The organism is Sediminibacterium goheungense (assembly GCF_004361915.1).
GTDB classification, from domain to species: domain Bacteria; phylum Bacteroidota; class Bacteroidia; order Chitinophagales; family Chitinophagaceae; genus Sediminibacterium; species Sediminibacterium goheungense.
Map to the genome: position 1 here is coordinate 692,501 of NZ_SNWP01000010.1, position 57,671 is coordinate 750,171.

The following is a 57,671-nucleotide window of genomic DNA, read 5'->3' on the forward strand; positions in this document are numbered from 1 at the left end:
TATTTGAAGATTTTTCAAACTTTTTTTGCTGTCAAAATCGCTGTAAGAACTACCGTTTTTTTCAAACGGACGGCAAAGATAAGAGCTTATTTTTTAGTACCAAATTTTATTTGATTTTTATTTTTTCAGACCCTCATTTATGCTTCAATGAACTTCCGTTTTTGTTGAACGGGCGGCGAAGATAAGCGTGTATTTTTAACCACCAAATTTTATTTTAAAATTTCTGGTTTTTTTCTTGCCATTCACTGTAGCTGCCTTCAAAGAACACCCTCTTTTTTCATAAGCGGGGTGCAAAGATAAGCGTGAATTATTCCCTGCCAAATCTTTTTCAAAACTATTTTAGTGTGGAATCTTAAAACCCTTTGCTGCAAAGACTTTCAGCGGATAAAAAAAATGAAGACTTTTTTTTCATCGTCTTCATCAGCTCTTTTTATTGGCATATAAACACATGAATCAATCAACCGGTTATTTATTTTCATCTATCACTTCCAATAGGCCATCAGGATATCTTACACGCATCAGATATAAACCATGCGCAGGTGTGGTGAAATCTGCCTTACTGCAATCTTTCGCTTCGATCACTTTTCGGAAAAGAATCTCCGACTCTTCCAATGTATACTCGGTCCTCGCTATCCGTATCATCGTTCCCACAATACCCCTGATCATTCCCCGCAAAAAACGGTTGGAACTGATATGAAACGATATCTCCCCCGCCCCATGCTCGTGCCAAATGGCTGAACGGATCTTACAGTTGTAAGTATATACCTGGGTATTTCGCTTCGAAAAAGAAGTAAAATCCTCATATTCCATCAGCACAACCGCTAATCTATGTAATACAACCTTGTTCAAAGGAAAAGGATATAACCAGCCCTTTTCTGTTAAAAAAGGATTTTTCTGCTTGTAAATCAGGTACTTATACACCCTCTCCACAGCATCAAACCTGCAATGTGCAGCTTCATCTACCTTATATATACCCGTAACTGCGATATCTGCCGGTAAAATGGCATTCAGGTTGTAACGGTGCTTCGCTGTAAGTTCAATAGCTGTATCGAAATGGAAAAAATTCTGTTCAGCATGCACGCCGGCATCCGTTCTGGAAGAACCCGTAAGCGTAAAATCGTCTCTGAACAATGTTTTCAACGCATGCGTAACCTGCGATTGTATGGTCTCCTGTCCATCCTGTATCTGAAAACCAGCATATCGGCTTCCCTGGTAAGCTACTGACAGAAAATAACGCATCAGGGAGTTTTGAAGGTATGGTTAATGAAAGAAGGCAACATGGCAGCTGGGGCTGGCTGGCTTTTATAAGCAGGTATTTCCTGGTTTTTTCCATTTACCCGAGCCATACCCGGAGGTTTGATTACAGGCACATAAAGAATCACCGTATCATTCTTAGGCACGCCATTCACCACAAAAACCATATCAACGCCCTCAGGTGATGACTTATCATAGATTTTCTGCACCAGTGGTAACTGGTTTTTCTTTTTAGGAGCCAAGGGCTGTTCTGCCACCGTAATCACTTTAGCGATGGTATCGGCAGGCTTTACCGGGTTTTGAAGAGGAAGCTGTGGTATTTCTTTCGCCTTTACATCGGCTACAGGCTCTTCTTCCTTTTTTACCTGAGGTTTGGGCAATACAGCAATGGTTTTTCCCTTTTGTTGTGAAAAATCAACGAGGTTAAATAAGCTCCAGGTATTATCAAGTTCCTGCTTAAGAGAAAAGCCCAGATCCTTCCCCTCCACACTTATCTCATACTGTTGTTCTTCTTCCGATTGGGCAAAACCTATATGAATCTCATATTTACCATCTGTCAGTTTAGGAATCAGTAAATAACCACTGGCATTTGAACTAAGGGTACTACCCATAATGCGCAGATAGAAGGGGCGGTTATTTTCTGTCTGAAAAAAAAGATAATGGGTAGCCTGCGCCGACACCGTTTCTAAACCCATTAAGAGTAGGCCTGCGATGCATAAATAAGTCAGTAATGATTTCCCTACCTTCATATCAACAAAATTACAGTTTTAATCTGCTCTTGCTACTTAAGTGCATAACCCATCCAACCATTAATAAAATTCTAACATTCTGCGTGTATTACAGGTTTATCTTTAGACCTCTAAAACACAAGCATGAAATGTGCAGGAATACATATTCCTATCGCCCGGAATATTTACCAGCGAATTCCATGTGACCAAAATCACTAAAAATCAACGCATGAAAAGATTATTGTTACTGCTTGCCTTCTTCCCCGCTATTTTGAAGGCCCAGACAACCGGTGCCGATGACTGGAAAAAAGTTTACCGGTCATTTGCCACTAAAGTGAATGATGTCGTTCACACCAGATTAGATGCAAAATTCGATTATGACAAGTCTTACCTCAATGGTAAGGTATGGATTACGCTGGAACCTCATTTCTACAGTACCGACTCCCTCCAGCTTGATGCAAAAGGAATGAATATTCACCAGGTAGCGATTGTAAAAGCCGGTAAAAATATTCCTTTGAAATATGGATATGACAGCCTCTTCCTGAATATCCAATTAGACAAAAGCTATAAAAAAGGTGAACGATACACAGTTTATATTGATTATACCGCTAAACCCAATGAATTTAAAGCTGCCGGTAGCGCTGCCATTACAGATGCTAAAGGCTTATACTTTATAAATCCAAAAGGTGAGGAAAAAGATAAACCCACACAGATCTGGACGCAGGGCGAAACAGAAGCCACGTCTGTATGGGTACCTACCATCGACAGACCGAATCAGAAATCAACACAGTTGTTTAACCTCACGGTTCCCAAAAAATATGTATCACTGTCAAACGGCAAGTTGATTGCACAGAAATTAAATACAGATGGAACCCGTACAGATACCTGGTCGATGGACCAGCCGCATGCTCCTTATTTATTTTTCATGGGCATTGGTGATTATGCGGTAGTAAAAGATTCCTATAAAGGAAAAGAAGTGAGTTATTATGTAGAGAAAGAATACGAAAAAGTGGCCCGTAAAATTTTTGGTGACACACCTGAAATGATGGCTTTCTTCTCTAAAAAACTAGGTGTTGAATATCCATGGGTGAAATACAGCCAGATGACTGCCCGTGATTATGTGAGTGGTGCCATGGAAAATACCACCGCCACCCTTCACCAGGAGAGTGCACAACAGGATGCACGCGAACTGGTGGATGGTAATGGATGGGAGTCTACCATTGCCCATGAGTTATTTCACCAATGGTTTGGTGATCTTGTTACCGCTGAAAGCTGGAGCAATCTTACGGTGAATGAAAGCTTTGCCGACTATAGCCAGTATTTATGGGCTGAGTACAAGCATGGTAAAGATGAAGCCATGTTTGAAAACTTTAACCAGATGCGCGGATATATAGGCAGCGGTCAGCAGGCACGCGACCTGGTTCGTTTCTACTACAAGGATAAAGAAGACATGTTTGATGCCATCAGCTACAACAAAGGTGGCCGCATATTACACATGTTGCGGAACCTGGTTGGTGATGATGCTTTCTTTGCCTCACTGAATAAATATCTTACCACCCATAAATTCGGCAACGGTAATGCACACAAACTACGCCTTGCTTTTGAAGAAGTAACCGGCAAAGACCTGAACTGGTTCTTTAATCAGTGGTACTTTGGCAATGGTCATCCCCGCATCGATATCAGTTATCAATACAATACAGAAAAGCAGGTAGCGAGTGTGATCATCAAACAAATTCAGGCCGGTGATAAAATTTTCAGGCTGCCTTTCACCATTGATATCTGGCATGGCAATGAAAAAAAGAGAGAGATGGTATGGATGGAAAACAAAGCAGACACTTTCAACTTCAGCGTAAAATCTAAGCCTGACCAGATTAATGTTGATGCAGACAAATATTTACTGGTTGATAAAAAAGATAATAAGAACCTCGCTGAATTTATTCATCAGTTTAAACACGCAGGTAACTATCTCGACAGAAGGGAAGCCGTTGCATTTGCGGGTAACAATCTAAAAGAGCCTGCTGCTGTTCAATTATTGATGGATGCATTAAATGATCCTTACTTCCGCATCCGTTCACTTGCCATTACCAATCTGGCCAAAGTAACACCTGATGATGCATTGATTGCCAAAATGGAATCAATTGCTAAAAATGATCCTAAAAGAACGGTGAAAGCAGAAGCCATCGATTTTCTTGCCAAACTGAAAAAAGAGAGCTACAGCTCATTGTTTATGCAGGCAACAAAAGATTCTTCCTATACATTGGCAGGTGCCGGTTTGGAAGCACTTTCTGAGATAGACAGTGCGGCTGCACTTACACTGGCCAAAGAGCTTAGCAAGTCTCCTTCCAAAGGAAGATTGAACGAAGCGATTTCTGGCATTATGATTACCTATGGCGATGAAACGGCTTTTCCGATCGTATCAGATAGTTATGAAAAAATGCCGCTGACTTTTGCAAAAGTGCAGATGAGTGCTACTTATGCCGCATTTGCAGCCAAACTCACTAAGATGGATGAGTTTACAAAAGCCGTGGATGCTATTTTTGCTTTCAGGGATATGATTCCTCCTTCTGCCCGTGCCCAAACTGATCCAACCATTCTGGGTGCACTTAAATCATTGGCTACTGCCAAAGAAGCGGCCGGTGCAAAACAAATGGCCGATTATGTGCGAAATAAGTTACCGGAAGAGAAGAAGTAGGAAATAAGGAATAAGAAATAAAGAATATGAAATAAGAAAATACATTTGCTTTTCCAACTACAACCAACAAAGAAGCCTCCTGCATGGGAGGCTTTCTTTATAGTAGAATAATTTTTTGAATCCTTAATTTCCTGATTTTATATTTCTTATTCCTTATTTCTTATTTCATTACTGCCTACCATCCACCACCGGCTCCGCCTCCACCACTGCTTCCACCTCCGAAACCGCCAAAGCCGCCGCCACCAAAGCCACCGCTTCCACCTCCCCAGCCGCCACCGCTGCTTCTTCTGCCGCCACCGAGTACAGACGACCAGAAGATGGCTTCTGCAATATCACCATATCCTTTTCGGCTTACCATACCACCTCCACGACCACCACCGCCGCCTCTTGCAACAATCATCAACACAACAAACAGTATCAATACAAATGTGAGTATCGATTTTCCGGTAGTGCCGCCGTTGCTTTTCTTGTTACGTTTAATTTTATATTCACCCGCAGCTGCTTTACTCAGATCATTGATCGCATCATCAATACCTCTGTAATAATTGCCTTCTTTAAAAGCCGGAACAATTTTATTACGATATATATCTGATGCAATGATATCAGGTATGGCACCTTCCAATCCATAACCTACTTCAATCCAGACTTTTCTGTCTTCAATAGCTGCCAGTATTAATACCCCATTATTCTTTTCCTTACTACCAATACCCCATTCACGAAACAATTTGTTGGCATATTCCTGCACTTCATAACCATTCAGCGTAGGAATTAACACAACGGTAATCTGGTTAGAGGTGCTGTCGTCCAGTGCTACCAGTTTCTGCTCCAAAATATCCACCTGCTCTTTCGACAACACATTGGCTTTGTCGTTTACCAGTTTGGGCGGATTGGGTCTGGGCAATACTTCCTGTGCCTGTGTTGCCACAAAGCTCAGCAGCATGATCCATATGACGAATAATTTTTTCATGTAGTTATTGTTCAGGTGTCGTATCAAATGACACTGATTTTATTTACCAAATACAATATCATCGGGCAACTCATTCTTATCTCCTTTTTTATCGTAAGGAAAATGATGGGCCAATGCTGCACCAATATCTTCAATAATCGTTGCCAGGCCCTCAGCATAATGCTGCTGTCGGAATTCTGACAGCATTTTCTTCACTTCCTCATCCCAGAATGCACTACCTACTTTTCGGTGTATACCCTCATCCCCAAAAACAGCCAGTTGCCGGTCTTTCATAGCGATATATACCAACACACCGTTCCTTTCGGCTGTGGCATCCATCTTCAGATTGAAAAAAAGTTCCTGTGCGCGGTGTAATGGATTTACATATGCACATTTGTTTTCAATAAAAATTCTCACTTCTCCACTGGTCTGTTGTTCGGCAGACTGAATGGCAGCTACAATTTTTTGTTTCTCTTCGTCTGAGAAATAACGTTCCGGCTTTTTTCTGAAGAGTCCGAACATAGTCTGCTGATATTAAAAGCCACAGTGAGTAACAGTCTGAAGAAGTCATGATCAACTTCTTCTGCCGGAACAACACTGTGGCTTATGTATTAAAATTTAACTTCCGGCGCTTTTTCGGCACCTGCATCGGCTTTAAAGCCTTCTTTTACTTTAAATCCGAACATACCTGCCAGAATATTCATCGGGAAAGAACGTGCTTTAATGTTATAGTCGGCCACTGCCTGGTTAAAATCGTTACGGGATACTTTGATCCTGTTTTCTGTACCCTCCAGCTGTGCCTGTAAGCCTCGGAAAGCATCATTGGCACGCAGATTAGGATAATTCTCAGTTACCATCAATAAGCGACCCAATGCCTGAGACAGTTGCCCCTGTGCAGCCTGATACTGTTGTAGTTTTTCAGGTGACAGATCATTAGGATCTACTTTGATTTGTGTGGCACTGGCTCTCGCATTAATCACATTTTGTAAGGTAGTCTGCTCAAAATTAGCTTCTCCCTTTACCGTATTTACCAGATTCGGGATCAGGTCTGCACGGCGCTGATAATCGCTTTCAACGTTTGCCCATGCTTTTTTCACCACTTCATCCTGTTTTACCAGACCATTATATCCATTGCACCCACATCCACCTAAAACAAGGACCAATGCAGCAATGACAATTAAGGTTAGATTTTTTGTACTCATGTTGACTTGATTTTTATGAAATTAGTTATTTAAATGCTGTTTTATAGTATTAGTAGCAGGATTGTGCAAAACATTACATAAAGCTAATGGCTTATGGTTCATAGCGTATAGCTGGTAGGTAATAGCATATGGGTTATAAGCTATCACTATTTAGCTGATTATAAGCCATATGCTATGAACCATAGGCCATACGCCATATGCAAAAAGCTATTTCACCGCCGCAATCCCCGGCAATTCCTTGCCTTCAAAATACTCCAGCATGGCGCCGCCGCCGGTGGATACGTAGCTGACTTTATCAGCAAAACCGAATTGGTTTACGGCTGCCACACTATCGCCCCCGCCTACCAATGAAAAAGCGCCGTTGGCTGTGGCTTCCGCAACCGCTATTGCGATGGCTTTGGTTCCGTGCTGAAATTTTTCCATCTCAAATACGCCCATGGGACCGTTCCAGAGAATGGTTTTGGAACGTTTGATGCAATTTGTGAACTGATCACAGGCACTGGCGCCGATATCCAATCCCATCCAGCCATCCGGAATATGGTTGCTGGGTGCGGTGGATGTATTCGCATCTGCAGCAAATTTGTCGGCAATAATAGAATCGGATGGCAGGTGAATACACACACCTTTCTCTTCAGCTTTTTTTAGTAAGGCAACCGCTGTATCCAGACGGTCATCTTCACACAATGAGTTTCCGATGGTTCCTCCCTGTGCCTTCATAAAAGTATATGCCATACCACCACCGATAATAATATCTGTAGCCCTTTCCAGCAGGTTTTCGATGATCAGAATCTTATCGCTGACTTTGGCACCACCGATGATAGCTGTAAAGGGTTTCTCTGCCGAATGCATTACTTTTTCCGCACTGGCTACTTCACCATCCATCACGGTACCGAACATTCTTTTATCTGTCTGGAAAAACTGTGCAATAACTGCAGTAGAAGCGTGCGCACGGTGTGCTGTGCCAAATGCATCGTTTACATATACATCGCCCAGCTTACTCAACTTTTCTGCAAAAGCAATATCACCTTTCTCTTCTTCCTTATAAAAACGAAGGTTCTCCAGTAATAATACCTGACGGGGTTGTAATGCCGCTGCCTGGGTGGCTGCTGTTGCTCCGATACAATCATCCGCAAACAATACTTCTGCACCACCCAACAGTTGAGACAAATGCTGAACGAGGTGTTTCAGTGAATATTTTTCTGTTGGACCTTCTTTAGGTCTGCCGAGATGACTCATGAGGATCACACTACCGCCATCACCCAGAATTTTCTGAATGGTGGGAATGGTGGCGCGCATACGTGTATCATCTGTTATTTCATAAGCTGCATTCAAGGGCACATTAAAATCTACCCGGATCAATGCTTTCTGATTGCTGAAGTTATGGTTGAGAAATTTGCTCATTTTATTAATTTGGAAATTTGAAGATTTGGAAATTTGGAAATAATTAAAAAAAGAAATGTGGCAAATGAATAGTGTTTCTCACATTTTCAAATTGCCACATTTCCAAATTTCCAAATTGATTATTATTTAGATATCAATCCTGCAAAATATTTTACGGTTCTTACCAGTTGGCTTACGTAACTCATTTCGTTATCGTACCAGCTTACTGTTTTTACCAGCTGGCTGTCGCCTACGGTCATTACTTTGGTTTGTGTGGCATCGAATAGTGAACCATAGTGAATACCGATGATATCAGAGCTTACAATTTCATCTTCCGTATAGCCGAAGCTTTCATTACTGGCTGCTTTCATGGCTGTATTGATTTCTTCTGCCGTTACTTTTTTATTCAGGATCACTGCCAGTTCGGTTAATGAACCGGTGATGGTAGGTACACGCTGTGCGCCGCCATCCAGTTTACCTTTCAATTCAGGTAATACCAGACCAATGGCTTTTGCTGCACCTGTGCTGTTGGGCACAATATTGGCGGCGGCAGCTCTTGCTCTGCGCAGATCACCTTTCGGATGCGGTGCATCGAGGGTATTCTGGTCGTTGGTATACGCATGGATGGTTGTCATGATACCGGTGGCAATGCCAAAATTATCGTTCAGTACCTTGGCCATGGGTGCCAGACAGTTGGTTGTACATGATGCACATGAAATGATGGTTTCGCTACCATCCAGAATATTGTGGTTTACATTGAATACCACTGTTTTGAGGTCGCCGGTTGCGGGTGCTGAAATAACTACACGCTTGGCGCCGGCTTTAATATGTGCTTCTGCTTTTTCTTTATCAGTGAAGAAACCGGTTGATTCGATCACTACATCTACACCATGTGCTCCCCAGGGAATCTGTGAAGGATCTTTCTGCGCATAAATTTTCACGGTTTCGCCATTTACAACGATGGCATCATCGGTAGAAGTAACAGTAGCGTCGAAACGGCCCTGTGCGCTATCGTATTTCAGGAGGTGTGCTAATACTTTAGGACTGGTCAGATCATTGATCGCTACTACATCAATACCTTCCATATTGTAGATCTGACGAAACACCAAACGGCCGATACGTCCGAAACCGTTGATGGCAACTTTAACTGTACTCATTTGTTTTTGTTTTAGGTATATGGCTTAAAGAGTGGCAAATTTACATGGATTGGGAGGAAAAATGAGGATATTTTTTGAGGGATATGATTTGTTAGTTTCTACAGATAAATACTCCATTTTAGCCACAGATGCACAGATTCGAGGTTATAATCTTTGCATCTATGGCTAAAAGCCAATTTCAGCCTTTGCGCACAAGGCTTATGAATGCTGCGTTGGACTATTCATTTCTATAAAAAAGCGAAAAAATTTTGGCAGGTAGTTTTCAAAGCCTATTTTTGCGTCCCGATTGACAAAAAAATGCCCGGTTCGTCTATCGGCTAGGACATCTCCCTTTCACGGAGGAAAGACGGGTTCGATTCCCGTACCGGGTACCATACCGGAAACACTCAAATCTTTGAAGCGTTTCCGGTTTTTTATTTCCCTGAAACCCTCTCCCAGCTTGACTATCAGCCGAACTGCCTCATTCACTTTTGTGGTTCGATGTTGCTTGCCGTCAAAAACGAACTTTTCTGGAAACATCGAACCAATTATCTGCCTTTTCATCGCTGAATCACCTTGTATGTATAGTGTTTTGATTCGAGAAAGGTTGCTTATCCCTTTATCGACCATTTCATTATAATTTTTTTCATCGAGAGCAGTAGTTGCCAGCTTGGCTTCCAGTTCTGTAATCAGCCGCACAGACTCTTCTTTTAGTTCCCGAAAATCCTGGTGGTCCATTTTTTCATCAACGACAAGAACCCGCCCATTTTTCAGGCGATTATTGACAACCTCAATTTGATTGAGAATTTTATTTCGCTCGCTTCGGACATCCTTGGTAAGTTCATTCAGGCGCTCTTTAAGCAGCACCGCATATGCCTGGTTATAGGAAAATGGAATGGTGTGTTTTGACCTCCCCCCAGAAAACTGGACATTATTACACTAGAAAAAGGGGTAATTATTCATAATTTAAACCATGAATTTTTACCATGAAGAAGTCAAAATTTACTGAAGCGCAAATTGTGTTTGCGATTAAGCAATCTGATCAGGGTTTAAAACGTAGGAAATCTGTCGTAAGATGGGCATCATCGAAGCGACATTTTATAACTGGAAGAAGAAGTATGGCGGGTTAGGTGTGTCTGAGCTGCGCGAGATGCGCCAGCTCAAGGAGGGGAATGCCCGGCTAAAACAGATGGTTGCTGATTTAAGCCTGGACAGGCAAATGCTTCAAGATGTGATCAAAAAAAAGCTTTAAGGCCAGCCCAGAAGAAGGAGCTGGCCGGCTATTTAATGGGGCAGTACAAGGTGGTGGTAAGACGTGCTTGCCGGGTACTGGAGCTTCGCCATTCGGTATTTTACTACCGCCATCATCGAAGAGAAGACAGGCCCTTGAGGAAACGCATTAAGGAAATGGCAGCTAAGCGCATCCGTTATGGGATGTGGCGGATCTACACGCTACTGCGCAGGGAAGGCTGGACGGATAACCGCAAGCTTGTGCATCGTATCTACAAAGAAGAAGGTCTGAACCTTTGTAGTAAACGCCCACGTCGAAGCAAGTCTGGTGCTCACCGGCTGGAGAGACTACAGGAGGTTGGATTGTACGAGTGTTGGTCAATGGATTTTGTAAGCGATGCCTTGTTTGACGGCCGTAAGTTCCGGGCCTTAACTATAGTGGATAATTGTAGTCGGGAATGTCGGGCAATCGCTCCGGGGTGGTGATGTGGTAAACGCTCTGGAGGAATTAAAACAGTATCGGGGATTAATACCCAAACGGATACAAACAGATAATGGCAGTGAGTTTATATCAAAAGAAATGGACCGCTGGGCATACTACAACCAAGTAACGATGGACTAATCACGTCCGGGCAAACCTACGGACAATCCCTTTGTGGAATCTTTTAACGGAAGCTTCAGGGATGAATGCCTGAATGCGAACTGGTTCTTATCTTTTGATGATGCGGCGCAAAAGATTGAAGCCTGGAGAACAGAATACAATCATTACCGGCCGCACAGTTCTTTAGGCGACCAGACACCAATATCATTCGTAAGCAAATGCCTGCAGATGTTGGAAGAAAGTCAAACCCTGCCGGGGGCTCCTGATGCAGATAAAACGATTTTTTGCAACTGAAGGTCTTCCATCGACAGCGTCAGAAAAATCATTTTCCCACATCAGTATGAAAAAAACGAAAACAAGCCCTTTCTATAGTTTAGCGTGTGCCGGAATATGGGAGGAGCTCATTGGGTATAAGGAAATAGCGGTAATGATCAAGCCGAACTTTCCATTATGGAAAATTGTTCCATGGAAATGAGTTTTGTAAAGGACCCCCTCCTTCTTTAATAACTCATTTCCATTGATAAAATTGGAACAATACAGAGATTGGATATCTGCTTATGAAAAACGCTTGTTATCTCTGAACGGTGTGAAAGTAATGTCAAACGCAGAATTAAAAAAGGGGTAAAAACCCCTGTTTTATAAATATACAGAGTTTGTAAAAGCTATGACCTGTCACTTATATTATGTTCCATAGCATACACAATCAGACCAGACTTACCCTTTACGCCAAGCTTCCTGGTTAACTTTTTCCGGTAATCATCCATTGATTTAGGACTTAAAAACATCTGTTCTGCAATTTCCTGATAGGTTAGCTGTTGACAAAGTAACTTCAGAAATTTTAGTTCATTGTCTGTTAAATCAACCTTGGGCTGGATTTGCAAAACATTCTTTTGCAGCCCGGATATTATTTTTTTTGAAATGGAATCGGGAAGATAACTTCCGGTATTCCACAATGTCTGGATAGCATCATGCAATCTTTCGGGTTCTGCATTCTTAGTAATATATCCATGAGCTCCGGCCTGAATCATTTTCAGAATGGTAGTTTCATCACTATACATGGAAAGCACCAGAATCTTTACTTGAGGATAATGGCTATTTAACCACTGTGCAACTTGTATACCATCCTTCCCTCCCATATTTACATCTAGGATGAGAATGTCAGGTATCAGATTTTTTTAAGGGCCGTGATCACCTCCTCACCATTATCAGCCTCAAAAGCAATATGGTAATTGCCTAAAAGCTGAATCAGGCGTACCAGTCCCTTTCTTAGCATGGTATGATCATCAGCAAAAGCAAGGCTAAGTTTTCGCTGCATAAAATCCTATTTACTATTAAACTGATCCACTGGAATAAACACCTTTACAAGTGTTCCCATTCCGGGTTCACTTTGAATCAGAAAACTACCATTGAAAATGGATACTCTTTTTTTCATATTGCCAAACCCTATTCCATGCTTTATGCCTTCCTGGCTCAGGTCAAATCCTTTACCATTATCCCTGATGGACATTTCCACTCCGTTGTCAATACGAATTAACTTAAAATCTACTTCTGACGCACCTGAGTATTTCAACATATTTTTAATCGCCTCCTGATAAATCCGGAATAACAGTAACTGAATTTCCGGTTTCAGGTCCAATTTCAGGGTAATGGATTCATCTATTTCCAGGGTACTGTTTACAACATTTTTCCGTTTGAGATTCTCCAGTTCATATACAATGGCATTAAAAACCCCTATCTCCACAATTCGATCCGGATTCATACTCCTGGACAAATAAGTAAGGTCTTCCATCGATTTTTGCAATAGTTCCCGACTTTCCTGAACCAACTGTAAAGCTGATGGATCCTGACCAATTTGACTGATAAGAATAGTAAGGTTTACGTTGGTAAGGAGTAATGTTTGGCCAACATTGTCATGAATTTCCATGGATATGTCCCTCTGGACTGTTTCCTGAATTTCCATGCGCGTGCTGAGTATCTCATTTTCCATGGTAACTTTCAAAAGCTCCAGTTCCTTTTTTTGCTGCATCTTTCTTTTTTGGTATGAAAAAGTCAGCAAGACGACAAAGCCAATTAAAAAGCTGATTATGAGACTAATAGCTAGGAATTGGGTATAGATTTCCGGGTATTGATCTGGCATACGAATGCAATAATGAGAATAATATAGAAAACACCATTTACAAAAAGGATGATACTTCTGGTCAAACGAATCATTTCTTTTGGCAATGTTGCGATAAAGTTAAACACACCGGCTACAGATAAAGACGTAGCATAAAAAACCAATAAGCCGGTCACTATCCAAAAGGAAGGTTCTTTTAAAAGGTTATCTACCTGTGCTTCTTTAAAAGTGTGATAATAATAATAAATACAGACATAAACGATGATGAGAACACTAAATGTGTAGCTATAGGTGTGAAAGGTTTTCAATCCATGTACCAAAAATATATCTATAAGACAACAGCAGGCTATTAGGACCATCAGTCTTAAAACAAAAGTTTTCCGTAGAATAAGATATAAAGTATAGGCAAAATAACAAAGCTCAATTACTGAATAGAGATTGACTAACCACAGATTATTGATAGAACGTACCCTGTAATACCGGGCTACCAATTCAACACTTAGGGAAAGCAGGAGCAGTAAAGGTATAGTCCTGAGATAAGGAAAAGAGGGTCGCGTCTTTATAGAAAAGCCTGTAATTACTGCGACTAAAAGAATAATCCAATCGATTCTGATATCATTCATAACCTAATAACTCCTGTAATATACAGGAGTTATTAACGGGTTCAGGATTTTATTGACTAAATAATTTCTATCCCTCCATTCTCATCTGTCATGGTAAATCCAATGGGATCCAATTCCATTGACAAATCGATGTCAAAATCAGGAGGCATTCCTCCGCAATAAGGCGGGCAATTTTCCCCTTTGTTAAACGCCAATAGTTCCTTCTTTCCATTTTTATTGATAAACAAGGCTTTATTTCTGGCACCCGGATGGTTTTCCGATTTTCTTGTTGCAACCATTACAATCGTTTGACGTCCTGCCAGTTCGCTCAGAGGGTAATCAGCTGGATAAACGCCAAAAAACATTTTAACGCCATCAGCTCCATGTTGTTTGATAAGAGAAATAAAATGTTCCAGTTGTTCCATTCCAAACCAGGTACTCAGGGAATCGGGTTTATCCAGTTTTTGGCTATTGGGTTTCCATCTTTCCAACTTGTAGGTGCTAACCAGATCATGGACATGCTTTGTTGAAACCAGACTGCCATTGCTTTCAATAATAGATTTTGTGGTCATAAAAAGAAGTTTGATGAACACCAAACTTCTTGGCCTATTCGACCTTAAAAATCACATAAATACCTATTTATCAATTAATTATTAATTAACTATAATTATAATATAATATACGTCAATTGCTTATCTATTAATGACAAAATTAATCCCTGTTTTTGGACAAAAAAATCCCTGTTTTCAGGGTTATTGAACCCTTGAAATTTTAAACATTTCTCCTACTAATTGGAAACAAAAATTAGAACAGTTGAACAATGCCATTTTCAATGGCATAAAAAGTGAGGGCAGCCCGGTTGTTAATTCCCAGTTTTTGGAAAACACTATCCCGGTAATTTTCCAGGGTTTTTGGCTGAACAGATAGCTTAATGGAAATTTCTTTATAGGTTAGGTTTGTACAGGCAAGTTTTATAAACTGGATTTCCTTTTCAGTTAGCAATTGTTTGCCCTGAAATCCCTTTTGATTGCGCATTTTTATTAAGTCGCTATATTTCTTTTTTATATTTATGGGGATATAAAACCCGAAATCAACTACGGATTTAATGGCACTTTCCAGTATGGATGGATCAGCTGATTTTGGCAGGTAACCACAGGCACCCTGATAAATAGCGTTTAAAATAACATCTTCCGACTGGTATAAGGAGAAAATAAAGATTTTTACAGATGGATACAAAGTATGGATCTCTCTGATAACATCAAATCCACTCATCTTAGGCATAGATAGATCAAGAATAATGACATCAGGCAAACTGCCGCTTTCCAATTGGCTTAATAGCTCCTTTCCATTTGAAGCTTCTACTATAACCTGGAATTGTTTATTTATTTCAAGAAGTGTCCTTATTCCTCTTCTGGTAATTGCATGGTCATCCACAAGGCCAATTTTTACCTTCATAAATTTTCAATAAATTTAAATGGTATAATTAACCAAATATATAAATCATTTAATGATAAAGATACCTTAAGGGGAAACCACAAATTATCTGAAAATATTAATAGATTTTGATTAGACCCTAACGCAAGAAAATATTCACTGCGAGAAAACTAAGCATTGAGGAATTATAAGTCGTATGTTGACTAAAGTGAAGTAATACCTAATGCCTTTTTTATATTATAATAAAACCGATCTAAAATAGTGTACTCTTTAGTAATGATTAAAGCATCACCATGTAAGCCATTGTAAGCTCCCCGTAATTTAGTGCCACGGTTAGTTAGAGTTTTCTAAGGTAATATTTTTCTGTTTTTGCTTCCATTTGTCTGCATATCTTATCGGTGATAAATAGCCCAATGATTTATGCGGTCTCTCGGTATTGTAATCCATTCTCCACTCTTCTGTTTGCTCTCTGACTTCCGATAAACGATAGAACAGGTAGGCATTTAATACCTCTCTTCCGATGCTTCCATTTTTCCTTTCGATGTATGCATTTTGGGTGGGTTTCCCCGGTTGAATAAACTGTATCGTTATCTGCCTGCGTTCATCGCTACACCATTCTTCTAGCTTATGGCTGATAAATTCAGGGCCATTGTCGCAACGAATATTGGCTGGTTTACCTCTTTGTGTAATCAGTTTTTCCAGCACTCTGATTACCCTAAGAGATGGCAATGACGTATCTACTTCAATAGCCAAAGATTCCCTATTAAAATCGTCCATTACATTGAACAAGCGGAACCTTCTTCCATCTACCAGTGTATCGCTCATAAAATCAATACTCCACACCTGGTTAGGCGCTACAGGAAGGGTCAATGGCTGTTTTATCCTCTCAGGAAGCCTCTTTTTGGCTCTGCGACGGATATTGAGTTTCATGTCCGTATATACTCTGTAGATCCTTTTATGATTCCACCAGTGACCCTTATTCCAAAGCCGGTAACAACATTGCCGGAACCCAATAGCAACATGCTTTGTAGTTAGTGCAGTCAGGGCGTCCTGAAGCTCACTGTCATCCTTCGGTTTTGATTGATACTGGTAAGTACTGCGGGATATGCCTACCAGTTCACATGCCTTACGGTTACTTAACTGCTCTTCTTCTACCAGATGATGGGCAGTCTCCCGTTTCGCTTCAGGCGTTAAAACTTTTTTGCAATCAGGTTTTTCATGGCTCTATTCTCAAGACTCAGTTCAGCTACAATCTTTTTGTACTCACTAATCTCGGCTTCCATCTGCTTCATCTTTACAACATCGCTCACTTCCATGCCCCCATACTTCGCCTTCCAGTTGTAAAACGTTGCTTCACTGATGCCCATCTCCCGGGCAATGTCTTTAACAGCAATTCCTGATTCCTGTTTCTTCATGGCAGATACTATCTGCGTTTCGGTAAATCTTCCTTTTTTCATGTCTTTCAAAGTTTAAAGTTAACAAGCTTTTTACCGCTAACTCTAACCTTCAATGGACAACTTTTAGGGGAAGCCTACACTCGGAACCCAATATCTTCAGCAGCATCACTTAATCCTAAAAGAGAGACACCATCTCGCCTTAATCGAGTCTTAGCATGCAATTGCGCAGGAGTTATAGACTGACCATAATAATTCGCAACCATTCGCAGGCATGTTGGACCACAGTCCATTGTGTTCATCTGTTTATAAAAATCAAATTTCATAACTTCTTTGCTAAATCAATTTGGGATAGTAGCTCATTTAATCTAACTGGCTCTGCAGCTTGTGAAAAGGCGATATCACCTCTTTCTGTAACAATCAAATATCGAGGTATACTAACAATATGAAGTAAATTAGATAGTTTTTCAATTTCGTTAGCGTCTTTAAGGATATAATTTTTCGAACTAGTAAGTCTTCCTTTCTTCAAATAATTTTTCCACTGATTATAATCTTGGTCGAGTGATATAGTAATGAGCTCAGTTTCAGATCTGCCTGATTTAATATTGTGCAATAAAGGCTGAGCTTTAATGCAAGGCACGCACCAAGTAGCCCACAAATCGACAAATTTGATATTTGAATTTGATTGAAATATTTCTCCAATGGTAAATACGGCACCATTTGTGTTTTTTAATTCTATATTATATATTGAATACAGGTTTAATTCAGAATATTTCTTTGTGAACTTTAGTTGAATTTCTTTTGTTTTAGGGTCTTTATAAATATTTAAGATGTCATTCTTAATACTGTCTGTTACCCTATCAAAAATGTTAACTCTACTTAGATAATGCATTCTTACTATCCCGGCTAATGCAATTTCAAGATTCTTTCCCTTTAAAAGCTTTTTGGCATTTGCAGAAGCTTCTTTAAAATACTCAATCGCAGAGAGTGAAAGACTACCCTTGTGAAAGTAATACTCAAAATAAGCACCAATAAAATCAAAATAATATTGAGACTCGCATAGAATAGAATCATTAATATTACTTGCTAGCATTGCATGTTCGACTAATTGCTCTATGCTATCTGTAATTGGAATTTTAGAATCTCTTAATTGACAAAGGAAGTCTGATAGAAAATAATAAGGCATTTCTTTAATAATAAACTCCCTAAATGATTTACTTATTGGATATTTCCTTGCGAAGGAAGGAAGCCATTCTTCTTTAATCCATTTATAATATTGATAAACTTCTTTGGCAGACAGCAGTTTATCCTTATAGGTTACTGTTTTCAATCTAGGTGAATTCTGTATTAACTTTTTTAATCTATTATAGTACACATAATTACCTGGATAATCTGACAAAGCATCTAATGAATCATTATAATCTTCTTTATTACCTACAAAATAAAAATTAACTATTGCCCTATCTCCCTGCTCAATAAAGACATAATTATAAAATAGTGAATAAAGTCCACTTTGCTTTTGATCAAATCTGCTATTATAATTTGAATCTTTAATTTTTACCTTAATATTATTGTATTCTGTATTTAGGAAATCGGTGGTATAAAAAGGAACTGTATTATAATCATAGTTATGCATAGTACCAGAGATACTAGTCTTCTTATCACACCCCAATAGCGTAAAAAGAGTACAAACTAATAAACATTGAGCTATAAAAATTTTCTTCAAATATGCCATCTTATAAAATTAAAAGATTAGGAGAAATATAATATTCCTCCCAATCCTTATTTTAGGAACTAAGGCCAGTAAGTAGAATTATTACTTCTTACACAATACACTGCACAATTGGTTGCATTAGCAGCACATCCACCCCAACCAGCATTTCCACACCATCCACTACCCCAGGTGCAATGCGCTACTCGATCGTTCCCGCAAACGCCTCCGCCGGCTCCTGTGGACCTTCAGGATCATTACCTCCTTTTAAGTTCCTAAGTTGTTCTCTGCTTAAATTTTTCATTTTTTTTAGTTTAAAATTTTGGTAATATTTAATTAGGCAATTACCATTAGCCTATGTTGGCTGGCCAGTGCAACTACACTAAAGATGTTTTCCTTATATCATTTAGTGAAAGATTTTCAATTAACATTGGAATAATTATATATAAATCGTCCGAACTGTAATATTCTGAATACAAAGCTCCATTAATCAATATAGTTGGAGTTTTATCAATTTTATGCATCTCACACCATTCAAAAACTTTAATTAATTCTGGTTTAAATTCCTCTGCAGCCATTTCAAAACTTTGCTCACTGAGATATTTCTCTCGAAATAAATTTATATTCTTTAACTGATACCACTCATCTAGTATTTCTTTCTTCTCAAAAGAACTATGATTGGCTAACGAAAGAAGATTAATTGCAGAAATAAAATTTTCATTATCTCCAGAAAATGAATCGACAATGAAAAATATTTCGAAAGAAATTTCTTCATTATAAACTTTAAGTAGAGACTTTAAAGTTTCATGAGTCACAGCACAAGGCACACAGGTAGGCCCACTTATTATCTGTAGTCGAATTTTTGCATTAGGATTGCCTAATTGAATTGCAGCATTAGTATCAGGCGTACCAAAAAATGGCTGTTGCATCATAACACCATGGAATACTACAGGATTTTTTTTGAATTTTTCATATTCGACTTCCAACCATTCATACTTGAAATAATATTTTATAAAACTCCTGATTGAAAGCCAAATAGCAGCTATGAGAAGAAACAAAATGGAAAAATTACCGTAGATTTTTAAAAAATTATACTGGCTTATATTTATAGTTTCTAATTCGAATAATAGAAAAAAAGCCTGTATCAATAGAGATGTGGAAATCATTAAACAAATTTTACACCATGCCTTAATCACCTTCCATTGTATAAAAATGGTAATGGGTAATAGAAGAAGTGAGCTTGCTATAATTGGAGTAAGTAAAAAGAATTTCGCATCAGGGTTAATGCCTGTATAAAACAGGAAAGCTACACTTGTTGAAATGAAATAAATTAATGCTATTTCAGCCAAATCTATATAGTCATAAAAAGGAAAGACTTTAGAATTGAATACTTGAGCACAATTTTGATTATCCCTCGTATTACAAAATTTTTGAATAAAGTTAGTAGGGTATCCCTTCTTTGCTAAAATGAGGGATATCGAAAAAAATATTCCTAAAAAATTCAAGGATATAATAAAAAGGCTGGAAAAATTTAGAGATTTATTTTGATAGAAAAAAAGTATCAAAGAGACTAAGGCAATAATTATAATAAATGAACTCTTATTGAGGATAGTTTTATTATTACTAAGCTGTTTAATTTTAGAGAATAATTGCTCTTCTTTTATAGAAAGAAAAATACCTTTCCAGTTATGAAAAATTAGTCCGGAATTCAGAAACTCTTCCTTAGAATTTACCACAAAAAAAATCATAGCTTTCATCTAAATCAGGACTTTGATACAATGATGAAAATACTAGTACAGGAAAGGAAATGGTATATTATTAAGATCATTTTTATCTCCAACTACAGCAGTGTACTCCATATCATGTTCCACTAAAAAGTCAGTCAAAGACACTAAACTTGGATAATTTGGGTGTGACAATAATTTCTTCCTTAAATATTTCTCATTGATAGTAATATTTAATTGCTTTAAATATTGCTTGGTTGCTAAGAGAATAGACATGATTATTGAATTACAAGCAATTTAATGTCCCCAACTCGGTTAAAATAGGGGTAAAAACCCCTATACTTTTCAAGAAATGCTATTGTAGATAAACCTGAAGCATAAATCTCACAAATAATAGTTTATCTCACACCTCTATTTTTTTATATGACCTTCTCCCAGAAAACTGGACATTATTAAACTAGAAAAAAGGGGTAATTATTCAAAATAAAAAATAATAATCCTCATCATGCAACGATTTCTTCCTAGAAAACATCATCTCTAAAAAAACCTTGTATGAAAAGATATGTATTAACCAGCCTGCTTATCAGCAGCCTTCTCTTCTCCGGTTGCGAGAAAACAGATGAACAATTACTAGAAAAATGTGTACAGGTAAAAATACTTGATGAGCTTTGCGGCACTGCCGTAATGCAAATACTCGATGAAGACTATTTTAAATTTGGTGTAGATGGCTATCAGAAAGATGGAGTTACCTACGACCATGTTTTTTCTGCAGAATTAAGCTGTGCCGATATCACCAAATTCCAAACCCTTACCGCTTCCTTGAAAGGACTCGTAGTATACGTGAAGATGATGAAGCAGATCCAATACGACCCTGCCTGTACAAAATGCGCAGCCGTTGTACCTAATGCACCTGCCAAATGGATACCAATAAAGTTTTCAGAAAAATGTGATTAAAATATGTTGGCAGATATTTCTACCAAAAAATACTTCACTTGATTTTTCCATTACAGATTCAACGATTTATTTCAATTCTATCCCATACACCAAACTGATAAATATGAAAAAAAGTTTTTCTCCTTTGCTGATAGTATGCAGTCTGGTATTTATTGTAGCCTGTGAAAAAAATGAAACAACTCAATCAAAAGATTGTGTTCCGGTAAAAATATTGGATGTAGTTTGTAATAGTGCTGTTTTACAAATCACTGATCCTGCCTATTATCATTTAGGTGTTAATGGATACGAAAAAAATGGTATCACCTACGACCATGTTTTTACTACCATTCTCCCTTGTAAACTTCCGTCCAATAATAACTCCAGACCTAATATGGGCGTTGCAGACAAACCGTTCTATGTTCAGATACTGGATCAACCGGAAGCAAGCGACCCTAATTGCGGATCCTGCGCCGCCATTGTTAGCAACGCCCCAAATAAATTATGGTACGTTTCTTTTTCAGAAAAATGTAATTAAGAAGGTCTGAACCAACCTTCTTAATCACTTTCTTCCAGATGTAATTTCTGATGATGGGCACCGGCAGCTATATGTAATGCAAAGCCTGCAATAGCTGCATCTTTCAAGATACTAACCAATGCCAGGGCTTTCATTTCCTTGTCACCGGTATCCAGGTAATTGGGCAGATGGATAGTGAGAATAAAAATAAATAACATAATAGCCAGAAAATAGGCTGCCGTTTTCACCATTCGGTTGGTAACAAATGAAATGGCCACCAGTATGAAAGCCGCTCCCACTAAATATACCCACAGCAATCCACCCGGTAAAAAAGAAGGAATGTACACAACCAGTTCCCGGGCATGTTGAAAATGATAAATGCCGAAACTGATCATCACAACGGCTAAGAGGTAGATCGCTATACGCGATACGATGTGATAGTTTTTCATGGCAAACAGTTTTGTTGTATAAAATTTACAACTTTTCTTCCGCCTTTGCAAGCTTTTCGCCCTATTTCTGCCGGCAATTGAAAAATATCATTCACCAGGGGCCTACTACGGCAGTACCTTCATCAATGGTAACCGGATAAGCCCCGGGCAATACCCCATAGGTTTCCAGATAAGATTCAGATATCCTGTCTACAAAATCTGCTACTGCTGCTTTTTTGACAAGATTGAGCGTACAACCACCAAAACCGCCACCCATCATTCTGGCGCCAATTACATTTTTATATCCAATCGCAAAATTCACCAGAAAATCGAGTTCCGGACAACTAACATTGTACATTTCACTCAACCCTGTATGGGTACTAAACATTTTTTTTCCAAAAGAAAGCAAATCCCCTTTTTTTAGATCTTCACAGGCTTCTTTTACACGCGCTATTTCTTCTACCACATACAGGCACCGCCTGAATATATTTTCATCCAATGAATGTAGTTCCTGCTGTAATAATGCGGGTGTAGCATCTCTCAGACTCGTGATTTCCGGATGAAACCTTTGCAGGTGTGCTACACCTGCTTCGCAATCTAATCTGCGGAGATTGTACTCAGAATCGGCAAGCGAGTGTTTTACACGACTATTGATCAGTAACAGATCATATTCCTCCGACTCAAAAGGAAAATAATGATGGTCCAGCGAGCGACAGTCTAACTCAATCACCTGATTGGCTTTACCAAACATGCTGGCAAACTGATCCATGATACCACAACGAACACCAATAAAATCATTCTCAGCCTGCTGTGCCATTTTCACCATGGTCATCCTGTCTAGCTTATACCCAAATAACTCATTCAAGGCAAAAATGGTAGCACATTCTACCGCTGCTGATGATGAAAGGCCGGCACCTATAGGGATATCTCCCCGTACAACAGCATTAAAGCCTCCACAAGGGTAGCCAGCTTTCTGTAATACATCTACGATGGCCAATACATAATTGGCCCAGCTTTGCAATGAAACTGAAACAGCGTCTATATTGCCTGTATAAAACTCCTTGTAATCAACCGAAAAAAGATGAATCTCCTGATCGTTTCTCGCACCTATTGATACATATACTGCATTATCGATAGAAGCCGGTAATACAAACCCATCATTATAATCGGTATGCTCCCCGATCAGGTTGATTCTGCCTGGCGAACGTACAATAAACTGTGGCTCTCCGAAATGTTCACGGTAATAAATACCTGCATCCTGTATTAATAAATTCATCCTTCTAATTTTGTCTGATAATGCATTTCCGGAATCACTACTTCCTTAAAACCTTTACGCATAAGCCTGTGTGCAAAATCCTGTTGTACATCATATTCACCATGTACCAGAAAAAGTGTTTTTACCTTCGAAGGATCCTGGCAGGCTAAAAACTGGCAAAGATCCTCATAATCACCATGTGCACTCATGCTGCGCATTTGGCCCACTTCGGCTTTTACATCATACATTTCGCCGAAAATTTTTACCTGTGCGGCTCCATTGGCCAAACGCCCACCTAATGATCGCGGCTCACAATAACCCACCAGCAATATGGTATTTTTCTGATCACCAATATTGTTCATGATATGATGCTTTACCCTTCCCGCATCTGCCATACCACTGGCCGACATAATTACACAAGGCTGTGGTAATTCATTCAGGTATTTACTTTCATCCACTGTTTTAATAAATTTCAACCCTGGAAAATCAAAAGGATCATCATCTTTCTCCATCACTTTCCTGATTCGCTTATTAAAGTACTGCGGATAGGCTTTCAGCATTTCGGTAGCTTCCCTGCTCAGTGGGCTATCCACATAGATCGGCACCCTGGGCAATCTGTTTTCAAGATCCAACTGGTTCAGTGCATACAATAGTTCCTGCGTTCTTCCCACACTAAATGCGGGTATAATCAGCTTTCCTTTTTTCTTTATACAGGTCGATTCAATCCATTCCAATAAAGTGTCTGCCACACCATGTACTTCATCATGCAGTTTATTACCATAAGTACTTTCCAGAATAATATAGTCAGCCTGCGGAAAAACAGACGGTGAGCGAAGTATTGCATCATTATATCTTCCTACATCACCACTGAAAGTAAGTTGTCTGGTTTTACCCTCTTCCGAAATCCGGAGATGTACAGCAGCACTACCAATAATATGTCCGGCATCGGTAAACATCAGCTCAACACCTTCTGTAATGGTTGTCCATTCATCGTAATTCACTTCTACAAAAAGTTCCAATGCCTTCGCAGCATCTTCCAGATCGTATAGGGGCTCATAAGGAGGTAACCCCTGCTTTGCGCGTCTTTTATTGATGAACTTGGTATCATCACGCTGTATCACTGCTGAATCTTCCAGTAAAATACCTCCCAGTTCCCTTGTGGCTGGAGTGGCAAATATCTTACCCTCAAATCCTTCCTTTACCAATCTGGGTATGAGTCCAGAATGATCAATATGCGCATGCGAAAGTACCAGTATATCTACTGAACGGGCATCGAAACCAAATTCTCCGTTGAGCACTTCTGTTTCCTTTCCCATTCCCTGAAAAAGACCACAATCGAGTAATATTTTTTTCCCACTCTGTAAGGTAAGCAGGTGTTTTGATCCTGTCACCGTTCTTGCTGCTCCATGAAATGCTATCTTCATACCTTTCTTTTTATGATTGTTTCGACTTAAATGTCCAGGTTACAAAAAATGTAGCTACTGCTTCCTGCTCCTGGTTTTTACCGACCGATTGGCAGATAATGGTTTGTGGTTCTCCGGTTTTAATGGCCGTCTCAACAGCTTCTGTTATCTTATCTCCATCGGTACATGTAAAAGTAATCATACCTGTTGCTTTTTTACTGAAACTACCTTCTACTTTCAGTACCAGCATGCTTACCGATGGCTTACGTCGATAAATCTGCGCAAAACCAAGAATACCGGTACTCATTTCAGCTGCCATGGCCTGTACAGCGAAATACATAGAGCGAAATGGATTTTGCGAAAACCAGCTATAACGTACCCCAATTTGTGATTGATGAGCATCAAAGGATCGTATCCGCAATCCGGAGAAAAAAGCTGATGGAAGACGTTGCAATAAAAACAACCTGAATTTTAACGGGTTGGATATCTGTCGGCGAAAAATATCAAATGATGGATTCATAGCTTTCATTCCTGTACATAAATGTAACAAGTGAAAAGCGAATCAAATGTAAAAACCTTGTTTTCTTACGGTGAGAACGAATTTTGAGTATTGAATAGCTGGATGCAAACAACTTCCTTTCTTCCCTTCTCCCTGCAAAAAGCATCTTGCAAAGAGCCGGTTAAAATAATAGTAGCATTCATTTACAGAGAGAAAGGAAGTTCGCAAGCGCTAATTAATTTCAGAGTTGAAAATTCCTCTGTTCTTCTGTTTTACAGCAACAGCGCTGCGAGCATATAATCGGCACAAAGAATAAGGATACAACTTACCACAACAGCACTGGTACTGGCACGACCAATTTCTAATGCACCACCTTTTACATTGTAGCCATAATAAGCAGAGATACTACTAACAATAAAAGCGAAAGTGTAGGATTTATACAGTGCGAAATTGATATTATACAGGTTCAGGTTCTGGCGCAGACCGATATCAAAAATATCAGGTGCCAGAATACCTGCCATATTACCAGCCGTTCTTCCACCCCAGATACCCAGTACGGCAGATATGGTAATCAGGCAGGGAATTACCAGTAAAGACCCCAGAATTTTTGGCATCACGAGGTAGCTTTTGGTATTGATGCCCATAATCTCCAGTGCATCTATTTGTTCACTGATGCGCATATTACCCAACTCACTGGCAATTTTACTACCCACCACGCCGGCCAGTACAATACTCACGACTGTAGGCGATAATTCAAGGATCATACTATCACGCACAATTTGTGCGATGGTAGCCTGAGGTACAAGCGGACTTACCAACTGGTAGGCCGTTTGCACCGTTGTTACCGCACCCAGAAACAATGAAATAATCACCACAATCGGTAAAGCCCCCAATCCGATCTCCACGCATTGGTGCATAAACTCTTTCCAGTACATGCGCCAGTTCTCAGGTTTGGTAAACATCCCCTTCAACATCAACAGGTAAGAACCTAAATGGGTGAAAAATGACATTGCTTTGTTTTTGATTTACCAGAAAATCGGGCTTATCGCTGATGGTTCATGGCAAATAGTTAGCTCATAATCCAATAACACCATTCGCCCTAGACCATTATCTATAAGCCATATGCTATGACCCATCAGCCATACGCTACAAACTACTTCTTACGCTTCTTCAAACGCTTCCACCAGCTACTGCGCTGAATCACTTCATTGGTATCCATCCTACATTTCAGTTGCGCATCCACTACGGCTACCAATGCCATATTTACAATACTCCTTACCGTACTACCCAGTTGTAAAACGTGCACAGGTTTTTTTAGACCCAATAAAATCGGACCAATTGCGTCTGCACCACCTACTTCTTTTAATAAATTATAGGCCACATTTCCGGCTGTGAGGTTGGGGAATATCAATACGTTTACATCTTCATCTACCAATTCACTGAATGGATAGTTATCGCGCAGTATTTCTTTGTTAAAAGCCATACTACCCTGCATCTCTCCATCTACCACCAGCGACGGATTTCGCTGCTTCAGAATACGTGTTGCCTCGGCCACCATTTTCGCTTCCGGAGAATCGCTGCTTCCGAAATTGCTATAGCTTAACATAGCAATCCGGGGTGTTACGTTGAAAGTACGTACTTCCTTGGCAACCATCATTGCTATATCGGCCAGTTCTTCTGCATTCGGATGAAAGTTAACCGTGGTATCTGCCAGAAACAGAGGTCCTTTTTTTGTGAGCAGTAAATACATACCCGCAATCTTCTTCACCCCTTCTTCTGTTCCGATAATCTGTAATGCAGGACGAATGGCTTCAGCATAATTTTTGGTTAGACCCGATAACATCGCATCCGCATCTCCCGTTTCCACCATCATACAGCCAAAATGATTGCGGTCTTTCATAATCTTCAGACTCTCATAATGATTGAATCCTCGTCTCTGACGCTTCTTAAAGAACAATTCACCATAAAACTCACGCTTAGATTCCATTTCATCACTACGCGGATCTATAATTGGTAAATCGGTTATATCAATATTATGCTCTTCTGCAATCCTGTTAATCTTGACAGGATCTCCCAGTAAGATCGGATAAGCAACACCTTCATCATAAATAATACTGGCCGCTTTCAATATCTTCTGGTTATCGGCTTCTGCAAATACCAATCGCTTCGGATCTCTTCTCGCTTTGTTACCAATTACCCTCAATAACTGATTATCCAGTCCAAGTCTCTTGTTCAGTTCGACTACATAAGCATCCCAGTTATGGATCTGCTTTTGTGCCACGCCACTTTCTACAGCGGCTTTTGCCACTGCAGGTGCTACAGTTGACAATAAACGCGGATCGAGTGGTTTGGGAATAATATATTCCGGACCAAATGACATATTGGTCTGGTTATAGGCCATGTTCACAATATCGGGTACAGCCGACTTGGCCAGTTCTGCCAAAGCCTTAACAGCTGCGAGTTTCATAGCCTCATTAATCTGAGTGGCACGTACATCTAATGCGCCTCTGAAAATATAAGGGAAGCCCAAAACATTGTTTACCTGATTCGGATAATCGGTACGGCCCGTTGCCATGATGATATCTTTACGCACAGCAATCGCATCTTCATAGCTGATTTCAGGATCGGGATTGGCCATGGCAAAAACAATGGGATTCTTTGCCATACTCTTTACCATTTCCTGCGAAACCACATTGCCTACGCTAAGACCCAGAAAAACATCCGCATCTTTCATGGCTCTTTCAAGTGTGGTATCTGAACGCTTAACAGCAAATTTTCGGCGTATAGTATCCAGATCTGTTCTGCCTTCATGTAAAACACCATCCTTATCAAAGAGAATGAAATTTTCATACTTCGCTCCCAGTGCCACATACAGCTGTGTACAGGCCATGGCAGCAGCACCTGCACCATTCACAACAAAACGAACTTTCTCTATTTTCTTTTTCTGTAGTTCCAGCGCATTCAACAATGCAGCACCACTGATGATAGCTGTTCCATGCTGGTCATCGTGCATCACCGGAATCTTCATCTGCTGTTTCAGTTGCTGTTCAATATAAAAACATTCAGGTGCTTTGATGTCTTCGAGGTTAATACCCCCAAAAGTGGGTTCCAGCGCTTTTACAATCTGTACAAATTTCTCCGGATCTTTTTCATTGATCTCAATATCGAATACATCGATATCCGCAAAGATTTTGAACAATACACCCTTCCCTTCCATTACAGGTTTACTGGCTTCCGGACCAATATCGCCCAAACCCAGTACAGCCGTACCATTACTGATTACTGCCACCAGATTACCCTTGGCAGTATACTTATACACTTCTTCAATATTGTTTTGAATTTCTTTACAGGGTTCTGCCACACCCGGACTATACGCCAGTGAAAGATCACGTTGGGTTTTGGCTTCTTTAGTAGGAACCACTTCAATTTTACCAGGTCTGCCGCTGGCATGGTATTCCAGTGCCTGCTCCTTTCTCAGATCTGTATTTTTAGCCATACTTTTTTTTTTCGTTAACCGGCAACATAACCCACTTCAGCAGGGGTTGTGTCACTCACTTCAGGGTCCGGTTCTTTAACCAGATACCCCACATTCAAGGGTGCAAAATACGATATAAATAAAATAGGGGCCCTTATTTCATATGGTGGCCAATTTATAATAGTTCCCGCTATCTAAATCCTTCTCTGCGAAACCTCCTTACTTTTATTCTCTACAGTGAAAAAATACTGCTGAGAATGAGAGAATCAGCTTTTAACAGTCGCACCCAGCCATGCCATATTGCCTATACCTATTTCAATGGCCCTCTCATCAATATCAAAACGGGGTGTATGTACATTATGGATAATTCCTTTTGCTTCATTACGAACACCGAGGCGAAAAAAGCAACCAGGTATTACCTGTGTATAATAACCAAAATCTTCAGCACCCATCCGCATCTCTGTTTCTAACACATTTTCTTTTCCCATAAAAAGATCTGCCTGCTTCCAGGCACTTTCTGTAAATACAGGATCATTGTCTACCGTAGGGTAACCAATGTCTATATGCAGGTCTATTTCCCCGCCCATCGATTCAACAAGACCGACCGCATTTTTACGGATCAATTCATGCGCCTTAAAGCGCCACTCTTCATCCATCGCCCTGAAAGTTCCCATAAGTTTTACTTCACTGGGTATTACATTGGTAGTATGTCCGCCCTGAATAGAACAGATCGACAATACAGAAGGCGACAATGGATTTTTATTTCTTGAAATAATCTGTTGGAGACTCACAATCAAATGTGAAGCAATTAAAACCGTATCAGCCGTAAGATTGGGAGAAGCGGCATGTCCGCCCTTGCCTTTGATGGTAATATAAATTTCATCTGCACTAGCCATTACCCTGCCTTTACGGAAACTGAGTTTACCTGTTTCCAGTCCGGGGTGCACGTGCAGCCCGATGATGCCATGTGGTGCAGGGTTTTGCAATGCACCATCACGGATCATATAACTGGCGCCACCCGGATTTTTTTCTTCACCGGGCTGAAACAATAGTTTTACCGTTCCTTCCCACTCATCTTTCAATTCATGTAAGACCCTTGCGGCTCCCAATAAAATAGAAGTATGTACATCATGACCACAGGCATGCATAATGCCTGGCTTCTGTGAGCGATAAGCCGTTTCATTTTCTTCCTGAATGGGCAGGGCATCCATATCAGCACGCAAAGCAATAACACGGCTATCCGGATTTTTACCACGAATCATACCCAACACACCCGTTGTGGCCATCACTTCAAATGCAACACCCATTTCCTGTAGTCTGGCCTGTATAAATTTTGATGTTTCAAATTCCTGATAACTCAGTTCCGGATGGGCATGCAGATGTGACCGAATCGCTACTGCATCTGCTGCGTATTTTGAGGATAAATCTTTTATCTGTTGTAATAACATAGTTTTTTTTATTGTGTCAATTCATCTTCAGCAGCATTATATTCAATCAGGTCTTCTACAACATACACACCTTGCGGATATAATCTGCTCAGCATTTTTCTAAACTGCTCAGCGTCTTCTTTTCTTACAAAATTGCCAATACGCACTTTAAATAAAGGCGACTGATAAGAAGTATAAGTTTTCTGATCGGGAAATCGGCTCAAAAGCTCTGTCTTCATTCTCAATGCCTGGTCGCGGCTATTGGTACTAATCACCTGCACGCGATAACCTTTATACTGACCATTACTCGTAAGCATGGCCGTTCTTTTATTGATTTGCGCCTGTTTGGCTGCTAGCAGATCCAGACGCGCATCTTTTTTTACTACAATGGTATCAGCTGCCCATACCGTATGACTGCTGATAAGAAAAAAACAAGCGGCTAAAGATCGGAACAGCACAGACATGTCTGAATGTTTTCAGTAAGATAAATAAATAAGTGCAAAGATACAGGTTGTAATGGATGACCGTATTAATAAGCCCTGTAACCGGTGTAACAAATGAGCGGCAGATGTGTGCAGATTTTTACCTTAATCTGTGGTCAGTAAAATCAACCTGATCTATCATTACTAATAATGCCCCTCTCCCCTTTCTCCTTTCACAATTTCCACCCCGGCACTGCAGCCCAGCCTTGTTGCACCAGCTTCAATCAACTGCTTTGCAAATATGTGGTCGCGAATGCCGCCTGAGGCCTTGATCTGTACCTGTTCTGGTAAATGCAAACGAAACAGCTTCACCACTTCCACCGACGCTCCTTTTTCGGCATAACCGGTAGACGTTTTTAAATAATCAATACCTGCCACACCGTATAACTCACAACACTTAATAATCTCATCATCGGTAAGCACACCTGATTCAATAATAATTTTGATGATTTTGTTCTTGCTTTTTACCACCGGCATTATATGATTGATTTCATTCGCCAGATATACCCAATCACCGTTTTTAATAGCTGAAATATTAATCACCACATCCAGTTCATCGGCTCCATCTACCATGGCCAATACAATTTCAGCGATCTTGGCTTCTACAGCCGAATAACCAAAAGGGAAACCTATCACCGTTGCCACTTTTACATCACTACCCTCCAATAAAGATTTTGCTTTTTTAACAAAATTCGGTGGTACACAAACAGCGGCAAATGCATATTGCCTTGCTTCAGCGCAAAGTTTTTCAATGTCTGCCACGAGTGTTGTGGGTTTAAGAACCGTATGATCTATGTATTGTGCTAGATTCAACATATAACTTGTTTAGAACTAAGAAAAAACAAAAGTATAAAACAAAACCTCCCGAAATCGGGAGGTTTTGTTTTATAGGTCTTTGCCATGACAGGCTTTGTATTTCTTACCACTTCCACAAGGGCAGGGATCATTTCTCCCGATTTTTGGTCCTACATTAACCGGCTGTTGTTTTACGGGTGTAGGATCGTAATAATCATTCTCTGTTGGTGGCGCATCCATATCTTCCTTGGTGGTACTCAGTTTACTCAGATCTGTTTTCTGCTGACGGCCTTCTTTCACTTCTTCTCCATCATTCAGCGGAATCATGGCATGGCTCAGGAACTGTACAATATTGGTATTCACTTCGCCGTCCATTTTCTTGAAGATATTGTAGGCTTCCATTTTATAAATCACCAGCGGATCTTTCTGCTCATAGGTAGCCGTTTGCACGCTCTGTTTCAGATCATCCATGGCACGCAGGTGTTCTTTCCATGCATCATCAATCAAAGCCAGTGTTACTGTTCTTTCGAGTGCATTCACCAGTTCGGCTCCATTACTGTTCAGGGTTTTCTCCATATTGGCCAGTACCTGCATACCCTTTCTGCCATCTGTAAATGGAACAATCACATTTTCAATATGGTTACCCTGCTGCTGGCGGATATTTTTGAATACGGGAATGGCCTGCACCATCATCTCCTGCTTTTTCCTGTCGTAATTGGTAACGGCCTGGAGGTATAATTTCTCTGCCAGTTGCTGGTCATTACCTTTTACAAACTCATCAGCAGTAATATTGGTATCGATACCAAAATTTACAATGGCAGCCAGTCTGAAGCCATCATGATCATTCTGCTCCCTGAAAGAAGTTACCAGATCTTCTGCTACTGCATAAAATGCATTATCCAGATCCAGTGCCAGTCTTTCCCCAAACAACGCGTGGTTACGTTTTGTATATACCACTGTACGCTGCTTATTCATCACATCATCATATTCAAGCAAACGCTTACGGATACCGAAGTTGTTTTCTTCTACTTTTTTCTGTGCACGCTCAATCGATTTGGTAATCATGCTGTGCTGTATCACTTCGCCTTCTTTGTATCCGGCAAAATCCATGATCTTGGCGATACGATCGCTTCCGAACATACGCATCAGATCATCTTCCAGTGATACAAAGAACTGAGATGAACCGGGGTCACCCTGACGACCGGCACGACCACGTAACTGTCTGTCTACACGGCGCGATTCATGTCTTTCTGTACCCAGAATAGCCAGACCACCTGCTTCTTTTACACCGGGTCCGAGTTTGATATCGGTACCACGACCTGCCATGTTGGTGGCAATGGTTACAGCACCAGCCAGACCTGCTTCAGCTACAATCTGTGCTTCACGGGCATGTTGTTTGGCGTTCAGTACATTATGTGCAATCTGTTTTTGACGCAGCATACGGCTCAACAATTCACTTACTTCCACCGAGGTAGTACCTACCAGTACCGGGCGCCCTGCTTCTTTAAGTTTGGCAATTTCATCGATCACTGCACCAAATTTTTCACGTTTGGTTTTGTATACCAGATCCTGTTCATCTTTTCTGATAGCGGTAACATTGGTTGGAATGGCTACCACATCCAATTTATAGATATCCCAGAACTCTGCTGCTTCAGTTTCTGCCGTACCGGTCATACCTGCCAGCTTATGGTACATCCTGAAATAATTCTGGAGCGTAACGGTAGCATAGGTTTGTGTAGCTGCTTCAATCTTTACATTTTCTTTTGCCTCGATTGCCTGATGCAAACCATCAGAATAACGACGGCCATCGAGTATACGACCTGTTTGCTCATCTACAATTTTTACTGAGCCATCCATCACTACATACTCAACATCTTTATCGAATAAAGTATAGGCTTTCAGTAACTGCTGTACAGTATGAATACGATCTGCTTTTACAGCGTATTCATTAATAAGGTTTTCTTTGTGATGCAGTTTATCTTCAGCGCTCAGTGATTCATTTTTATCTACTGATCCCAGCGACACACTGATATCGGGAAGAATAAAGAAGCTGGCATCTTCGCCTGCTTTTGTAATCAGCTGAATACCTTTATCGGTAAGTTCTACGGAATTATTTTTTTCATCAATGTAGAAATACAATTCTTCATCGGCTTTGGGCATTTCTCTTTGCTGATCGGCGAGGTAATAATTCTCAGCTTTCTGCAATTTCACACGCATTCCTGGCTCACTCAGCAATTTGATTAAAGCGCTGTTCTTTGGCAAACCACGATGGGCGCGGAACAAGGCAAGGCCGCCATCTTTCGGATCATCATTGCCTTCTGCAATTTTCTTTTTGGCCTCATTCAGAAACTGGTTCACGGCTTTTTTCTGCGCTTCTACGAGTCTTTCGATCCTTGGCTTTAGTTCAAAGAATTGTTGTTCACCTGTATTATGACCGATCGGACCTGATATGATCAAGGGTGTTCTGGCATCATCAATCAATACTGAATCCACCTCATCCACCATGGCAAAATGGTGTTTACGTTGTACCATTTCAGCGGGTGAATGCACCATATTATCCCTTAAATAATCGAACCCAAATTCATTGTTGGTACCATAGGTAATATCTGCGAGATAAGCATTACGACGTGCTTCGGTACTGGGTTCATGCTTATCAATACAATCTACTTTCAGACCCAGCCATTCAAATATGGTTCCGTTCCACTCACTATCTCTTCGGGCCAGGTAATCGTTTACCGTAACAATATGTACCCCTTCTCCTGCCAATGCATTTAAGTAGGCGGGCAGGGTCGACACCAGTGTTTTACCTTCACCCGTAGCCATTTCAGCAATTTTACCTGCATGTAATACGCTACCTCCAATCAGCTGTACATCATAGTGCACCATGTTCCAGGTTACGTTCGCTCCCGCAGCCGACCAGCTGTTTTTGAATATACATTTATCTCCTTCAATACGGATATACTCTTTCTTGACGCTGAGCTCACGATCCAATGCGGTGGCAGTAGATACCAGTTCTGTATTTTCTTTAAAACGTCTGGCCGTTTCTTTTACCACAGCGAAAGCTTCCGGTTGAATCTGCGCAAGCGCCTCTTCAATTTTCTTATCCCTTTCCTTTTTCAGCTTATCTACTTCCTGGTAAATAATATCCCTGTTGTGGATCTCATTTTCGGGCAGGTTTTCTGCTTCCTGTTTTTTGGCTTCAATCTGTTCATCAATGGAAACAAGATGTGCCTTAATACGCTGTCTGAACTCCTGTGTTTTATTACGAAGCTCGTCATGGGTCAGTTGCTGGTATTGTTCATAATACTGGCTGATTTTCTGAATGATGGGCATAATCTGCTGCACATCTTTTTCACTTTTACTGCTCCCGAATAATTTTGAGATAAATTTCAACATATTACTAAGTCTGGTGTATTAGAAAATTTTAACAGTCAAAAACGATGCGCAAAAAGTTTTTGAGTCAATTTGGCATTTTTCAACTGAGGCCGCCAAAGGTAAAGAATTTGGGTAGAGTGCGCACGTGGCCGGGAAACAGATGATTATTTATCAAATACTTAACGGATTAGCATGAAAACAAAGCAATTATGGATGTCGGTTTTCGGCTTACTATGCGCCTTTATGGCACATGCACAGGTTAGTGAACAGGATTCTCTTGCCCGTGAGCGCATTAAACTGGTACAGAATAATATGTATGTATTGGGTGCCTGGGCAGGTGCCAACATTATACAGGGTACCATTTCGGCCAGTAATACACATGGTGCCGAACATTACCTGCATCAGATGAATGCCTACTGGAATACGGTTAATCTTGCCATAGCCGGCGTGGGTTTATTGGGTATCCGAAAACAGTTGCAAAAAAAACACAGTCTGACCAGTAACCTGAAAGCTCAGTATCAATTGGAAAAAATATTATTATTAAATACAGGGCTGGATTTGGCGTATATCGCTACAGGTTTTTATTTAAAAGAAAGGGGCACCCGGCTTAACAATGACCGGAACAAGGGTTATGGCAATAGCCTGCTGTTACAGGGAGGCTTTTTATTGGTTTTTGACCTTATTCAGTATGGTCAGCACCGTCGGAACACCAAATGGCTGGAGCAGCGGCAGGGCAAGCTGGAACTGGGTTTGGGCGGAAATGGACTGGCCCTTCACTACCGGTTCTGAATAACCCGGGGCGATGGTGGGTAAAAAAGCAAAGTTTTGATGGAATTTCAGGCTGTTTCTGCTACTTTTGCAGCCAAATTGAAAAGGGTATGCGGGATGTTCCTGATACCTTGTTTCTCGAAACTTGAAACTTTTACCCAATGGCAGGTCAGTTAAAAGAAGTACGTAACCGGATCAAGAGTGTTCAGAGTACCCAGCAAATTACCAAGGCAATGAAAATGGTAAGTGCGGCTAAATTGCGCCGTGCGCAGGATGCCATCACCCAGATGAGGCCATATGCCCAGAAACTCCAGGAAATGCTGAGCAATATCGTAAGTAATACCGAAGGTGATATGAGCATCAAACTGGCAGAAGAAAGAGCCGTTGAAAAAGTATTGCTGATTGTAATCACAAGTGATCGTGGATTATGTGGTGGTTATAATGCCAACATCATTAAACTGGCCAAACAAACCATTGCCGATAAATATGCCAACCAGCACAAAAAAGGTAATGTTACCATCTGGAATATTGGTAAAAAAGGTTATGAAAGCTTACTGAAAGCTGGTTACAAAGCTGATGCTACTTATAAAGATATTTTCCTGAATCTTAATTTTGAAAATGTTCAGGCTGCTGCTCAGGCTGCTATGAAAGCTTTTGAAAACAAAGAATTCGATGCGGTAGAAATCATTTACAGTGAATTTAAAAATGCGGCTACCCAGCGATATACCGCTGAGCAGTTTTTACCCATTCCTAAAGTGGCCAATACAGGTGCCACCAAAAAATCGGATTTCATTTTTGAACCGGCAAGGGAAGAACTGATTGCTGAACTGATGCCTAAAATTCTCAATACCCAGCTCTACAAAGCGGTATTGGATTGTAATGCCAGTGAGCACGGTGCACGTATGACTGCCATGGATAAGGCCAGTGAAAATGCAAACGAACTCCTCAAAACCCTTAAAATCAGCTATAACCGCGCCCGTCAGGCTGCCATTACTACCGAACTTACTGAGATTGTTAGTGGTGCTGCTGCGTTGCAGGGATAGCAGATTTGAATTTGAAAATTTGAAAATGCGGTAATTTGAAAATGATTGTTATGTTTGATTGAACGTAATAATCAAAACACCACTATTTCATTTCCAAATTTTCAAATTATCAAATTTTCAAATTAATCATGGAAATAAGCCAGATCATACCACACATTGAAGTGTTGATTTTTGCGAGTGAGAAACCACTTACTTCTTTAGACATCGTTGAACTGATTAATAACACTTTCGGTTTTCTGGAAGAGCGCGTAACGCTGGATCAGGTGGAAGCTGCTATTCAGGGAATTTGTGAGAAGTATGATTCTGAATTTTACCCTTTCGAAGTTCGTGAAAGTGGCGGAGGCTGGCAGTTCCTTACCAAAAAAGACTTCCATAAAACCATTGCGCAGCTGAATGGCGACAAGTTCCTCAAGCGTTTGAGCAATGCCGCACTTGAAACCCTTGCCATAATTGCCTACAAACAACCCATCACCAAAGGAGAGATTGAATCGATCCGCGGTGTAAACAGCGATTACAGTATTCAGAAATTGCTGGAGAAAGAACTGATACTCATTAGTGGTCGTAACGAGCAAATGCCAGGCAAACCGCTTGTGTATGCTACCTCCAAAAACTTCATGGATTATTTTGGCATCAACTCTCCGGAGGACCTCCCAAAAATAAAAGAAGTACTGGCAGAACAAATTGTAGAAGGTACCGTAATACGTCCGGAAGACTTCACAGATCAGCCCGTTGCTGCTGAAACCCATCAGGAGGAGCCCCCGATTGATGGAGATACTTCTTTATTAAAGGTAAACGAAGACGGCGAACTGATTCTTCAGGTTGATGAAGAAGGTATTACTGAAGAAACTACAGAAGATACCATTACTGAAACTTCTTCCGAAGACAATGACACACCTCCTGCCGACGAAAGCCAGGATGAGGAGCCTTCTTCTGATGAAAATCCCCAATAAGATTCGTTTCGTTTTATAAGGATAAGCCGAAGACAAGTATCTTCGTGATATGTCTTTACAAATTTCGAATGAGCAATTAAGAACCATTGCCCGGGAATTCGGCACGCCGCTTTACCTGTACAATGCAGACCGTATTACCCATCAGTATACACAGTTACAAACTGCTTTTCAGCACAGCGATAAGGTTCGTTTTTTTTATGCCTGCAAAGCATTGACCAACCTCAGCATTCTCAAACATATCAAACAGATTGGATGCAATGTTGACTGTAGCTCCATCAATGAAGCCAGGCTTGCCGTACATGCAGGTTTTACCCCTGAAAATATTTTATACACCAGCAATGGAATCGCTTTTGATGAAATTGAAGAAGCCGTTGCTCTGGGCATTAATATCAACATTGACAGCCTTTCCAATCTGGAGAAATTCGGAAAAAAATATGGACATAGTTATCCGGTAGGTATCCGTATCAGACCCAATATTATGGCAGGTGGCAATCTGAAAATTTCTACCGGTCATGAAAACAGCAAATTCGGTATCCCGATTGAGCAGTTACAGGATATCGTACAACTCATGCAGCAATACAATATTCATATTGCAGGTTTACACAACCATACGGGAAGTGAGATTAAGGATGTGGATGTATTTATGAAAGTGAGCAGTGTTTTTCTGGATATGATTCCTCATTTTCCCGAACTGCAATTTCTGGATATGGGCGGTGGTTTTAAAGTGCCCTATAAAGATGGGGATGAAGGGACCGACATACAACTACTGGCCAATGAAATCATGGCTTTTGAAAAGAAAATTGCAGTTACCTATCAGCGTAATTTTCAGATATGGTTCGAGCCAGGTAAATATATCGTGAGTGAAGCCGGTTACCTGCTTAGTAAAGTGAATGTGCTTAAACCAACGGCTACTACCACTTTTGCCGGTATTGATACTGGTTTCAATCACCTGATCAGGCCTATGTTCTACGAAGCTTACCACCGTATCAGAAACATCAGCAATGAAAAGGGCGAACTGAAAAAGTATGCCGTAGTAGGTAATATCTGCGAAACTGACACTTTTGCCTGGGACAGAGAACTGAATGAAATACGTGAGGGCGATGTACTTGTATTTGATAACGCAGGTGCTTATGGTTTTGAAATGGCCAGCAATTTCAACTCGCGTTTTCGTCCGGCTGAAGTATTGGTAAAAGACGGGAAAGCCATTTTGATCAGAAAAAGAGAGGTTTTTGAGGATTTATTAAGAAACCAGGTGGAAGCATTCTAAAACAAAAGAGTAGCTTGCAGTTAGATGATTGAGATAAAAAATATCAAGAAGATTTTTGGGGACCGTACCATCCTAGACGATATCAGTGCCGTCATGGAAGCTGGCAAATGCAACCTCATCATTGGCACCAGTGGTAGTGGTAAAACCGTGCTTACCAAATGTATGGTGGGCCTGTTTCGTCCGGAAGAAGGAGAAATTCATTACGACAATAAAGACATGCTTCAGATGAACAATGATGACCGCAAATTATTGCGTCAGCAAATCGGCATGTTGTTTCAGGGTACAGCTTTATTTGATTCGATGACGGTGGAACAGAATGTACTGTTTCCGCTGGATATGTTTACCAACTGGTCAGTTGCTGAAAAAAGAAAAAGAGTGAATGAAGTACTGGATCGCGTAAACCTGAAAGATGCGCATAAACGTTATCCTTCAGAAATCAGTGGAGGTATGAAAAAAAGAGTGGGTATTGCCAGGGCCATTGTACTGAATCCCAAATACCTTTTCTGCGATGAACCCAACTCAGGTCTTGATCCGCAAACTTCTTTGGTGATTGATAAACTTATCAAAGAAATCACAGTCGAATTTAATATTACAACCATTGTGGTGACGCATGACATGAATAGTGTAATGGAAATCGGAGACCATATTGTGTATCTGCACCAGGGCAGAAAACAATGGGAAGGATCAAACAAGGACATCATTTTCAGTAAAGATGAACTGTTGAATAAATTCATTTTTGCTTCTGAGTTCTTACAGGATGCCAAAGAAATGCGGATGATGGAAATGAATGGCCTGAATAAAAAGAGTTTATAACAGAAATGTATATGAAACAAATTGTACTGGTGTTTATGGGGCTGGTTATTACGCTCGGCGCATTTGCACAAAATAGTGGAGGAGATCTTCCTCCTTTTATGAAAACCAAAAAACTGCCTGAGTTCAGCATTCTGCAGACGGACAGTACCTGGTTTACCTACCAGCAATTACCCAAAACTGATTTTACCATTATCGTTTATTTTAGTCCCGATTGTGGTCATTGCCAGCATGAGGCCAAAGAGATGATGAGTAATATAGACAGCCTGAAAAATACATTTATTCTTTGGGTCAGCTACCGTGATATGGCAGACATCAAAGGTTTTGCTGAAATCTATGGTCTTACCAACCATAAGAATGTGAAAGTAGGCCGCGACCCCAATTATGCCATACCCTCCTTTTTTCAGGTAAAATACACGCCATATGTGGCGGTTTATAACAAAAAGGGTGAGTATTTAAAGGCTTTTGAGGGTGGTATCGAAATGCCCGAACTGAACAGGTTTTTAGCTGAGAATAAGCAATAGAGCAAGCTTTGAGCCCTGAGTTATGGGCTATGAGCAATGTATCTGCTATTTTTTGAAGCAAGTGCATTTTGTTATTGGTAAAAAATCTTCTTGTATCAAGAAAGTGAGCGTTTAATAAAACCCCATTTTACTTCCCTATTCCTTATTCAATATTGAATATTCGTTATTTCAATCCCCCGGGCTTCCCTTACCTTTGCAGCGAAAAAATTCCTCATTTTTTAAATAATCATTTGTATGAAAGTAACCGTAGTAGGTGCCGGGGCCGTTGGAGCTACCTGTGCCGACAATATTGCCCGCGCCGCACTGGCAGAAGAACTGGTATTGCTTGATATTAAAGAAGGTCTGGCCGAAGGTAAGGCTCAGGATATGATGCAGACAGCTGCATTACTGGGATTCGACACCCGTATTACCGGTAGTACCAATGATTATTCAAAAACAGCGGGTTCAGATGTAGTAGTCATTACTTCAGGCTTACCACGTAAACCAGGTATGACCCGTGAAGAATTGATTGGTACCAATGCAGGGATTGTAAAAGGTGTTTGCGAAAATATTCTCAAATATTCTCCCAATGCCATCATCATTGTGATCAGTAATCCGATGGATACCATGACGTATCTGGCATTACAATCAACCGGTTTACCAAAGAACAGAATCATTGGTATGGGCGGTACACTCGACAGTGCCCGTTTCAAATATCAATTGAGTCAGCACCTGGGTTGCAGCCCTGCAGACCTGAATGCTGTAGTGGTTGGCGGACATGGTGATACTACTATGATTCCATTGATTCGCTATGCAACCTGGAACAGTGCCCCTGTTACCGATTTCCTTACTGCTGATCAGCAAAAACAAATTGTAGCTGATACCATGGTAGGTGGCGCTACTTTAACCAAACTTATCGGTACTTCTGCATGGTATGCACCCGGTGCTGCCGGTGCTGCGCTGGTAGAAAGCATTCTGCGTGATGAGAAAAAGCTCTTTACCTGCTGCGTAAGCCTTGATGGTGAATACGGACAAAAAGACATTTGTCTGGGTGTTCCTGTTGTAATCGGCAAAAACGGCTGGGAAAAAATTCTTGACTTTAAACTGAATGAAGAAGAGCAGACACTCTTCAATAAGAGCGCAGAAGCTGTAAGAAGCATGAATGATGTACTAAAGACTTTATAATTTTCTGCTACTCATCTCATTTAATAACCGTTCATACACAAAGCCCCGTTGGTAAAAATCCGACGGGGCTTTTTTCATAATGATGAGCAACCGTTCGTCATGGTTTTGTCACTGCTCATCCCGAAACGCTGTTTTAAGCTGTAACATTTATGAGTGCTTTGCGTCTGATTGAGCACCTAAAACGAAACACAACATGAGACGGATTTTAGTATTGGCTGTGTTTGGATTGACTACTATTTTCAATTCAGCTTTTGCACAAAGCAGCCACAGCATTAAAGGAAAGGTTACCGACAACTCCGGAAAGGGTATACAGTCTGTAACTGTATCATTATTAAAAGCAGCAGACAGCAGTCTGGTAAAAGCAGATGTTACCGATGAGAATGGCGCTTTCGAAATAGTGATCGCACCGGCAGGAAAATACCTGCTGAATTATACCATGATTGGATTTGAAAGAATCTACTCTGCACCTTTTGAAGTAAAAAATGGACAAGGTTATGACGCTGGAAGCACCACTTTACAAGCAGCCGCTAATAAACTGACTGATGTAACAGTTACTTCCCGTAAACCCATGATTGAGATTAAAGCCGATAAAACGGTTTTTAATGTAGAAAACAGTATTAACGCTACAGGTAGCAATGCACTGGAGCTTTTACAGAAGAGTCCCGGCATTCAGGTTGATAACAATGAGAACATCAGCATGAAAGGAAAAACCGGCGTTCGTATTTATGTGGATGGTAAAATGACGCAATTGGGTAGCCAGGATCTTGCTGCTTACCTCAAAAGCATTAACAGTAATGATGTAGAAGCGATTGAAATGATCAGCAATCCAAGTGCACGTTATGATGCAAGTGGTAATGCGGGTATCATTAATATCCGTTTAAAGAAGAATAAAAAATTTGGTACAAACGGATCTGTGAATCTTGGATTTATACAGGGTGTTACACCGAAAGGTAATGGTTCGGTGAGCCTGAACTACCGCGACAAAAAAGTAAACCTGTTTAGTAATATTGGCGGCAATCTGGGCAGACAAGAAAATACACTTGACCTCTATCGTGTACAACGCGACACCATTTATGATCAGAAAAGTACCAACTGGAGCGATAATAAAAGCCTGAATGCAAAAGTTGGAGCAGATTTGTTCCTTAATAGTAAAAGTACTTTAGGTTTCCTGGTTACAACAAATATTGCCAATACCGACTGGTCAAGTGAGAGCAATACCAATATTACGTATAAGCCTACCAACCAGTATGTAAAAAAACTGGTGGCACTGAATACCATTCCGGGTAGCAGAACCAATATGAACAGCAATATCAACTATCGTTATACAGATAGTACAGGTAAGGAAATCAATTTTGATGCCGATTATGGCTTGTTCCGTGGTACCGGCAGAAGCTTTCAACCCAATAACTATCTCGACAATAGTGGAAATATGTTATCACGTGTAGTGAACCGTAACTATACACCTACTGATATCGATATTTATACGGCTAAAGTTGATGTGGACCAACCAAAATGGAAAGGAAAACTCGGTTATGGTGCGAAGTTCTCTTATGTAAAAACCACCAATACTTTTGATTTCTTCAATGATATCAATGGCACACCGGTAAAAATTTTAAGCAGAAGCAATAGCTTTACTTATAAAGAAAATGTAAATGCAGCTTATGTAAACTACCAGCGCCAATTGAATCCAAAATGGAGCCTGCAAACAGGTTTACGTATGGAGCAAACCAATAGCGAAGGTGTTTTAACAAGGGCAGATGGTGTAGTACAGGCTGATAATACCGTTAAACGTAATTATCTGGATTTCTTCCCGAGTGCTGCATTAACCTGGGCCGTTAACCAGAAACATACCTTAAACCTTACTTTCAGCAGAAGGATCGATCGTCCTACTTATCAGGACCTGAATCCATTTGAAAACAAACTGGATGAACTGACTTACGAAAAAGGTAATGCTTTCTTACGTCCCCAGTATACCAATACTGTTGAGTTATCGCATACTTTCAAATACATGCTGAACACAACCATCGGTTACAGCCATGTAAAAGATTTTGCTACGCAGACTACAGATACAACAAATAATGCCACATTTGTTCAGCAGAAAAACCTTGCTACCCAACGTATCCTGAGTTTCAGCATCGGCTCTCCTTTACCCATTGCCAAATGGTGGAATGGATATGCAAATATCTGGTACAACTACCAGATGTTTAAAGGGAAAATTGGTGAGAACGAAGTGAAAACAGATATCCCGATGTTTGGTGCCTATATGCAACATTCATTTACACTGGGTGGCGGTTACACAGCTGAGATGAGTGGCTGGTTCAGTGGCCCGAGTGTATGGGGTGCTACCTGGAAAACACGTTCTTTAGGCGGACTTGATCTGGGCTTCCAGAAGCAGGTGTTGAAAAAACAGGGTACTGTTAAACTGAGTGTAACAGATATCTTCTTTACCAATCCATGGACAGCTACCAGCAATTTTGGTGGATTGTATATCAATGGTAGTGGCAGAAATGAAAGTCGCACCGTTCGTTTAGCATTCTCATGGCGTTTTGGTAACAGTCAGGTGAAAGCAGCCCGCCAACGCCAGACAGGTCTGGAAACTGAAGCGAAAAGAATTAAAGGATAATAGTTGATTTTTAAATACAATGAAAAGGCTCCGGAGTTTCGGAGCCTTTTCGTTATTCGCAAACACAGGTTATCATGATTGTTATGATCAATCAGGATAATCTTGTTTCATTTTACAAAGGATAGAAAATAGTAAAAAAATATTATTTACAAGTATGTATAAGCAGTCTTAGCAATTAGATCTACATCCTGATCCTGCATACATTTAAAATGTGCCCTTGGACATGTCTTTGTTCCATAATTCGAGCAGGGCTGACATGGCAACCCTTTTACCATGAAATTATGATAAGCCGCCTGGTTATGATGAACCAATTGCGCTGTTCCATAATAAGGCTCTACATCTAATGCGGGTGAAGTACCACCCCAGATAGCAAGTACAGGCTTGTTCAATGCGCATGCGATGTATTGCATACCTGTATCATGAGAAATAACAAGCCTGGATTGCCGTATGATATCTGCCGATTCATGCAGACTGAATTTGCCGCAGGCGTTATAAATTTTTACCGGATCGATTTCTGCAATTTTTTCACCTTCTGCTTTATCTTCTTTTCCACCAACCAGCACAATCGGGTATTGTATTTTACTGCATAACTCGCGGAGCTTATACACGGGTAGTTTTTTGGTATAATAAGAAGCGCCGATAACAATCGCTACAAAACCTGCACTATGAGACAGGGGTAAGTCTTCCGCTTTCACCTTTATATCAGCAGGAATAAAATAATCCATACCTTTTCCATCATTCTGTACACCTAATGGTGCCAGCGCGTCTATACAACGCTCTACAATATGCCGCCCGGCCATTTTATTGATATGAAGTCTCGTAAGTAAAACTTTTTCGATGACTTCTTTATGGTAAGAAAGTACCGGAACCTTTAATGCTTTTTTGATGCGCCAGGTTCTGAAATTTTTATGCAGGTCAATGATATAATCAAACTTCTCTTCCCGTAATGTTTTGATCAGAGAATCCAGGTTGCTGTTGAAATAATGAAAGCGATCGATATAAGGGTTACCTTCTGTAACGGCCTTCATCGATTGTTTGGTGAGAAAATGTACTTCTGCATGCTCCACCTGTTGTTTCAAACAACGGATAGCTGGTGTAGTCAGCACAATATCGCCAATTGAAGAAAAGCGGATTACGAGAAATTTCATAGCACAATTTAGTCTGGAAGACCGAAAGTCCGGAAGTCGGAAAGATTTTTTTACAAAACGATCTTTGTGTCAATCTGTGCCCTTAGTGACATTGCTTATTGCCACTGAGGACACAGACTGACACATAAAAGAAAATTGTCGCCGGACTTCCGGTCTTAATATCTTTCGGACTTACTCCTCCACGTAATTCAAATCTTTATGGAAGGTTTCTTCAGTGAAATAGTAAGCAATCAGTGTTATACTCATGACTACGATACCTGTTACAATACCGCTGTTAATCAGGCTCCAGTTCCAGGATTTTTGAAAGAGATCGAGGAACAACATATTAATCAGTGGTAATGCACCGCGTACCATATTGGGTATAGTGGTGGCAGCGGTGCCTCTTAAATTGGTGCCAAACTGCTCGGCTCCCATCGTCACAAAAATGGCCCAGAAACCCGTGCTGAAACCCAGCAGGGTACAAATGGCATACATAGAAGTATCAGAATCATTGTATCCGCTGAAGAAAAGAAAGAGTCCGACAATAGTAAGCATGTAATAGAGCAGCAATGCTTTTTTTCTGCTTTTGAAATACTGGCTCACCAAACCTACCAGCATGTCACCAATAGCAATGGCTGCATACGCGAACATGATAGAACGTCCTGAGTCGATAGTAGTACTATCGAACATAGCTTTACCAAAACGGTCGCTCTGGTTTACCAGTATACCGATCACATACCAGGTAGGTAATCCGATTAAAATGGCAAATACATATTTCTTCAGGCGTTTACCATTATTAAAAAGCATAAAGAAATTCCCCCTTGCTACTTTCTGTTCTTTTGCCTCACGGAACATACCTGATTCTGCCACACTTACACGCAACAGGAGTAAGCCTATTCCCAATGCACCACCAATTTTGTAGCAAAGCCGCCAATCGTCTGTTAATTGGTATGTAAAATAAGCTGCTACGGCACCACTCAGTCCGATTCCTGCCACCAGTGATGTTCCCACTCCCCGTTTATTTTTAGGCAGCAATTCACTCACCAATGTAATACCCGCTCCCAGTTCACCAGCCAGTCCGAGACCGCCAATAAAACGGCATGCAGCATACTGATTTACCGTCTGTACAAAGCCTGTGGCAAAATTGGCCAGCGAGTATAGGATGATGGAACCAAACAATACACTTAATCTTCCTTTCTTATCTGCCAGCACACCCCATAAAATACCTCCCAATAATAAACCTGTCATCTGCCAGTTAATTACACGGGTACTATCTACCAGCATCGTGGCATCAGTAGCGCCCACACCCAACATACTGGGCTTCTTTACAATGGTAAAGAGGAGTAAATCATAGATGTCAACAAAATAACCCAGTGCTGCAACAATCACGGGCAAGGAAAAAATACCATATTTTTTTTCAGTCATGACAAGCAGGTTTGGTATAAAAGTCCGCCCTTCCTCGCGGGAGCGATGTCAGGGTGACGAAGTAAGCTTTGGTATTATGCTTCGTTTTTATTTTTCTTTTTTCCGCCGAATAATTTAATCAGTACGGGAGCTGTGGTTACGAGAACAATACCAATTACAATTACTTCTAAATGATCTTTCAGATCGAAACCGAACTGATTGAGTATCCACTTCTGTAAAAAATGTCCGGCAAACAACATACTGAATACCCACGCCACGCAGCCTACAATATTAAAGAATATGAATTTCTTTTTTTCCATGGAAACAATACCGGCTACAATCGGCGCAAATGTTCTTACGATGGGAATAAAACGGGCCACGATGATGGCTCCCCCTCCATGCTTTTCGTAAAACTCATGGGCCTGTTCCAGGTATTTCCGTTTGAATAGAATATTTTCTTTCCAGTTATACATGGCAGGGCCCACTTTTCTTCCGAACCAGTAACCTACCGTATTACCGGCGATGCCTGCTGCTGAAATGAGTAACATCAGCATCAAGAGATCGAGGTATTCATTGCCAGTTGGAATAAATTCATTGGCAAGATTTGAACTGTAGATACCTGCTACAAATAAGAGGCTGTCGCCGGGCAGGAAAAAGCCTGCAAACAATCCTGTTTCAGCAAATACCACTAGTAATATCAACCATAGTCCGCCGTGTTCAATATAAAACTGTGGTTGCAATAACTGGCTCCAGTGAAAATCGGATAGTAATATCTGTAACATGCGTTCGGGGTCTTATGCGTTCATTGAAATATCGGTCGGCTCATCCAATGCGCCTTCCCATTTACTTACTACACTTGTTGCCAATGCGTTGCCTACCACATTGGTGGCTGTACGGAACATATCGCAGAAGTGGTCTATTGGCAGTATCAGTGCAATGCCTTCCGGCGGAATATTAAACATAGCGCAGGTGGCGGTTACCACTACCAGTGATGCCCGTGGAACACCCGCAATACCCTTGCTGGTGAGCATCAATACAATAAGCATGGTTAACTGTGTACCCAGGTCTAACTGTATACCGTATGCCTGTGCAATGGCGATACTGGCAAAAGTCATATACATCATACTACCATCCAGGTTAAAAGAGTACCCAAGGGGTAATATAAATGAGACGATTTTATCTTTACAACCAAAGCGTTCCAGTTCTTCAGTAAGTTTAGGGAATACAGCTTCACTGCTGGTAGTACTGAATGCGATAATTAATGGCGGGAAGATGCGGCGCAATAAATCGGGTAATCGTTTCCCCAAGATAATAAAGCCTACTGTTAATAAGATGGCCCATAATGCTGCTATACCCATCAGGAAATACAAGAGGTATTTACCATAAAAAATAAATACATCAAGTCCTTTGGTAGCTATCACTGCTGCGATGGCACCGAATACGCCAAGGGGTGCAAAATTCATTACATAGCCTACCATTTTAAGAATCACATGGGCTACAGCATCTAAGCCTTTCACTACAATTTTTGCTTTCTCACCAAGGGCAGCGGTGGCCACGCCGAAAAATATACTGAATACTACCAGCTGCAGTATTTCGTTGGTGGCCATGGCATCAATCACACTTTTAGGGAATACGTGTTCCACAAATTTCTGGATACTGAATTCCTGCGTTTTACCTACCAGGTCCTGTGCACCGGTAATGTCTGCATTACTAAGGTCGATACCTTTACCGGGCTGGAAAAGGTTCACCAGTAACATACCCAGTAAAAGACTTACCAACGATGCAGATACAAACCATAACAATGCTTTTCCTCCTACCCTTCCTACGGTTTTAAGGTCGCCAAGTTTGGCAATACCCACTACCAGGGTGGAGAATACCAATGGTGCGATGATCATCTGCACCAGCCTGAGGAAAATGGTAGTTAAGAGTTTAAGGTTTTTGGAAAATGACTGTATGGTATCGGGTCCGGCATTCTCATGTATAAAATAGCCAAGTATCACACCGGCAATCATCGCTATAACGATATATAAGGTAAGCCTGTTAGATTTTTTCATTGGGGCCCTATTAGTGCCGCAATATAGTATTTATGTTTAAATGGCCTGACCTGAAGGCTAAATCACCGATTCTGAAAAGTTTTGGGGGGTGAAAGCAATAAATACCTATTTTGCCAAAACTTTTCTATTCAGAAACTTAACCAAACTGTACTATGAGTTTATTTGTAAAGAAACCATTGGGTCAATTACTGGCACAGGCCGATGAAGGGGACAAGGGATTGAAACGTACCCTCGGCGCCGGTAACCTGATTGCCCTCGGTATTGGAGCCATCATTGGAGCCGGCTTGTTTGTGAGAACAGCTGCTGCTGCCGGACAGGCTGCCGGCCCTGCTGTGACCATTTCATTTATTGTAGCTGCTATCGGTTGCGCATTTGCCGGTTTATGTTATGCAGAATTTGCTGCCATGATTCCAATTGCAGGTAGTGCCTATGCTTACAGCTATGTAACCATGGGTGAACTGGTTGCCTGGATCATTGGTTGGGCTTTGATTATGGAATACGCACTGGGTGCCGCAACGGTATCAATTGCATGGAGTGAATACCTCAATAAACTATTGGACGGAGGTATACCCTATGAATGGTCGCATAGCCCCTTTGAGAGTTTTACTGACTCTGCAGGGGTATTGCATAAAGGAATCGTAAATGCACCCGCATTGGTTATTCTTTTGTTGCTCACTTTATTACTCATTAAGGGCACACAGGAATCGGCGATCGTAAATGCTATCATCGTATTCATTAAAGTAGCCATTGTAATTCTCTTTATTGTGTTAGGCTGGCAATACATCCGCCCCGAGAACCATACACCTTATATGATTCCTGAAGGAACAGCCGCTGTTACGGATAGTGCAGGTAAAGTAATTGCCGACTATTCAGGAGCTTTCAAACACGGATGGGGTGGTGTTTTGGGTGGTGCTGCCATCGTATTCTTTGCCTTTATTGGTTTTGATGCGGTTAGTACAGCGGCACAGGAAGCCAAAAATCCTAAGCGCGATATGCCGATTGGTATTCTGGGTTCACTGGTGGTTTGTACCATCTTATACATCCTCTTCGGACACGTACTGACGGGTGTTGCCAACTGGCAGGAATTTGTGGATCCTGAAAAAGGTCGTGAAGCTTCTGTTGCTTACGCCATTTCCACTTATATGACCAAATATGCCTGGTTATCTACTGCTGTAACCGTAGCCATTCTCGCCGGTTTCTCTTCGGTGATCCTGGTAATGTTGATGGGTCAGAGCCGTATTTTCTATACCATGAGTAATGACGGACTGATTCCAAAAGCATTCGGCGTACTACATCCTAAATTCAAAACACCTTATAAAGCCAACTGGATATTGTTTGTATTTGTGGGTCTGTTTGCTGCTTTTGTTCCCGGACACGTTGCCGGTGACCTCACCAGCTTTGGTACCCTCTTTGCATTTGTATTGGTAAGTATTGGTGTATGGATTCTGCGTGTAAAATCGCCTGAAATCGAAAGACCATTCAAAACCCCATTGGTTCCCATTGTACCGATTCTGGGTGCCGTGGTTTGTCTGGGAATGATTGTTGCACTGGATGCACAAACCCTGAAAGTGGCATTTGCATGGATGGCACTCGGTCTGGTTGTATACTTCCTGTACAGCAAAAACAACAGTAAACTCCGTAATCAATCATAAACGAAGTCACTTGATTTTAAAACCCGCTCCCGTAGCGGGTTTTTTTATGGTCAATAGGCTTATTTTTGCAACCCGTTCATTTAAACATTTATTATGGGAAGGATTTTTGAAGTACGTAAAGCCACCATGTTTGCCCGTTGGGACCGGATGGCCAAACAGTTTACCCGAGTAGGTAAAGAAATTGTGATTGCGGTAAAAGCAGGTGGTCCTGACCCGGCTACCAATCCGGCCCTGCGTCGCTGTTTCCAGAACGCCAGAAGCGTGGGTATGCCCAAGGATCGTGTAGAAGCAGCCATCAAACGTGCGCAGGGTAAAGACACTTCCAACTACGAAGAAATCTTATATGAAGGCTATGGCCCCCATGGTGTGGCACTACTGGTTGAAACAGCTACCGATAACCATGTAAGAACCGTGGCCAACGTAAAAAGTCATTTTAATAAAGGAAACGGTGCCATGGGTACCAGTGGCAGCGTAAGCTTCCAGTTTAAAAAAATGGGAGTATTCAAACTCAACCCTACAGGTTTAAGTATTGATGACCTTGAACTGGAACTGATCGATTTTGGGCTCGAAGAACTGGGTGAAAGCAATGATGATAATGGTAACCCCATCATCGTTTTACGCTGCGCCTTTGTAGATTTTGGTAACCTGCAAAAAGCACTGGAAGACAAGGGACTTACCCCTATCAGTGCCGAGCTGGAATGGATTCCAACCACCACTGTTCCTGTCACCGACGAACAGGCTGAAGACGTAAGTAAGCTGATTGAAAGACTGGAACAGGATGAAGATGTGAATAAAGTATTTCATAATATGGGATAGGAGGTTGTAAGCTTCAAGCCACAAGCTACAAACAGTATAAAAAAGCTGTTGTTTTTTGAGAACAACAGCTTTTTTCGTTAAAAAAACAAGTTAATCTGGTACAATTTCAATTGTAGCTTACAGCTTGTGGCTTGAAGCTCGTAGCTTTCTTTGTAATTTTGCATATGCAAACACTCCAAACCTTACAGCATCCTGTGATTCTCTTTGATGGGGTATGTAATCTTTGCAATAGCAGTGTTCAGCAAGTCATTCAACACGATCCGGAAAGAAAGTTCCGCTTTGCTTCTTTACAAGGTGAACTGGGTCAGCAGGTATTAGCCTATTTTCATTTACCTGCCGATCAGTTCAATAGTTTTATTTTTTTACAGGATGGTCGGCTTTATTACAAATCAACCGCCGCTATTAAAGTTATGCAACAGATGCATGGTGGGTGGAAATGGTTGTCTTACCTGCTCTGGGTCGTTCCTTTTTTTATCCGTGATTTTTTTTATGATTTTATTGCCCGTAACCGATACAAATGGTTTGGCAAACAGGAATCATGCTGGGTGCCAACGCCTGAGTTGAGGGCCCTGTTTTATGATTAGGATACGCAGCTTTGGAAGCCTTGAGCCATGAGCTGCGGGCTTTGAGCGTTCTAAGAAATAAAAATGTGCTGCACCATGTACAACATATTCTTGTTAACAGATCATATTGCACTCAGAAAACCAATAGCTCGTAGCACAAAGCTCATAGCTCACAGCTTAAAATTAAAACTACTCAGCCATCAACGCTCTTACGGCGTCCATTACATCTTCGGCATTGGGTTTGGAGAAATAATCTCCGTCGCTTCCGTAACCAGGACGATGGGCTTTGGCAGTAAGGGTTTTCGGACTTGCATCCAGCCATCTGTAGCCACCTTGTTCTTCCATTACTTTGTTGAACATATAAGCAGCAGCACCACCTGGAACATCTTCATCAATAAAAATAATACGGTTGGTTTTCTGTAAGGAAGAGAGAATAATATGGTTCAAATCGAATGGTAATAATGTTTGCACATCTACCACTTCACAACTGATGCCTTCTTTGGATAAACGATCTGTTGCATCCTGTATAATACGCAGGGTAGAGCCATAAGATACAATGGTTACATCTGTACCTTCCTGTATAATTTCCGGAATGCCCAGCGGTACTGTGTATTCCAGTAAATTATCTGGCATTTTTTCTTTCAGCCTGTATCCATTCAAACATTCAATTACAATCGCCGGATCATTGGCCTGTAGCAGGGTATTATACATACCAACAGCCTGCACCATATTTCTCGGCACACATACATGCATGCCACGCAAAGCATTAATCACAACACCCATTGGTGAGCCACTGTGCCATATACCTTCCAGTCGATGCCCTCTTGTACGAATGATAACCGGACAACTTTGCTGACCACCTGTTCTGAAATGTGTGGTACAAACATCATCACTCAATGGTTGCAATCCGTATAATAAATAATCGAGGTATTGAATTTCAGCGATGGGTCTCAATCCACGCAAAGCCATACCAATGGCCTGCCCCACAATGGTTAGTTCACGAATACCGGTGTCCAGAATTCTGTCGCTGCCATGCTTTTCCTGCAATCCGGCAAAGCCCTGGTTTACATCTCCAATATAACCTACATCTTCTCCAAATGCATACACTTTGGGATTGCTATTGAATAAGGCATCAAAATATCTGTTCAAAACTTCATATCCATTGGCAGTGGTTGCATCAAAGGGAATCAATGGTTTGATCTCGGGAACTTTCAATGCACTTTTCGGCCCTTCGTTGTAAAGATGACTATTGTAGAGTTGTTTACTCTCATCCAGCAATGCAGTGCGCAGTTCTTTGAGTTCTGCTGCTGATGGGGATGATGGCGCTACTTCAATGGCCAGCGCAATCGTGCGTATTACATCGCGGCGGAGAGGTTCTTTATTATTCGCCAGCTCATTGGCCATCTGTTGCAACTGGTTGTATTTGTCGATATCATTCACCATCGACTGGCGAATGAGTTCACTCGCTCTGGCAGCCTGTTCTTTTATAGGTGCCACATATTTCTCCCATGCCAGATTACGACCTTCTCTTACTGTTTCTTTCGCTTCTGCCTCAACAGCAGCCAGTTCTTCTACTGAAGCCAGTCCGTTTTCGAGCATCCACTCTTTCATTTTTTTTATACAATCCCATTCTTTTTCCCATTCCAGCCGCTCAGGTGTTTTATATCGCTCGTGGCTACCACTGGTAGAGTGGCCCTGTGGTTGTGTAACTTCTTCTACATGGAATAATGCGGGTTCATGAGTTTCTCTTACTTTTTGTAAAGCTTCTTCAAATACTTCACACATGCCTGCATAATCCCAGGCTTTTACTTTATAAATATGAATACCATTGGTATCGGCCTGTTTCTGAAAACCTTTCAGTGCCGCAGAAATAGAGCCTTTGGTAGTTTGGAAGTTTTTAGGTACGGATATCCCATATCCATCATCCCAAACAAACACAGCCAGTGGCACCTGCAATACACCTGCCGCATTAATGGTTTCCCAGAAATGTCCTTCACTGGTACTGGCATCTCCAATGGTAGTAAAGCAGATTTCATTACCGTTATGGCTCAAATGTTCCAACTGGTCCTGATGCTTACTTGCCCTGAAACAACGTGAAGCAAAAGCCAGTCCGAGACCACGCGGCATTTGTCCGGCCGTGGGTGCTATATCTGAAGAAATATTTTTTCTGTTTGCGAGGTCGAGCCAGTTACCATGTTCATCCACAAATCTGGTGGAGAAATGTGCATTCATCTGACGGCCTGAACTAAAGGGTTCATTTTTAGGATCAGGATCGGCGTACAGTTGTGCAAAATATTGCTCCACACTTGCCAGTCCGGAAGCAAACATAAAAGTTTGGTCGCGGTAATACCCGCTTCTGAAATCACCGGGCTGAAAAAATTTAGACATGGCTATCTGCGCCACTTCTTTACCGTCACCGAATATGCCAAATTTGGCCTTTCCCGTTAATACTTCACGGCGGCCCAGTAAACTAACTTCCCTGCTCACAACGGCCATACGGTAATCTTCAATCACCGCATTTCTGAACCCGTCGAAAGAAAGCATATCGTTTTTATAACCCAAAGTAGAAGTTGATTCCATGCGACAAAAATAACATTACCTGCGGAATGGACTAACGGAAATTAGTTTTCAGGAAAAATTGTGGATTCAGGGCTTATTCCGGCATAGATTTGGTTAGTAAATACATATCAGGATCCTGGTATCCGGCATATATCAGGGCTACTAATAAAATTTTAAGGCATCAATAATTTCCCTGATTTAAATTACCCCTAACTTTGAGTAGACAAATAAAATAAACATCATATGAAGAAGTTTTTATTTCTGGCCATTTTGGGACTGGTTTCTACGGTAAGTGTAATGGCGCAGCAGGACATCAAATTTGCAGAAGCATCTTTCAAATTCGGTAAGATCGAACAGAATAAACCTGTTACACATATTTTCACTTATACCAATAATGGTGCTAAACCTGCAGTGATTGAGTTTGCAAGTGCTGAGTGTGGTTGTACTACACCTGAATACAGCAAAGAAGCGATCCTGAAAGGAAAATCAAGCACGATTAAAGTTACCTACAATGCTGCTGCCATGGGTGCATTCAGTAAGCGTGTAACAGTAAAATTTGCAGGTATTAATGACCCTGTAATTTTAACCATTGAAGGTGAAGTGGTTCCTGCCAAACCAAAACCAGGCGCAAAATAGTTTTCCATACCCTGATTGATAGTTGATATTTAAGTTAAGCGGCCCCTCTTTGGGGTCGCTTATGTTTTGTAGTGGTAACGCCTCCCTATCTTTGCGGCATGTTAGCCATTAGTCAACGCGGACAGGCCATGCCTGCCTCCCCCATCAGAAAACTGGTACCTTATGCAGAAGCTGCGAAAAAGAAAGGCACCAAAGTGTATCACCTGAATATAGGTCAACCCGATATTGAGACCCCAAAAATGGTGCTGGATGCCGTACGCAACAGTGATTTTAAAGTACTGGAGTATAGCCATAGTGCAGGCAATGAGAGTTACAGAAAAAAACTGGTAGGGTATTATCAGTCTGTAGGTATTGATGTGAACCACCAGCAGATTATTATTACGACCGGTGGCAGTGAAGCCATCCTGTTTGGCTTTATGGCCTGTCTGGATGCAGGCGATGAAGTAATTATACCTGAGCCCTTCTACGCCAACTACAATGGTTTTGCGGTAGCGGCGGGTGTAAATGTAGTACCTGTAACCTCACATATTGAAAACGGCTTTGCCCTGCCCCCGATTGAAGAGTTTGAGAAAAAAATAACGCCCAGAACAAAGGCCATTGTCATCTGTAACCCCAACAATCCCACTGGTTACCTGTACAGTGCCGATGAAATGGAACAGTTAAAAAATATCATCCTGCGTCATAATCTTTATCTTTTTTCGGATGAGGCCTATCGTGAGTTTTGTTATGATGGCCATCAGGTGAGTGCCCTGCATTTAAAAGGGGTAGATAACCATGTCATCATCATGGATACCATCAGTAAAAGATACAGTGCCTGTGGGGGCAGAATCGGTGCTTTTATAACCCGTAACCAGTCTGTATTAGACGCAGCTATGAAATTTGCACAAGCCAGGTTGAGCCCGCCCAGCTTTGCCCAGATTGCAGGAGAAGCTGCGATTGATCTTCCTGCCGATTATTTTGATACCACTAAGGCTGAATACCGTTCGCGCAGAGATTTGCTGGTAAAAAGACTCAATGCTATGGAAGGTGTTTTTTGTCCCAATCCGGGTGGGGCTTTTTATGCCATTGCCAAATTACCCATCGATGATGCCGATACTTTCTGCCAGTGGTTACTTGAAAGCTTCGACTATGAACAGCAAACAGTGATGCTGGCACCCGCTACCGGTTTCTATGGAACACCGGGATTGGGTAAACAGGAAGTAAGACTTGCATACGTATTAAATTTAGATGATATAAATAAAGCTATGGATTGTTTGGAAGCTGCCTTAAAAGTATACCCAGGTAAACAATAGACTGATAATCATATAAATAAGGGTTAATCTTGATAAGATTAACCCTTATTTAATTTATATTATTAAATTATTAATATTTACGAAATCTAATTTTTTTTGTATTTTTACAGAGTAATTGATGAAAAAATAATTAATTACAAAAAAATAAACTTTGAAATAAAAATTCTTTTATCTTTACTTTAGAAGCGGTTAGTAACGGTGAAGAGTGAAAAAAAATGTGATTTATCTTTTTTCTTATATGGCAAGCAATCGAAGACGTCCCCTGTTTCTACAGGGGACTTTTATTTTGTGCCACTTCCAGGTATTCACCTTTTTCATTTCGCAGGGTATAACAGGGTTTGGCATTCATGAGACCATAACGTCTTGAACCTTTCATTTCAAAACTCATATACACTTTTCCATTCTCCCGCCAGGCTTTTCCCCTGATTTCATTTCCGTCCCTGTATTCAATATGTTTGGCCAACCTCCCATTTAATGACCATTCCCGGAAATCACCATCATACCGGCCATTTGAAAAATGATACTCGAACCTCAGCTGACCGTTCTCCCACCAACCTTTATGTACACTATCTTTTTCCCCTTCAACAAAATACCGTTCAGATTCTTTCTGCCCATTATCAAACCATGTCACCAGCATACCTTCCTCTTTACCCTTATAATAGCCCTGCATGCGCTGCATGGTACCATTTGCATAAAAAGCATGTAAATGACCGCTGAACAAGGTATCAGCATAATACATAAGTCCGTTCACCAGTTTCAAACGGGGATCATCAGCTACCACCCCTACCGGTGGAATAACAGGATGCAGCTTTTTCTTTACCTGCTGCTGATTTCCATTACAGGCTATTAACAGAAAAACACATATGGTCAGATGCCATTTCATTCTTCCTGCAAACGTTTAATATCAACGATTAAATTGCGGATATCAGCTTCGGATGTGCCTTTGTATACACCCCTTATCCTTCTTTGTTTATCGATCAGCAACACATTCTCCGTGTGCAGAAAATCATTTTCCGCCTGCGCCTCTCCAAGATCCTCATCAGCGAAATAAGACTTTCTGGCAAGGGTATAAATTTCACTCCGTGTGCCAGTTAATAAATGCCATTGTTGCTGATTGATCTTATACTGTCTGGCATACTGCTGAAGCCTGCTTACACTATCTGTTTCAGGGGTTACGGAATGTGAAAGAATCAATACGCCCTCATCACCTTTAAAGGCTTCCTGTACCAATGATATATTATTGGTGAGTCTTTTACAGATACCGGGGCAATTGGTAAAGAAGAAATCAGCCACATATATTTTGTCTTTCACCGTTTGCTCAGTCACTTTTTCGCCAGACTGATTGATAAATGAAAAGGCCGGTATCTGGTGAATGGGCTGTTCTAATTCCTTTACAGTAAACCAATGTGGTGTAAAATCCGCAGTAACATAAAAAGGCAACTGATCGTCTGCTTTTTTACTGCTTGTACAAGCCTGAACAAAAAGGAAAAGAATCAGTAAACAATTTCTACAGCGCATTATTACTCTTTTGATGGTTTAGGTGCACCCGGAGGACCTTGAGGCCGCAAAGTTTTTTCAATCTCCAGGTATTTTTTGTACTGAGCCTCTGTTAAAGCTGCTTTAATAGAAGCATCACGCTTTTGTGCCAATGGTTCAATCTTAGCCTTGTCGGGCTGAGGTGGT

At 41.0% G+C, this 57,671-nt stretch carries 52 protein-coding genes, 1 tRNA gene and 1 pseudogene (1 of these 54 cut by a window edge); 18 read left to right on the forward strand and 36 right to left on the reverse strand.

What is annotated here, in order from left to right; all coding sequences use genetic code 11:
• Positions 1–465: 465 nt before the first annotated feature.
• Entirely contained in the window at positions 466–1,239 is a 774-nt protein-coding gene (truA, locus tag BC659_RS02985) for a tRNA pseudouridine(38-40) synthase TruA (RefSeq protein WP_133473161.1), read from the reverse strand.
• Positions 1,239–2,003 carry a hypothetical protein gene (locus BC659_RS02990; RefSeq protein ID WP_133473163.1) on the reverse strand — a complete coding sequence of 255 codons (765 nt, stop codon included), beginning with the start codon at positions 2,001–2,003 and terminating at the stop codon, positions 1,239–1,241. Before BC659_RS02990 ends, truA begins: the two co-directional genes overlap by 1 nt.
• 208 nt (positions 2,004–2,211) lie before the next feature.
• Here BC659_RS02990 and BC659_RS02995 point away from each other — a divergent pair, with 208 nt between their 5' ends.
• A complete protein-coding gene (locus BC659_RS02995; RefSeq protein ID WP_133473165.1) occupies positions 2,212–4,674 on the forward strand; it encodes a M1 family aminopeptidase in 2,463 nt (820 codons plus the stop codon).
• Positions 4,675–4,849: 175 nt separating this feature from the next.
• On the opposite strand, the gene BC659_RS17075 is transcribed toward BC659_RS02995, so the two are convergent.
• The 5 genes from BC659_RS17075 to gap all read right to left on the reverse strand — a co-directional run bounded on the left by BC659_RS17075 (position 4,850) and on the right by gap (position 9,359).
• Positions 4,850–5,641, reverse strand: a complete 792-nt coding sequence (locus BC659_RS17075) for a TPM domain-containing protein (RefSeq protein ID WP_133473167.1) — start codon at positions 5,639–5,641, stop codon at positions 4,850–4,852.
• 39 nt (positions 5,642–5,680) lie between these two features.
• A complete protein-coding gene (locus BC659_RS03005; protein WP_133473169.1) occupies positions 5,681–6,142 on the reverse strand; it encodes a TPM domain-containing protein in 462 nt (153 codons plus the stop codon).
• An 89-nt stretch (positions 6,143–6,231) separates the two neighbouring features.
• Positions 6,232–6,822 carry a LemA family protein gene (locus tag BC659_RS03010; RefSeq protein WP_133473171.1) on the reverse strand — a complete coding sequence of 197 codons (591 nt, stop codon included), beginning with the start codon at positions 6,820–6,822 and terminating at the stop codon, positions 6,232–6,234.
• 207 nt (positions 6,823–7,029) lie between these two features.
• The gene (locus tag BC659_RS03015) at positions 7,030–8,223 is read right to left on the reverse strand and encodes a phosphoglycerate kinase (protein WP_133473173.1); all 1,194 of its coding nucleotides are present in this window, start codon (positions 8,221–8,223) and stop codon (positions 7,030–7,032) included.
• 122 nt (positions 8,224–8,345) lie between these two features.
• Complete coding sequence (gene gap, locus BC659_RS03020; RefSeq protein WP_133473175.1) at positions 8,346–9,359, reverse strand: type I glyceraldehyde-3-phosphate dehydrogenase; 1,014 nt, start codon at positions 9,357–9,359, stop codon at positions 8,346–8,348.
• A gap of 299 nt (positions 9,360–9,658) precedes the next feature.
• Here gap and BC659_RS03025 point away from each other — a divergent pair.
• Both BC659_RS03025 and BC659_RS03030 read left to right on the forward strand, forming a co-directional pair.
• Positions 9,659–9,733, forward strand: a tRNA-Glu gene (locus BC659_RS03025).
• A 591-nt stretch (positions 9,734–10,324) separates the two neighbouring features.
• Positions 10,325–11,463 (forward strand): annotated as a pseudogene (locus BC659_RS03030) (IS3 family transposase).
• Between the two features lie 368 nt (positions 11,464–11,831).
• On the opposite strand, the gene BC659_RS03035 reads toward BC659_RS03030, so the two are convergent.
• From BC659_RS03035 to BC659_RS03075, 11 genes are all read right to left on the reverse strand, one after another.
• A complete protein-coding gene (locus BC659_RS03035) occupies positions 11,832–12,338 on the reverse strand; it encodes a response regulator (protein ID WP_342775723.1) in 507 nt (168 codons plus the stop codon).
• Entirely contained in the window at positions 12,335–12,484 is a 150-nt protein-coding gene (locus BC659_RS16790) for a response regulator (protein ID WP_162847335.1), read from the reverse strand. The genes BC659_RS03035 and BC659_RS16790 overlap by 4 nt, the downstream gene beginning before the upstream one ends.
• A gap of 6 nt (positions 12,485–12,490) precedes the next feature.
• Positions 12,491–13,195: a sensor histidine kinase gene (locus BC659_RS03040; RefSeq protein ID WP_162847336.1), complete on the reverse strand. Its 705-nt coding sequence runs from the start codon at positions 13,193–13,195 to the stop codon at positions 12,491–12,493.
• Between the two features lie 71 nt (positions 13,196–13,266).
• Positions 13,267–13,593 carry a hypothetical protein gene (locus tag BC659_RS16795; RefSeq protein ID WP_162847337.1) on the reverse strand — a complete coding sequence of 109 codons (327 nt, stop codon included), beginning with the start codon at positions 13,591–13,593 and terminating at the stop codon, positions 13,267–13,269.
• 371 nt (positions 13,594–13,964) lie between these two features.
• The gene (locus BC659_RS03045; RefSeq protein WP_133473180.1) at positions 13,965–14,459 is read right to left on the reverse strand and encodes a hypothetical protein; all 495 of its coding nucleotides are present in this window, start codon (positions 14,457–14,459) and stop codon (positions 13,965–13,967) included.
• Between the two features lie 232 nt (positions 14,460–14,691).
• Positions 14,692–15,342 (reverse strand): response regulator transcription factor, encoded by a 651-nt coding sequence (locus tag BC659_RS03050; RefSeq protein ID WP_133473182.1) that lies wholly within the window; start codon positions 15,340–15,342, stop codon positions 14,692–14,694.
• A 312-nt stretch (positions 15,343–15,654) separates the two neighbouring features.
• A protein-coding gene (locus BC659_RS03055; RefSeq protein WP_133473184.1) for an IS3 family transposase occupies positions 15,655–16,778 on the reverse strand; the annotation gives its coding sequence in 2 pieces (ribosomal slippage) (positions 15,655–16,517 and positions 16,517–16,778; 1,125 coding nt in all).
• Positions 16,779–16,852: 74 nt separating this feature from the next.
• Positions 16,853–17,041 carry a cysteine peptidase family C39 domain-containing protein gene (locus BC659_RS17120; RefSeq protein ID WP_133473186.1) on the reverse strand — a complete coding sequence of 63 codons (189 nt, stop codon included), beginning with the start codon at positions 17,039–17,041 and terminating at the stop codon, positions 16,853–16,855.
• Complete coding sequence (locus tag BC659_RS03065; protein WP_133473188.1) at positions 17,038–18,450, reverse strand: TlpA family protein disulfide reductase; 1,413 nt, start codon at positions 18,448–18,450, stop codon at positions 17,038–17,040. The genes BC659_RS17120 and BC659_RS03065 overlap by 4 nt, the downstream gene beginning before the upstream one ends.
• 353 nt (positions 18,451–18,803) lie before the next feature.
• Positions 18,804–20,183 carry a vitamin K epoxide reductase family protein gene (locus BC659_RS03070; protein ID WP_133473190.1) on the reverse strand — a complete coding sequence of 460 codons (1,380 nt, stop codon included), beginning with the start codon at positions 20,181–20,183 and terminating at the stop codon, positions 18,804–18,806.
• A 33-nt stretch (positions 20,184–20,216) separates the two neighbouring features.
• On the reverse strand, positions 20,217–20,426 hold the full coding sequence (locus BC659_RS03075) for a hypothetical protein (protein WP_133473192.1): 210 nt from the start codon (positions 20,424–20,426) through the stop codon (positions 20,217–20,219).
• Between the two features lie 276 nt (positions 20,427–20,702).
• Between BC659_RS03075 and BC659_RS03080 the strand changes: the two genes are divergently transcribed.
• Positions 20,703–21,104 carry a hypothetical protein gene (locus BC659_RS03080; RefSeq protein WP_133473194.1) on the forward strand — a complete coding sequence of 134 codons (402 nt, stop codon included), beginning with the start codon at positions 20,703–20,705 and terminating at the stop codon, positions 21,102–21,104.
• Between the two features lie 103 nt (positions 21,105–21,207).
• Positions 21,208–21,618: a hypothetical protein gene (locus BC659_RS03085; RefSeq protein ID WP_133473196.1), complete on the forward strand. Its 411-nt coding sequence runs from the start codon at positions 21,208–21,210 to the stop codon at positions 21,616–21,618.
• A gap of 20 nt (positions 21,619–21,638) precedes the next feature.
• Here the strand turns inward: BC659_RS03085 and BC659_RS03090 are convergent, their stop codons facing one another.
• The 10 genes from BC659_RS03090 to secA all read right to left on the reverse strand — a co-directional run bounded on the left by BC659_RS03090 (position 21,639) and on the right by secA (position 34,757).
• Complete coding sequence (locus tag BC659_RS03090) at positions 21,639–22,046, reverse strand: DoxX family protein (RefSeq protein ID WP_133473198.1); 408 nt, start codon at positions 22,044–22,046, stop codon at positions 21,639–21,641.
• Positions 22,047–22,137: 91 nt separating this feature from the next.
• Positions 22,138–23,301: a galactokinase gene (galK, locus tag BC659_RS03095; RefSeq protein WP_133473200.1), complete on the reverse strand. Its 1,164-nt coding sequence runs from the start codon at positions 23,299–23,301 to the stop codon at positions 22,138–22,140.
• A complete protein-coding gene (locus tag BC659_RS03100; protein WP_133473202.1) occupies positions 23,298–24,704 on the reverse strand; it encodes an MBL fold metallo-hydrolase RNA specificity domain-containing protein in 1,407 nt (468 codons plus the stop codon). The genes galK and BC659_RS03100 overlap by 4 nt, the downstream gene beginning before the upstream one ends.
• A gap of 10 nt (positions 24,705–24,714) precedes the next feature.
• Positions 24,715–25,203: a thioesterase gene (locus BC659_RS03105; RefSeq protein WP_133473204.1), complete on the reverse strand. Its 489-nt coding sequence runs from the start codon at positions 25,201–25,203 to the stop codon at positions 24,715–24,717.
• 251 nt (positions 25,204–25,454) lie between these two features.
• The gene (locus BC659_RS03110) at positions 25,455–26,192 is read right to left on the reverse strand and encodes an MlaE family ABC transporter permease (protein ID WP_133473206.1); all 738 of its coding nucleotides are present in this window, start codon (positions 26,190–26,192) and stop codon (positions 25,455–25,457) included.
• A 143-nt stretch (positions 26,193–26,335) separates the two neighbouring features.
• Positions 26,336–28,678, reverse strand: coding sequence for an NADP-dependent malic enzyme (locus tag BC659_RS03115; protein WP_133473208.1), 2,343 nt, complete (start codon positions 28,676–28,678; stop codon positions 26,336–26,338).
• A gap of 245 nt (positions 28,679–28,923) precedes the next feature.
• Positions 28,924–30,105, reverse strand: coding sequence for a M20 metallopeptidase family protein (locus BC659_RS03120; protein ID WP_133473210.1), 1,182 nt, complete (start codon positions 30,103–30,105; stop codon positions 28,924–28,926).
• An 8-nt stretch (positions 30,106–30,113) separates the two neighbouring features.
• Entirely contained in the window at positions 30,114–30,548 is a 435-nt protein-coding gene (locus BC659_RS03125; protein WP_133473212.1) for an SPOR domain-containing protein, read from the reverse strand.
• Between the two features lie 162 nt (positions 30,549–30,710).
• Positions 30,711–31,382, reverse strand: a complete 672-nt coding sequence (deoC, locus tag BC659_RS03130) for a deoxyribose-phosphate aldolase (RefSeq protein WP_246027070.1) — start codon at positions 31,380–31,382, stop codon at positions 30,711–30,713.
• A gap of 69 nt (positions 31,383–31,451) precedes the next feature.
• Positions 31,452–34,757: a preprotein translocase subunit SecA gene (secA, locus tag BC659_RS03135; protein ID WP_133473214.1), complete on the reverse strand. Its 3,306-nt coding sequence runs from the start codon at positions 34,755–34,757 to the stop codon at positions 31,452–31,454.
• 171 nt (positions 34,758–34,928) lie between these two features.
• Between secA and BC659_RS03140 the strand changes: the two genes are divergently transcribed.
• The 8 genes from BC659_RS03140 (at position 34,929) to BC659_RS03175 (ending at position 43,885) form a co-directional block, all read left to right on the forward strand.
• On the forward strand, positions 34,929–35,525 hold the full coding sequence (locus BC659_RS03140; protein WP_133473215.1) for a DUF6992 family protein: 597 nt from the start codon (positions 34,929–34,931) through the stop codon (positions 35,523–35,525).
• Positions 35,526–35,665: 140 nt separating this feature from the next.
• On the forward strand, positions 35,666–36,547 hold the full coding sequence (gene atpG, locus BC659_RS03145; RefSeq protein ID WP_133473217.1) for an ATP synthase F1 subunit gamma: 882 nt from the start codon (positions 35,666–35,668) through the stop codon (positions 36,545–36,547).
• 128 nt (positions 36,548–36,675) lie between these two features.
• A complete protein-coding gene (gene scpB / locus BC659_RS03150; RefSeq protein WP_133473219.1) occupies positions 36,676–37,497 on the forward strand; it encodes an SMC-Scp complex subunit ScpB in 822 nt (273 codons plus the stop codon).
• Between the two features lie 49 nt (positions 37,498–37,546).
• Positions 37,547–38,764, forward strand: a complete 1,218-nt coding sequence (lysA, locus tag BC659_RS03155) for a diaminopimelate decarboxylase (protein WP_133473221.1) — start codon at positions 37,547–37,549, stop codon at positions 38,762–38,764.
• 24 nt (positions 38,765–38,788) lie between these two features.
• The gene (locus BC659_RS03160) at positions 38,789–39,577 is read left to right on the forward strand and encodes an ABC transporter ATP-binding protein (RefSeq protein ID WP_133473223.1); all 789 of its coding nucleotides are present in this window, start codon (positions 38,789–38,791) and stop codon (positions 39,575–39,577) included.
• Positions 39,578–39,588: 11 nt separating this feature from the next.
• Complete coding sequence (locus BC659_RS03165; RefSeq protein ID WP_162847338.1) at positions 39,589–40,098, forward strand: TlpA family protein disulfide reductase; 510 nt, start codon at positions 39,589–39,591, stop codon at positions 40,096–40,098.
• Positions 40,099–40,332: 234 nt separating this feature from the next.
• On the forward strand, positions 40,333–41,262 hold the full coding sequence (mdh, locus tag BC659_RS03170; protein ID WP_133473225.1) for a malate dehydrogenase: 930 nt from the start codon (positions 40,333–40,335) through the stop codon (positions 41,260–41,262).
• A 193-nt stretch (positions 41,263–41,455) separates the two neighbouring features.
• Positions 41,456–43,885, forward strand: a complete 2,430-nt coding sequence (locus BC659_RS03175) for a TonB-dependent receptor domain-containing protein (protein ID WP_133473226.1) — start codon at positions 41,456–41,458, stop codon at positions 43,883–43,885.
• Between the two features lie 146 nt (positions 43,886–44,031).
• Here BC659_RS03175 and BC659_RS03180 read toward each other — a convergent pair whose 3' ends face one another.
• The 4 genes from BC659_RS03180 to BC659_RS03195 form a co-directional block, all read right to left on the reverse strand.
• Positions 44,032–45,033, reverse strand: coding sequence for a glycosyltransferase family 9 protein (locus tag BC659_RS03180; protein ID WP_133473227.1), 1,002 nt, complete (start codon positions 45,031–45,033; stop codon positions 44,032–44,034).
• Between the two features lie 171 nt (positions 45,034–45,204).
• Positions 45,205–46,437, reverse strand: coding sequence for an MFS transporter (locus BC659_RS03185; protein WP_133473228.1), 1,233 nt, complete (start codon positions 46,435–46,437; stop codon positions 45,205–45,207).
• Between the two features lie 74 nt (positions 46,438–46,511).
• Entirely contained in the window at positions 46,512–47,198 is a 687-nt protein-coding gene (locus BC659_RS03190; RefSeq protein ID WP_133473229.1) for a DedA family protein, read from the reverse strand.
• Positions 47,199–47,210: 12 nt separating this feature from the next.
• The gene (locus BC659_RS03195) at positions 47,211–48,470 is read right to left on the reverse strand and encodes a dicarboxylate/amino acid:cation symporter (protein WP_133473230.1); all 1,260 of its coding nucleotides are present in this window, start codon (positions 48,468–48,470) and stop codon (positions 47,211–47,213) included.
• A 152-nt stretch (positions 48,471–48,622) separates the two neighbouring features.
• On the opposite strand from BC659_RS03195, the gene BC659_RS03200 reads away from it, so the two are divergent.
• The 3 genes from BC659_RS03200 (at position 48,623) to BC659_RS03210 (ending at position 51,522) form a co-directional block, all read left to right on the forward strand.
• A complete protein-coding gene (locus BC659_RS03200; protein WP_133473231.1) occupies positions 48,623–50,122 on the forward strand; it encodes an amino acid permease in 1,500 nt (499 codons plus the stop codon).
• Positions 50,123–50,215: 93 nt separating this feature from the next.
• Positions 50,216–50,938: a YebC/PmpR family DNA-binding transcriptional regulator gene (locus BC659_RS03205; RefSeq protein ID WP_133473232.1), complete on the forward strand. Its 723-nt coding sequence runs from the start codon at positions 50,216–50,218 to the stop codon at positions 50,936–50,938.
• Positions 50,939–51,102: 164 nt separating this feature from the next.
• The gene (locus BC659_RS03210) at positions 51,103–51,522 is read left to right on the forward strand and encodes a thiol-disulfide oxidoreductase DCC family protein (protein WP_133473233.1); all 420 of its coding nucleotides are present in this window, start codon (positions 51,103–51,105) and stop codon (positions 51,520–51,522) included.
• Positions 51,523–51,690: 168 nt separating this feature from the next.
• Here the strand turns inward: BC659_RS03210 and BC659_RS03215 are convergent, their stop codons facing one another.
• The gene (locus tag BC659_RS03215) at positions 51,691–54,081 is read right to left on the reverse strand and encodes an alpha-ketoacid dehydrogenase subunit alpha/beta (protein WP_133473234.1); all 2,391 of its coding nucleotides are present in this window, start codon (positions 54,079–54,081) and stop codon (positions 51,691–51,693) included.
• Positions 54,082–54,303: 222 nt separating this feature from the next.
• Here BC659_RS03215 and BC659_RS03220 point away from each other — a divergent pair, with 222 nt between their 5' ends.
• Positions 54,304–54,696 carry a DUF1573 domain-containing protein gene (locus BC659_RS03220; RefSeq protein WP_133473235.1) on the forward strand — a complete coding sequence of 131 codons (393 nt, stop codon included), beginning with the start codon at positions 54,304–54,306 and terminating at the stop codon, positions 54,694–54,696.
• 98 nt (positions 54,697–54,794) lie between these two features.
• Entirely contained in the window at positions 54,795–55,988 is a 1,194-nt protein-coding gene (locus tag BC659_RS03225) for a pyridoxal phosphate-dependent aminotransferase (RefSeq protein ID WP_133473236.1), read from the forward strand.
• A 268-nt stretch (positions 55,989–56,256) separates the two neighbouring features.
• On the opposite strand, the gene BC659_RS03230 is transcribed toward BC659_RS03225, so the two are convergent.
• The 3 genes in view from BC659_RS03230 to BC659_RS03240 are tightly spaced (at most 2 nt apart) and all read right to left on the reverse strand, a layout consistent with a single transcriptional unit that may run on beyond the window.
• The gene (locus BC659_RS03230) at positions 56,257–56,871 is read right to left on the reverse strand and encodes a toxin-antitoxin system YwqK family antitoxin (RefSeq protein WP_133473237.1); all 615 of its coding nucleotides are present in this window, start codon (positions 56,869–56,871) and stop codon (positions 56,257–56,259) included.
• Positions 56,868–57,506 (reverse strand): SCO family protein, encoded by a 639-nt coding sequence (locus BC659_RS03235; protein ID WP_133473238.1) that lies wholly within the window; start codon positions 57,504–57,506, stop codon positions 56,868–56,870. The genes BC659_RS03230 and BC659_RS03235 overlap by 4 nt, the downstream gene beginning before the upstream one ends.
• Before the next feature lie 2 nt (positions 57,507–57,508).
• A protein-coding gene (locus BC659_RS03240; RefSeq protein WP_133473239.1) for a hypothetical protein crosses the window boundary here: on the reverse strand, positions 57,509–57,671 show its 3' end. It continues 233 nt past the right edge of the window; only the last 163 of its 396 coding nucleotides appear in the window; its start codon lies beyond the right edge, outside the window — the gene reads right to left on this strand; it ends in the stop codon at positions 57,509–57,511.

Bases quoted from the DNA above. Each gene is read 5' to 3' on its own strand.
- truA (WP_133473161.1), bottom strand. From the start codon at position 1,239: ATGCGTTATTTTCTGTCAGTAGCTTACCAGGGAAGCCGATATGCTGGT.
- BC659_RS02990 (WP_133473163.1), bottom strand. From the start codon at position 2,003: ATGAAGGTAGGGAAATCATTACTGACTTATTTATGCATCGCAGGCCTA.
- BC659_RS02995 (WP_133473165.1), top strand. From the start codon at position 2,212: ATGAAAAGATTATTGTTACTGCTTGCCTTCTTCCCCGCTATTTTGAAG.
- BC659_RS17075 (WP_133473167.1), bottom strand. From the start codon at position 5,641: ATGAAAAAATTATTCGTCATATGGATCATGCTGCTGAGCTTTGTGGCA.
- BC659_RS03005 (WP_133473169.1), bottom strand. From the start codon at position 6,142: ATGTTCGGACTCTTCAGAAAAAAGCCGGAACGTTATTTCTCAGACGAA.
- BC659_RS03010 (WP_133473171.1), bottom strand. From the start codon at position 6,822: ATGAGTACAAAAAATCTAACCTTAATTGTCATTGCTGCATTGGTCCTT.
- BC659_RS03015 (WP_133473173.1), bottom strand. From the start codon at position 8,223: ATGAGCAAATTTCTCAACCATAACTTCAGCAATCAGAAAGCATTGATC.
- gap (WP_133473175.1), bottom strand. From the start codon at position 9,359: ATGAGTACAGTTAAAGTTGCCATCAACGGTTTCGGACGTATCGGCCGT.
- BC659_RS16790 (WP_162847335.1), bottom strand. From the start codon at position 12,484: ATGCAGCGAAAACTTAGCCTTGCTTTTGCTGATGATCATACCATGCTA.
- BC659_RS03040 (WP_162847336.1), bottom strand. From the start codon at position 13,195: ATGCAGCAAAAAAAGGAACTGGAGCTTTTGAAAGTTACCATGGAAAAT.
- BC659_RS03045 (WP_133473180.1), bottom strand. From the start codon at position 14,459: ATGACCACAAAATCTATTATTGAAAGCAATGGCAGTCTGGTTTCAACA.
- BC659_RS03050 (WP_133473182.1), bottom strand. From the start codon at position 15,342: ATGAAGGTAAAAATTGGCCTTGTGGATGACCATGCAATTACCAGAAGA.
- BC659_RS17120 (WP_133473186.1), bottom strand. From the start codon at position 17,041: ATGAAATTTGATTTTTATAAACAGATGAACACAATGGACTGTGGTCCA.
- BC659_RS03065 (WP_133473188.1), bottom strand. From the start codon at position 18,450: ATGGCATATTTGAAGAAAATTTTTATAGCTCAATGTTTATTAGTTTGT.
- BC659_RS03070 (WP_133473190.1), bottom strand. From the start codon at position 20,183: ATGAAAGCTATGATTTTTTTTGTGGTAAATTCTAAGGAAGAGTTTCTG.
- BC659_RS03075 (WP_133473192.1), bottom strand. From the start codon at position 20,426: ATGTCTATTCTCTTAGCAACCAAGCAATATTTAAAGCAATTAAATATT.
- BC659_RS03080 (WP_133473194.1), top strand. From the start codon at position 20,703: ATGAAAAGATATGTATTAACCAGCCTGCTTATCAGCAGCCTTCTCTTC.
- BC659_RS03085 (WP_133473196.1), top strand. From the start codon at position 21,208: ATGAAAAAAAGTTTTTCTCCTTTGCTGATAGTATGCAGTCTGGTATTT.
- BC659_RS03090 (WP_133473198.1), bottom strand. From the start codon at position 22,046: ATGAAAAACTATCACATCGTATCGCGTATAGCGATCTACCTCTTAGCC.
- galK (WP_133473200.1), bottom strand. From the start codon at position 23,301: ATGAATTTATTAATACAGGATGCAGGTATTTATTACCGTGAACATTTC.
- BC659_RS03100 (WP_133473202.1), bottom strand. From the start codon at position 24,704: ATGAAGATAGCATTTCATGGAGCAGCAAGAACGGTGACAGGATCAAAA.
- BC659_RS03105 (WP_133473204.1), bottom strand. From the start codon at position 25,203: ATGAATCCATCATTTGATATTTTTCGCCGACAGATATCCAACCCGTTA.
- BC659_RS03110 (WP_133473206.1), bottom strand. From the start codon at position 26,192: ATGTCATTTTTCACCCATTTAGGTTCTTACCTGTTGATGTTGAAGGGG.
- BC659_RS03115 (WP_133473208.1), bottom strand. From the start codon at position 28,678: ATGGCTAAAAATACAGATCTGAGAAAGGAGCAGGCACTGGAATACCAT.
- BC659_RS03120 (WP_133473210.1), bottom strand. From the start codon at position 30,105: ATGTTATTACAACAGATAAAAGATTTATCCTCAAAATACGCAGCAGAT.
- BC659_RS03125 (WP_133473212.1), bottom strand. From the start codon at position 30,548: ATGTCTGTGCTGTTCCGATCTTTAGCCGCTTGTTTTTTTCTTATCAGC.
- deoC (WP_246027070.1), bottom strand. From the start codon at position 31,382: ATGTTGAATCTAGCACAATACATAGATCATACGGTTCTTAAACCCACA.
- secA (WP_133473214.1), bottom strand. From the start codon at position 34,757: ATGTTGAAATTTATCTCAAAATTATTCGGGAGCAGTAAAAGTGAAAAA.
- BC659_RS03140 (WP_133473215.1), top strand. From the start codon at position 34,929: ATGAAAACAAAGCAATTATGGATGTCGGTTTTCGGCTTACTATGCGCC.
- atpG (WP_133473217.1), top strand. From the start codon at position 35,666: ATGGCAGGTCAGTTAAAAGAAGTACGTAACCGGATCAAGAGTGTTCAG.
- scpB (WP_133473219.1), top strand. From the start codon at position 36,676: ATGGAAATAAGCCAGATCATACCACACATTGAAGTGTTGATTTTTGCG.
- lysA (WP_133473221.1), top strand. From the start codon at position 37,547: ATGTCTTTACAAATTTCGAATGAGCAATTAAGAACCATTGCCCGGGAA.
- BC659_RS03160 (WP_133473223.1), top strand. From the start codon at position 38,789: ATGATTGAGATAAAAAATATCAAGAAGATTTTTGGGGACCGTACCATC.
- BC659_RS03165 (WP_162847338.1), top strand. From the start codon at position 39,589: ATGAAACAAATTGTACTGGTGTTTATGGGGCTGGTTATTACGCTCGGC.
- mdh (WP_133473225.1), top strand. From the start codon at position 40,333: ATGAAAGTAACCGTAGTAGGTGCCGGGGCCGTTGGAGCTACCTGTGCC.
- BC659_RS03175 (WP_133473226.1), top strand. From the start codon at position 41,456: ATGAGACGGATTTTAGTATTGGCTGTGTTTGGATTGACTACTATTTTC.
- BC659_RS03180 (WP_133473227.1), bottom strand. From the start codon at position 45,033: ATGAAATTTCTCGTAATCCGCTTTTCTTCAATTGGCGATATTGTGCTG.
- BC659_RS03185 (WP_133473228.1), bottom strand. From the start codon at position 46,437: ATGACTGAAAAAAAATATGGTATTTTTTCCTTGCCCGTGATTGTTGCA.
- BC659_RS03190 (WP_133473229.1), bottom strand. From the start codon at position 47,198: ATGTTACAGATATTACTATCCGATTTTCACTGGAGCCAGTTATTGCAA.
- BC659_RS03195 (WP_133473230.1), bottom strand. From the start codon at position 48,470: ATGAAAAAATCTAACAGGCTTACCTTATATATCGTTATAGCGATGATT.
- BC659_RS03200 (WP_133473231.1), top strand. From the start codon at position 48,623: ATGAGTTTATTTGTAAAGAAACCATTGGGTCAATTACTGGCACAGGCC.
- BC659_RS03205 (WP_133473232.1), top strand. From the start codon at position 50,216: ATGGGAAGGATTTTTGAAGTACGTAAAGCCACCATGTTTGCCCGTTGG.
- BC659_RS03210 (WP_133473233.1), top strand. From the start codon at position 51,103: ATGCAAACACTCCAAACCTTACAGCATCCTGTGATTCTCTTTGATGGG.
- BC659_RS03215 (WP_133473234.1), bottom strand. From the start codon at position 54,081: ATGGAATCAACTTCTACTTTGGGTTATAAAAACGATATGCTTTCTTTC.
- BC659_RS03220 (WP_133473235.1), top strand. From the start codon at position 54,304: ATGAAGAAGTTTTTATTTCTGGCCATTTTGGGACTGGTTTCTACGGTA.
- BC659_RS03225 (WP_133473236.1), top strand. From the start codon at position 54,795: ATGTTAGCCATTAGTCAACGCGGACAGGCCATGCCTGCCTCCCCCATC.
- BC659_RS03230 (WP_133473237.1), bottom strand. From the start codon at position 56,871: ATGAAATGGCATCTGACCATATGTGTTTTTCTGTTAATAGCCTGTAAT.
- BC659_RS03235 (WP_133473238.1), bottom strand. From the start codon at position 57,506: ATGCGCTGTAGAAATTGTTTACTGATTCTTTTCCTTTTTGTTCAGGCT.